This window comes from Sphaerisporangium sp. NPDC004334, assembly GCF_053602655.1.
The window spans coordinates 88,295-145,468 of sequence record NZ_JBSGDZ010000024.1; the positions used below are offsets into that span (position 1 = coordinate 88,295).

The 57,174-nt window shown below is 71.6% G+C and carries 51 protein-coding genes, 2 tRNA genes and 1 riboswitch (2 of these 54 only partly in view); of the genes, 26 read left to right on the forward strand and 27 right to left on the reverse strand.

The window, feature by feature from the left end; genetic code table 11:
- Positions 1-298 carry the start of a mechanosensitive ion channel family protein gene (locus ACWEN6_RS29035; RefSeq protein ID WP_452574632.1) on the reverse strand. The gene continues 698 nt to the left of window position 1, outside the view, so 298 of the gene's 996 nt are visible here — the first part of the coding sequence; it begins with the start codon at positions 296-298; the stop codon falls past the left edge of the window.
- Positions 299-799: 501 nt separating this feature from the next.
- A complete protein-coding gene (locus ACWEN6_RS29040) occupies positions 800-1,069 on the reverse strand; it encodes a hypothetical protein (protein WP_354850584.1) in 270 nt (89 codons plus the stop codon).
- A 510-nt stretch (positions 1,070-1,579) separates the two neighbouring features.
- Here ACWEN6_RS29040 and ACWEN6_RS29045 point away from each other — a divergent pair.
- The 3 genes from ACWEN6_RS29045 (at position 1,580) to ACWEN6_RS29055 (ending at position 5,674) form a co-directional block, all read left to right on the forward strand.
- Positions 1,580-2,962, forward strand: a complete 1,383-nt coding sequence (locus ACWEN6_RS29045; RefSeq protein WP_452574634.1) for an XRE family transcriptional regulator — start codon at positions 1,580-1,582, stop codon at positions 2,960-2,962.
- Positions 2,959-3,456, forward strand: coding sequence for a GNAT family N-acetyltransferase (locus tag ACWEN6_RS29050; RefSeq protein ID WP_354850590.1), 498 nt, complete (start codon positions 2,959-2,961; stop codon positions 3,454-3,456). The genes ACWEN6_RS29045 and ACWEN6_RS29050 overlap by 4 nt, the downstream gene beginning before the upstream one ends.
- Positions 3,457-3,634: 178 nt before the next feature.
- Positions 3,635-5,674 (forward strand): tetratricopeptide repeat protein, encoded by a 2,040-nt coding sequence (locus ACWEN6_RS29055; RefSeq protein WP_452574636.1) that lies wholly within the window; start codon positions 3,635-3,637, stop codon positions 5,672-5,674.
- A gap of 15 nt (positions 5,675-5,689) precedes the next feature.
- On the opposite strand, the gene ACWEN6_RS29060 is transcribed toward ACWEN6_RS29055, so the two are convergent.
- The 3 genes from ACWEN6_RS29060 to ACWEN6_RS29070 form a co-directional block, all read right to left on the reverse strand.
- A complete protein-coding gene (locus ACWEN6_RS29060) occupies positions 5,690-6,151 on the reverse strand; it encodes an NUDIX hydrolase (protein ID WP_452574638.1) in 462 nt (153 codons plus the stop codon).
- An 11-nt stretch (positions 6,152-6,162) separates the two neighbouring features.
- Positions 6,163-6,615: a hypothetical protein gene (locus tag ACWEN6_RS29065; RefSeq protein ID WP_354850597.1), complete on the reverse strand. Its 453-nt coding sequence runs from the start codon at positions 6,613-6,615 to the stop codon at positions 6,163-6,165.
- Positions 6,616-6,722: 107 nt separating this feature from the next.
- Positions 6,723-6,887 carry a hypothetical protein gene (locus ACWEN6_RS29070; RefSeq protein ID WP_354850600.1) on the reverse strand — a complete coding sequence of 55 codons (165 nt, stop codon included), beginning with the start codon at positions 6,885-6,887 and terminating at the stop codon, positions 6,723-6,725.
- A 255-nt stretch (positions 6,888-7,142) separates the two neighbouring features.
- Between ACWEN6_RS29070 and purU the strand changes: the two genes are divergently transcribed.
- Complete coding sequence (purU, locus tag ACWEN6_RS29075) at positions 7,143-7,991, forward strand: formyltetrahydrofolate deformylase (protein WP_452574640.1); 849 nt, start codon at positions 7,143-7,145, stop codon at positions 7,989-7,991.
- Positions 7,992-8,163: 172 nt separating this feature from the next.
- Here the strand turns inward: purU and ACWEN6_RS29080 are convergent, their stop codons facing one another.
- A complete protein-coding gene (locus ACWEN6_RS29080) occupies positions 8,164-10,236 on the reverse strand; it encodes a prolyl oligopeptidase family serine peptidase (protein ID WP_452574642.1) in 2,073 nt (690 codons plus the stop codon).
- A gap of 369 nt (positions 10,237-10,605) precedes the next feature.
- Between ACWEN6_RS29080 and ACWEN6_RS29085 the strand changes: the two genes are divergently transcribed.
- Together ACWEN6_RS29085 and ACWEN6_RS29090 are read left to right on the forward strand one after the other, a co-directional pair.
- Positions 10,606-11,115 (forward strand): HNH endonuclease, encoded by a 510-nt coding sequence (locus ACWEN6_RS29085; RefSeq protein WP_452574644.1) that lies wholly within the window; start codon positions 10,606-10,608, stop codon positions 11,113-11,115.
- A 229-nt stretch (positions 11,116-11,344) separates the two neighbouring features.
- A complete protein-coding gene (locus ACWEN6_RS29090; protein WP_354850608.1) occupies positions 11,345-11,548 on the forward strand; it encodes an FmdB family zinc ribbon protein in 204 nt (67 codons plus the stop codon).
- A 405-nt stretch (positions 11,549-11,953) separates the two neighbouring features.
- Here the strand turns inward: ACWEN6_RS29090 and ACWEN6_RS29095 are convergent, their stop codons facing one another.
- The 3 genes from ACWEN6_RS29095 to ACWEN6_RS29105 form a co-directional block, all read right to left on the reverse strand.
- On the reverse strand, positions 11,954-12,481 hold the full coding sequence (locus ACWEN6_RS29095) for a helix-turn-helix transcriptional regulator (RefSeq protein ID WP_452574646.1): 528 nt from the start codon (positions 12,479-12,481) through the stop codon (positions 11,954-11,956).
- Positions 12,482-12,753: 272 nt separating this feature from the next.
- The gene (gene ilvD, locus ACWEN6_RS29100; RefSeq protein ID WP_452574648.1) at positions 12,754-14,595 is read right to left on the reverse strand and encodes a dihydroxy-acid dehydratase; all 1,842 of its coding nucleotides are present in this window, start codon (positions 14,593-14,595) and stop codon (positions 12,754-12,756) included.
- Positions 14,596-14,789: 194 nt separating this feature from the next.
- Positions 14,790-15,554 carry a nuclease-related domain-containing protein gene (locus tag ACWEN6_RS29105; RefSeq protein ID WP_452574650.1) on the reverse strand — a complete coding sequence of 255 codons (765 nt, stop codon included), beginning with the start codon at positions 15,552-15,554 and terminating at the stop codon, positions 14,790-14,792.
- Between the two features lie 205 nt (positions 15,555-15,759).
- Between ACWEN6_RS29105 and ACWEN6_RS29110 the strand changes: the two genes are divergently transcribed.
- Positions 15,760-17,178, forward strand: coding sequence for an amidase (locus tag ACWEN6_RS29110; RefSeq protein WP_452574652.1), 1,419 nt, complete (start codon positions 15,760-15,762; stop codon positions 17,176-17,178).
- A gap of 10 nt (positions 17,179-17,188) precedes the next feature.
- Here ACWEN6_RS29110 and ACWEN6_RS29115 read toward each other — a convergent pair whose 3' ends face one another.
- From ACWEN6_RS29115 to pepN, 4 genes are all read right to left on the reverse strand, one after another.
- Complete coding sequence (locus ACWEN6_RS29115) at positions 17,189-18,208, reverse strand: hypothetical protein (protein WP_452574654.1); 1,020 nt, start codon at positions 18,206-18,208, stop codon at positions 17,189-17,191.
- 12 nt (positions 18,209-18,220) lie between these two features.
- Positions 18,221-20,077 (reverse strand): DUF2207 family protein, encoded by a 1,857-nt coding sequence (locus ACWEN6_RS29120; RefSeq protein WP_452574655.1) that lies wholly within the window; start codon positions 20,075-20,077, stop codon positions 18,221-18,223.
- 13 nt (positions 20,078-20,090) lie between these two features.
- Positions 20,091-20,642, reverse strand: a complete 552-nt coding sequence (locus ACWEN6_RS29125; protein ID WP_452574657.1) for a LemA family protein — start codon at positions 20,640-20,642, stop codon at positions 20,091-20,093.
- A gap of 271 nt (positions 20,643-20,913) precedes the next feature.
- On the reverse strand, positions 20,914-23,481 hold the full coding sequence (pepN, locus tag ACWEN6_RS29130; protein ID WP_452574660.1) for an aminopeptidase N: 2,568 nt from the start codon (positions 23,479-23,481) through the stop codon (positions 20,914-20,916).
- Positions 23,482-23,700: 219 nt separating this feature from the next.
- On the opposite strand from pepN, the gene ACWEN6_RS29135 reads away from it, so the two are divergent.
- The 3 genes from ACWEN6_RS29135 (at position 23,701) to ACWEN6_RS29145 (ending at position 26,495) form a co-directional block, all read left to right on the forward strand.
- Complete coding sequence (locus ACWEN6_RS29135; RefSeq protein ID WP_452574662.1) at positions 23,701-24,348, forward strand: mycothiol-dependent nitroreductase Rv2466c family protein; 648 nt, start codon at positions 23,701-23,703, stop codon at positions 24,346-24,348.
- Positions 24,349-24,585: 237 nt separating this feature from the next.
- Positions 24,586-25,992: an aldehyde dehydrogenase family protein gene (locus ACWEN6_RS29140; protein WP_452574664.1), complete on the forward strand. Its 1,407-nt coding sequence runs from the start codon at positions 24,586-24,588 to the stop codon at positions 25,990-25,992.
- A gap of 17 nt (positions 25,993-26,009) precedes the next feature.
- Positions 26,010-26,495 carry a hypothetical protein gene (locus tag ACWEN6_RS29145; protein WP_452574666.1) on the forward strand — a complete coding sequence of 162 codons (486 nt, stop codon included), beginning with the start codon at positions 26,010-26,012 and terminating at the stop codon, positions 26,493-26,495.
- A 53-nt stretch (positions 26,496-26,548) separates the two neighbouring features.
- Here the strand turns inward: ACWEN6_RS29145 and def are convergent, their stop codons facing one another.
- Positions 26,549-27,037, reverse strand: coding sequence for a peptide deformylase (def, locus tag ACWEN6_RS29150; protein WP_354850642.1), 489 nt, complete (start codon positions 27,035-27,037; stop codon positions 26,549-26,551).
- Positions 27,038-27,169: 132 nt separating this feature from the next.
- Here def and ACWEN6_RS29155 point away from each other — a divergent pair, with 132 nt between their 5' ends.
- A complete protein-coding gene (locus ACWEN6_RS29155) occupies positions 27,170-27,643 on the forward strand; it encodes a ribose-5-phosphate isomerase (RefSeq protein WP_452574668.1) in 474 nt (157 codons plus the stop codon).
- 12 nt (positions 27,644-27,655) lie between these two features.
- Here ACWEN6_RS29155 and ACWEN6_RS29160 read toward each other — a convergent pair whose 3' ends face one another.
- Together ACWEN6_RS29160 and ACWEN6_RS29165 are read right to left on the reverse strand one after the other, a co-directional pair.
- Entirely contained in the window at positions 27,656-27,865 is a 210-nt protein-coding gene (locus ACWEN6_RS29160; protein ID WP_452574670.1) for a hypothetical protein, read from the reverse strand.
- A 188-nt stretch (positions 27,866-28,053) separates the two neighbouring features.
- The gene (locus tag ACWEN6_RS29165; protein ID WP_452574672.1) at positions 28,054-29,307 is read right to left on the reverse strand and encodes a GNAT family N-acetyltransferase; all 1,254 of its coding nucleotides are present in this window, start codon (positions 29,305-29,307) and stop codon (positions 28,054-28,056) included.
- 119 nt (positions 29,308-29,426) lie between these two features.
- On the opposite strand from ACWEN6_RS29165, the gene ACWEN6_RS29170 reads away from it, so the two are divergent.
- Positions 29,427-30,545, forward strand: a complete 1,119-nt coding sequence (locus tag ACWEN6_RS29170) for a PP2C family protein-serine/threonine phosphatase (RefSeq protein ID WP_452574674.1) — start codon at positions 29,427-29,429, stop codon at positions 30,543-30,545.
- 18 nt (positions 30,546-30,563) lie between these two features.
- On the opposite strand, the gene ACWEN6_RS29175 is transcribed toward ACWEN6_RS29170, so the two are convergent.
- A complete protein-coding gene (locus ACWEN6_RS29175; protein ID WP_354850656.1) occupies positions 30,564-31,169 on the reverse strand; it encodes a response regulator transcription factor in 606 nt (201 codons plus the stop codon).
- 246 nt (positions 31,170-31,415) lie between these two features.
- Here ACWEN6_RS29175 and ACWEN6_RS29180 point away from each other — a divergent pair, with 246 nt between their 5' ends.
- Entirely contained in the window at positions 31,416-32,723 is a 1,308-nt protein-coding gene (locus ACWEN6_RS29180) for a M50 family metallopeptidase (RefSeq protein WP_452574676.1), read from the forward strand.
- 155 nt (positions 32,724-32,878) lie between these two features.
- Here ACWEN6_RS29180 and ACWEN6_RS29185 read toward each other — a convergent pair whose 3' ends face one another.
- From ACWEN6_RS29185 to ACWEN6_RS29195, 3 genes are all read right to left on the reverse strand, one after another.
- Positions 32,879-33,820 (reverse strand): coiled-coil domain-containing protein, encoded by a 942-nt coding sequence (locus ACWEN6_RS29185; protein WP_354850663.1) that lies wholly within the window; start codon positions 33,818-33,820, stop codon positions 32,879-32,881.
- Between the two features lie 34 nt (positions 33,821-33,854).
- Positions 33,855-33,993: riboswitch (cyclic di-AMP (ydaO/yuaA leader) on the reverse strand.
- 131 nt (positions 33,994-34,124) lie between these two features.
- A complete protein-coding gene (galT, locus tag ACWEN6_RS29190; RefSeq protein WP_452574678.1) occupies positions 34,125-35,198 on the reverse strand; it encodes a galactose-1-phosphate uridylyltransferase in 1,074 nt (357 codons plus the stop codon).
- Positions 35,195-36,115: a DeoR/GlpR family DNA-binding transcription regulator gene (locus ACWEN6_RS29195; protein ID WP_452574680.1), complete on the reverse strand. Its 921-nt coding sequence runs from the start codon at positions 36,113-36,115 to the stop codon at positions 35,195-35,197. Before ACWEN6_RS29195 ends, galT begins: the two co-directional genes overlap by 4 nt.
- 200 nt (positions 36,116-36,315) lie before the next feature.
- Here ACWEN6_RS29195 and ACWEN6_RS29200 point away from each other — a divergent pair, with 200 nt between their 5' ends.
- Positions 36,316-36,393, forward strand: coding sequence for a 50S ribosomal protein bL37 (locus ACWEN6_RS29200; protein WP_380832349.1), 78 nt, complete (start codon positions 36,316-36,318; stop codon positions 36,391-36,393).
- Positions 36,394-36,535: 142 nt separating this feature from the next.
- On the opposite strand, the gene ACWEN6_RS29205 is transcribed toward ACWEN6_RS29200, so the two are convergent.
- From ACWEN6_RS29205 to ACWEN6_RS29215, 3 genes are all read right to left on the reverse strand, one after another.
- Positions 36,536-37,108, reverse strand: coding sequence for a TIGR03086 family metal-binding protein (locus tag ACWEN6_RS29205; protein ID WP_452574682.1), 573 nt, complete (start codon positions 37,106-37,108; stop codon positions 36,536-36,538).
- Between the two features lie 101 nt (positions 37,109-37,209).
- Positions 37,210-38,565: a dihydrolipoyl dehydrogenase family protein gene (locus ACWEN6_RS29210; protein WP_452574684.1), complete on the reverse strand. Its 1,356-nt coding sequence runs from the start codon at positions 38,563-38,565 to the stop codon at positions 37,210-37,212.
- Positions 38,566-38,774: 209 nt separating this feature from the next.
- A tRNA-Gly gene (locus ACWEN6_RS29215) sits at positions 38,775-38,845 on the reverse strand.
- Between the two features lie 90 nt (positions 38,846-38,935).
- On the opposite strand from ACWEN6_RS29215, the gene ACWEN6_RS29220 reads away from it, so the two are divergent.
- Positions 38,936-39,009: transfer RNA gene (locus ACWEN6_RS29220), tRNA-Pro, on the forward strand.
- A 236-nt stretch (positions 39,010-39,245) separates the two neighbouring features.
- On the opposite strand, the gene ACWEN6_RS29225 is transcribed toward ACWEN6_RS29220, so the two are convergent.
- The gene (locus ACWEN6_RS29225; protein WP_452574686.1) at positions 39,246-39,755 is read right to left on the reverse strand and encodes an ATP-binding protein; all 510 of its coding nucleotides are present in this window, start codon (positions 39,753-39,755) and stop codon (positions 39,246-39,248) included.
- Positions 39,756-40,016: 261 nt separating this feature from the next.
- Between ACWEN6_RS29225 and ACWEN6_RS29230 the strand changes: the two genes are divergently transcribed.
- The 7 genes from ACWEN6_RS29230 to ACWEN6_RS29260 all read left to right on the forward strand — a co-directional run bounded on the left by ACWEN6_RS29230 (position 40,017) and on the right by ACWEN6_RS29260 (position 50,279).
- Positions 40,017-40,886, forward strand: coding sequence for a helix-turn-helix domain-containing protein (locus ACWEN6_RS29230; RefSeq protein WP_452574688.1), 870 nt, complete (start codon positions 40,017-40,019; stop codon positions 40,884-40,886).
- 210 nt (positions 40,887-41,096) lie between these two features.
- Positions 41,097-42,476 (forward strand): trigger factor, encoded by a 1,380-nt coding sequence (tig, locus tag ACWEN6_RS29235; protein ID WP_354850684.1) that lies wholly within the window; start codon positions 41,097-41,099, stop codon positions 42,474-42,476.
- Positions 42,477-42,803: 327 nt separating this feature from the next.
- Entirely contained in the window at positions 42,804-44,375 is a 1,572-nt protein-coding gene (locus tag ACWEN6_RS29240; protein ID WP_452574690.1) for a Na+/H+ antiporter, read from the forward strand.
- A 116-nt stretch (positions 44,376-44,491) separates the two neighbouring features.
- Complete coding sequence (locus tag ACWEN6_RS29245) at positions 44,492-45,136, forward strand: ClpP family protease (protein ID WP_354850690.1); 645 nt, start codon at positions 44,492-44,494, stop codon at positions 45,134-45,136.
- 11 nt (positions 45,137-45,147) lie between these two features.
- Entirely contained in the window at positions 45,148-45,792 is a 645-nt protein-coding gene (locus ACWEN6_RS29250) for an ATP-dependent Clp protease proteolytic subunit (RefSeq protein ID WP_354850693.1), read from the forward strand.
- A 180-nt stretch (positions 45,793-45,972) separates the two neighbouring features.
- Complete coding sequence (gene clpX, locus ACWEN6_RS29255) at positions 45,973-47,256, forward strand: ATP-dependent Clp protease ATP-binding subunit ClpX (protein ID WP_354850697.1); 1,284 nt, start codon at positions 45,973-45,975, stop codon at positions 47,254-47,256.
- A 422-nt stretch (positions 47,257-47,678) separates the two neighbouring features.
- Positions 47,679-50,279: a valine--tRNA ligase gene (locus ACWEN6_RS29260; RefSeq protein ID WP_452574692.1), complete on the forward strand. Its 2,601-nt coding sequence runs from the start codon at positions 47,679-47,681 to the stop codon at positions 50,277-50,279.
- Positions 50,280-50,411: 132 nt separating this feature from the next.
- Here ACWEN6_RS29260 and ACWEN6_RS29265 read toward each other — a convergent pair whose 3' ends face one another.
- Together ACWEN6_RS29265 and ACWEN6_RS29270 are read right to left on the reverse strand one after the other, a co-directional pair.
- On the reverse strand, positions 50,412-50,936 hold the full coding sequence (locus ACWEN6_RS29265) for an RNA polymerase sigma factor (protein ID WP_452574694.1): 525 nt from the start codon (positions 50,934-50,936) through the stop codon (positions 50,412-50,414).
- A gap of 102 nt (positions 50,937-51,038) precedes the next feature.
- Complete coding sequence (locus ACWEN6_RS29270; RefSeq protein ID WP_452574696.1) at positions 51,039-52,133, reverse strand: MerR family transcriptional regulator; 1,095 nt, start codon at positions 52,131-52,133, stop codon at positions 51,039-51,041.
- A 229-nt stretch (positions 52,134-52,362) separates the two neighbouring features.
- Between ACWEN6_RS29270 and ACWEN6_RS29275 the strand changes: the two genes are divergently transcribed.
- The 4 genes from ACWEN6_RS29275 to plsX are packed head-to-tail and all read left to right on the forward strand — an operon-like array spanning position 52,363 to position 56,924.
- Positions 52,363-53,418: a polyprenyl synthetase family protein gene (locus ACWEN6_RS29275; protein ID WP_452574698.1), complete on the forward strand. Its 1,056-nt coding sequence runs from the start codon at positions 52,363-52,365 to the stop codon at positions 53,416-53,418.
- Positions 53,418-54,887, forward strand: coding sequence for a phytoene desaturase family protein (gene crtI, locus ACWEN6_RS29280; RefSeq protein ID WP_452574700.1), 1,470 nt, complete (start codon positions 53,418-53,420; stop codon positions 54,885-54,887). Before ACWEN6_RS29275 ends, crtI begins: the two co-directional genes overlap by 1 nt.
- A complete protein-coding gene (locus ACWEN6_RS29285; protein ID WP_452574702.1) occupies positions 54,884-55,816 on the forward strand; it encodes a phytoene/squalene synthase family protein in 933 nt (310 codons plus the stop codon). Before crtI ends, ACWEN6_RS29285 begins: the two co-directional genes overlap by 4 nt.
- 1 nt (position 55,817) lies before the next feature.
- Entirely contained in the window at positions 55,818-56,924 is a 1,107-nt protein-coding gene (plsX, locus tag ACWEN6_RS29290) for a phosphate acyltransferase PlsX (protein ID WP_452574704.1), read from the forward strand.
- 32 nt (positions 56,925-56,956) lie between these two features.
- Here plsX and ACWEN6_RS29295 read toward each other — a convergent pair whose 3' ends face one another.
- Positions 56,957-57,174: the 3' end of a spheroidene monooxygenase gene (locus tag ACWEN6_RS29295; RefSeq protein WP_452574706.1), read on the reverse strand. Its footprint extends 631 nt past the window's final position; only the last 218 of its 849 coding nucleotides appear in the window; its start codon lies beyond the right edge, outside the window — the gene reads right to left on this strand; the stop codon is at positions 56,957-56,959.

Here is a 57,174-nt window from a genome sequence, read left to right on the forward strand (position 1 = left end):
CGCCCCTCAGGCGCAGGCGCTCGGGCAGCACGCCGTCGGCCGCGCGCCGGATGACCCGGTCGATCAGCCGGTGCAGGATCGCCCGCGCGACCAGCGCGGACACCGCGATGATGACGACGCTGACCAGCCACGCGAGGGGGGAGGCCCATCCCGGCGACAGCCAGTTGAGCAGGAACGTGCACGTCACGTCGTCCCCACTGGCGCTGGTGCAGGCGTTCGCCATCTGCTTGCCCAGATCGGGCAGCCAGGGCAGGTCGGACGCCGGTGGGGCGGTGGGGTCGACGGCGAGCGTGAACACGCGGCGGGCACCTCTCGGATCGGGTCGGTCGGCGGAGACAATTATCGGTCCTCGACCTAGACGGAACGGTACGTGAACCGACTGACTCCGCCGACCGGCCCGGCCGCCGTCACGTGACGCCGGGGAAGACGGGAGTGCCCGGACCCGGGGCCGCGGAGGGCGGGCCCGGGCACCCCGGTGACGAGCGGCCCGGGACGGGGCACGCACCCGGAAGCGCGCCCCGCTCCGTTTCCGATCGGGGAGGTCCCCGATCACCATCGGGCCAGGATGGAGGCTCGGACCCGATGGCTGCTCTGGGATGCCGGCGCGCGCCGCGTGGCGCCGCCGGGCGATGGTTCTGGCACGTGCCAGGGAGGTGGAGCCGACGGGATGCCCAGCGTCCGTGCGGCCGTGTCTCCACGGACGCCGGACGCTCCGCACCGGGCACCCCGCCGACCCCGAAGAGCCGCGGTGTCCACGGCGGACGGCGGTGACTGCGCTGCACCGCGTCCGTCACGTGTCCTACTCGCTCACCGCGGCCAGTACGCGGGCGACCTTGGTGGCCGCTCCTGCCGGATCGTCGACCTGGTGCATGCGCTCTCCCCACGACCACCAGTAGTAGGCGGGGGTCGCCTGCGGCCGGCAGGTGACGTTCTCGGCGAGGCTGGTGGCGTTGGGGTTGATCACGCGGACGAACGCCCGCCCCGACTGCGTGTGCACCACCCGGGCGAGCAGCCCCCGAGCGTCGAGCTCGTCGGCCAGGCGTTCCAGGTGTTGGAAGCTGTCGTCCACTTCGAGCCTTCCTCTAGACCGATTCGCGGCGATCACAGCCGGTGAATCGAGGCTGGTTGGCCAAATCTGACTCACCCGTGCCGATGGGTCAACGAAGCTCGGTGGCGTCCTGGGTAAGGGGATATTTCAAGTGGGTTGAAAGAACGTCCCCGGCGGGGGACGATTCTATGCCAGCAGGTTCGAGCGTCCTTTCAGGTCCTGTCATTACTGGTCCATCATTCTCGTTAGACGCGGTTGACCGGCAAGAGGCCGCGTCCGCGCAGATGGGACCGGTCGGGGTCGGTGACCAGGATGGCGACTGGCCACGAGAGAGGGGCCGGGATGTCCGGCAGACAGCACAAGGAAACGGAGTTAGCGCGGCGAACCCGGGCGCGCGGCCTGGCGGTGGGGCGCACTACGGCCCGAATCGCCGAGGAGATTTTCGATGAGTGTGCTCCGCATTTCGGGACAACTCGAATCAAATCTCACCGTCTCGCCCATGGCATTGCTCTCGCCGACGTCATCGAACAGGTGCGCGCCTTGTTCGAACGTGACGGGAAAGCCCAGCCCGGCATCGGAGAGACGCTTCTGAGCGCCTACGAGAGCGGGCTGAAGCGCCCCGGTCCGGAGTACCTCCATTACCTGTGCTCGGTCTACCGGGTGGAGCCGGTCGCCCTCGGATACGAGGGCCCGTGCATCTGTGGCCACGGCCACCGGATGCCGGGCGTCGTACGTGGCGGTCAGCAGGAGGCCGAATCCGACAGTCCCCCCGAATCGCGCGAGCTGTGGATCAAGCCGCTCAGCGATCCCTCGTCGGACGGGGGTGAGGAGGACGAGAACGTGTTACGCAGGACGCTGCTGCAGATCATCGCGAGCGGCGCGGGTGCCGCCGGAACGTTGAGCGCTCCGGTGCTCGGCGCCGCCGACGGCATTCGCCGCCGGATGGACGAGACCCTCGTGTCGACCACCGTGTCGCCGGCCATGCTCGACCACTGGGAGGAGGCGGCGACCTCCTTCGGCCGGCAGTACATGAACACGCCGCCGATGCGGCAACTGTGCGACGTGCTGCTGGAGTTCAGCACCGTGCGCCAGGCGATGGAGCGCCACCAGCCCATCGACCTTCAGGAGCGCCTGTGCGCCCTCGCCGCCCGGCTGTCCGGCCTGGCCGGCATCATCATGATCGATCTCGGTGACCAGCGGATGGCCCGGTCGTTCTTCCGCACCTCGCGCATGGCCGCCGACGAGACCGGCGACCGCGCGCTGCGTGCCTGGGTCACCGCCCGCGAGGCGCTGGTCCCCCTGTTCCTGGGCGACCCCCGCGAGGCGCTGAACCTGGCCAAGAAGAGCCGCGACCTGGCCGGGCAGACGCCGTGCGCGGCCAAGGCCATGGCCCCGGTCGTGGAGGCCCGGGCGCTGTCCATGCTGGCGAACTCCGGGGGCAAGAAGGACGTCGTCGACCAGGCTAAGCGGGCGCTGTCGCGGGCCCGGGCGGCCTTCGCCCAGATGACGCCGGCCCAGCAGGAGGACACGGTGTTCGGTTACACCGAGCGCCAGCTCTACTTCCACCAGGGCGACGCGCTGACGCGTCTCGGGCAGACCATCGAGGCCGACCTGATCCTGGAGCAGGCGCTGGAGAAGTACGAGGGGGACCTGCTCGACCAGACGTTGATCCGGTTCGACCAGGCGCACTGCCGGCTGCTCGAAGGGGACGGCGACGAGGCGTTGCGCATGGGCATGGAGGCCGTGCGGCAGGTCGGCGAGAGCTTTCGCACCGACATCATCCTGCGCCGTGCCACCGAGCTCGCGCGCAACATCCACGCCAGATGCGGGGACATCGCCGGCCTGCAGACCTTCAAGGACATCCTCGCCTCGCCGCCGCCTTCCACTCCCGCGACCTCGGAGGTCGATGTATGACGCTTTCGCTCAGGCGGTATCGCTGGTCCGATCGGGAAGCCGTCTGGGAGCTCCATCGCACCTGTCTGGCACAGGTGGGCATCACCGAGGGGGACGGGGTGTACTACGAGGACGACATGCCGCGGATCAACCAGGTCTACCTGGCCGACCGCGGCGAGTTCCTGGTGGGGGAGGTCGAAGGCGCCGGCGTCGTGGCCATGGGCGGGCTGCGGCGCGTCGACGAGCGGTCCGCCGAGATGTGCCGGCTGCGCGTCCATCCCGACCACCAGCGGCGCGGGTTCGGCACGCTGATGCTGGAGGCGCTGGAGGAGGCCGCCGTCCGGCTCGGCTACCGCACGCTCCGCGGCGACACGACCCTGCTGCAGGGTGCGGCGCTCGAGCTGTACCGCAAGTACGGGTGGCGTGAAGTGCGCAGAGAGGACAGGGGAGGCCTCGTGGTTGTTTACGGCGAGAAGACGCTCGCCGCCCGCCCGTCCACCCAACTAACTCATTAGCGACATGCATTCACTTATCTAGTACAAATCATGTTCAATGCTTGCAAATTGGCGATTTTCCTCCTGATAATGGGTTCTTTGCAGCTGGGAGCCGAGGAGGACACCCAATGAAGAAGATCGTCGTTCGCAAGCCGGGTATGGTCCACCTGACCGGATCCGCCAGTGCGATCCACAAGGGGTGACCGGCCGCACCGGTCACCACCTCTGGATCCACGGAGGACGCTCCAGGGACCGCCGCGGCGCGCTCCATGCCCTCGGCGCACAGGCCGGCCTGGGCATGGATGCCCGCCGGGTTCCGGTGTTCGACGCCCATCGCCGCCTGTGCGGCCCCTATACCTTCGGCGGATCCCTGCTCGCCCGTCTGCTGCTGCCCGCGTTGGAGCACTGCTCCGACGCGGTGGCGCGGCACGGGGCCGAGATCCGGGCGGCGGCGCCCGATCTTCGCGATCGGGTGGTCGCCCGCCGGGAACCCCTCGACGCGCGCCTGTCCGCCGAGGAGCGCATCTTGGTCCCGGCGCCCCGCCGCAGCCTGCGCATTGCGAACGGAATCGCCGAATTCGTACGGGACGGCGGGGTGGCGCCGCCCGTCATCGCCGTTGACAACGTGGACGAGGCCGACGGCACCGACCGCGAACTCATCGCCACGCTTATGCGCCGTTCGGACCCCGGTCGATTGACAATTGTCGTGCTTTCCAGTAAACCTCCGCCGGAATTTTTCTATGGTCATGACATAAACACGGAAATATCCGCATCGGCGGGTCCGGAGGGCTCCGCGGCCGGTTACGTCGCCTCGGACGGCGTGCTCGACGACCCGCGGGCGCTCGCGGCGTACCGGGCGCTGCCCGAGGCCGAGCGCGCCCGCATGCACGACCGGCGGGCCGACGAACTCGCCGCCACCGGCCGGCCCTCCTGGACCCTGGGCGCCATCCCCTACCACCGCGAACACGGCGGCGACCCGCGCGGCGCCGGCGTCAAAGCACTGTGGGCGGCGCACGAGCACTGCATGCGCGAGGGGTTCCTGGAGGCGGCCGCCGACCTCGGCGAGCGCGGCCTGCGGCTCGCCGAGCCGGAGACGCGGCGATGGTGGGAACTGCTGCAGGGCACGGCGACCGCCCAGGCGGGCCTCGGGCGCAGGGACCGGGCGCGCGAGCTGTACGAGGAGGCTCGCCGCCAGAGCGTGGACCCGGAGGTGCACTCGGCGGTGGCGTACGGCACGGCCATGCTCGACGCACGCCATCCCGACCCGGCCAGGCGTGACCTCGGCCGGGCGCGGGGCTGGATCAACCAGGCCATCGCCATCTCCGGCCTGCTGCCCGACCGGGCCGTGCGGGCGTTCAAGCTCGGCTTCGACCTCAACGGCAAGGCCCTGATCGAGATGCGCGGCGGCCACACCGACAGGTCGCTGGCCCTGGTGGAGGAGGCCATCGAGCTGGCCGAGAGCGACCTGCCGCCGGGACGGCACCCGATTCACCGCATGGTCCTGCGCGCCAACCGGGCGCAGCTCCTCGGCATGCTGGGACGGCCGGTGGAGGCGCTGGCCGAGATGGACGCCGCGGTCGCGATCGACCCCGCCTACCCCGACCACCACCTCGACCGCGGGAACCTGCTCTACCGGATGGGCCGCCCGGAGGCGGCGCTGGCCGACTACGAGGAGGCGATCGCGCTCAGTCCGCCGCTGCCCGAGGGGTACTACAACCGTGCCCAGCTCCGCGTCGCCACGGGAGACCTCGACGGGGCGCGGGCCGACCTGGACCACGTCCTGGAGCTCGACCCCGGCTACCTGGACGCCCGCATCAACCGGGCCGGGCTGCTCGTCCAGCTCGGCCTGGAGGAGCAGGCGCGCGCCGACGTGACGGCGGGCCTGGCCCTGGACCCGGGCAACCCGCACCTGTCGTGCGTCCTCGGGCAGCTGGAAGCGGCGGTGGGACGGCACGATGAGGCCATGGCGGCCTTCGACCGGGCCATCTCGGGCGCCCCCGGGCTCGCCTCCGCCTGGGCGAACCGGGCGGTGCTGCGGCACGAGACGGGGGACGACGAAGGCGCCGTGGCCGACCTGACCACGGCCATAGAGCTGGGGGAGGACGCCGCGCTCTACTACAACCGTGCCATCGCGCTCAGGGATCTCGGCAGGCGGGAGGAGGCGGTGGACGACCTGCGGCGCGCCCGCGACCTCGACCCGCACGACCCCGACGTCCTGAAGGCCCTCAGCGAGGCCTGACCCCGGCCGGCGCGGTCACTCCCGGCCGGCCGCGCCGGTCAGCAGGGTGATCACCTCGGCCAGGGACGGAGGCTCGACCAGGTCGGGCGGCGCGGCCAGATCCGCCGGGGCGAACCAGGCGTGCCCGAGGAGCAGGTCGCGTTCCTCGCCCGTCAGCATGGCGGGGACGACCTCCGGCGTGGTGGCGGCGAAGCGCGCCAGGTAGAACCGCTCCACCTTCACATAGCGGACGCCCAGCCAGTGGTAGTCGCGCTCCACGGGGACCCACGTGTCGGCCACGGCGGCACCGGGAAGACCCGTCTCCTCGGTCAGCTCGCGGCGGGCGGCCTCCAGCGGGGTCTCGCCGGGGTCGATGCCGCCGCCGGGCGGCTCCCAGAACACCACGCCGGCGACCGGGTCGCGCCAGCGCAGCAGCAGCACGCGGCCGGATCCGTCCAGGCAGAGGACGCGGGCGGCGGGGCGATCGCTGATCTGCATCGGGCCGGCGCCTAGGACCGGCCGTCCTTGGGTCCCTGCAGATCGTCCGGCCCGGCGAGGTCGTCGGGGCCGTTGAGGTCGTCCGGCCAGGTGTTGGCCTTGATGATGTCCCAGAACTCGTCGGGCCGGTCGGCGCTCTTCCTGGCGCTCTGCCGCTGCAGTTCGGCGGCGATGGCGCGCTGCTCCTCGTAGGCGCCCTTCATCGCGTCGAGCCACTCCACCGGGTCCACCCCGGCGCGCTCGGCCGACCGCATCGCCATGTCGGCGTACTGCTCGGGCGTGGCGTTGAAGGTCCAGCCGGTGCGTTCCATGAGCTGCTCGTCGGTCAGTTCACCGCGCTGCCAGGCGATGGCCTCGGCCAGATGCTCGGCGACGAACACGGCGTTGATGTAACCGGGCAACATGGCCGCCAGGGCGACGGCCGCGCGCTTCTCCCCAGCTGACAACTCATCCCACTTCAGCACCCGCCGGCTCCTTCCCGCTCCTTCGGGCGCCACTGTACGCCTTCGCCGGTGAGGGCCGGCGGCAGCACCGCCGCCGGGGCGGCGCCCGATGGGCGGTCAGGCCGCGATCATTCGGCGGTGACGACGAGGTCGGTCAGGTCCAGGTGCCGGGACAGTTCCGCGACGTCGGGGTAGTAGGCCACGTACTGGCGCCCCCTGCTCACGCGGAGGCAGGGCTGGTTGCCCACCACCAGCGCCTCGACCTCAAATCCCCTACTGTCGACCCATTTCACGTCATAAAGGGTATGAAGCCCCAGGTCAACGGCGGGCAACCGCCCGCGTCTTATTACGCCACCTTATAGCTGGGTGACCGTAAGAGAGTTTGACGTCCCTTATACCCGGGGAATCGGTCCGGCCCGCTGCGCGCGGGCCGGCGGCGTCCGCCGCGCCCGTCCGGCAAGTCGCGGGGAAAGCTTCAGGAAGTCGCCGGGGCAACGACGCCCCGGAGCGGTAATCTGCCTCAACGTGAGCGAAGAGGTGGGTGCCCGGTGATCTCCGAGTATGTCCTGACCCTGTCCTGCCCCGACCGGCCGGGGGTGGTCGCGGCCGTCTCCGGGCTGCTGGCGGCGCGCGGATGCAACATCACCGAGAGCCAGCAGTTCGGCGACCAGGGCGCCGCGCGCTTCTTCATGCGCGTCCAGTTCACCTCCTCGCGGCCCGAGGACGACCTGCGCGCGGCCTTCGCCGAGCTCGCGCCCGACCTGGCCATGGACTTCCGCCTGCACGACCTGGCCGTCAAGCCGCGCGTGCTGGTCATGGTGAGCAAGCTCGGCCACTGCCTGAACGACCTGCTCTACCGGGTGCGCTCAGGCCTACTCGACATCGAGATCGTCGCGGTCGTGTCGAACCATCCCGACCTGCGCCCGCTCACGCAGTCGTACGGCATCGACTACCACCACCTGCCGGTGACCGCCGAGACCAAACCCCGCCAGGAGGCCGAGGTTCTCACCCTCGTCGAGCACTACCGTGCCGAACTGGTCGTGCTGGCCCGCTACATGCAGGTGCTCTCTGAAGACCTGTGCGCCAAGCTCTCGGGCAAGGTGATCAACATCCACCACTCGTTCCTGCCGTCGTTCAAGGGCGCCAAGCCCTACCACCAGGCCCACGCGCGGGGCGTTAAGCTCATCGGCGCCACCGCCCACTACGTGACGGCCGACCTGGACGAGGGCCCGATCATCGAGCAGGAGATCGCGCGGGTCAACCACACCCACTCACCGGAGGACCTGGCCGCCATGGGGCGCGACGTGGAGTGCCTGGCGCTGGCCCGGGCCGTGCGCTGGCACGCCCAGCAGCGCGTTCTGCTCGACGGGCACAAGACCATCGTCTTCCCCCGCTGACCGCGCGCCCCGCACCGGGAGAGCCGCCGACGGGCGAAGGTCCGGCGCCAAGGCGGCCAAGGCACCCAGGCGGCCAAGGCGGTGAAGGCGAAGGGGGCAAGGCTGTGACGGGGGGACGGGCGGGCCTGCCGGAGCGTCCGGCGGCCCGCCTCAGCGGTCCCGCGAGAGAACCTCAGCCGGTCAGGCCGGTGTGCTCGGCGAGGAAGGCGAGCTGGTCGGCCATGAGCTCCACCGACCGGCTGACCGCGCGCGCCCCGTGCCCGACCTCGTTCTCGTTGCGCAGCAGGACCGGCCGCTCGTCGTCCCCCTGGGCGTGCTGGAGCGCGGCGCACATCTTCCAAGCGTGCAGCGGATGGACGCGGGTGTCGGAGCCGAAGACCATGAACAGCGTCGCCGGGTAGCGCACCCCCTCGCGGACGTGGTGGTAGGGGGAGTAGCCCCACAGCCAGCCGAACTGCTCGGGGTCGTCGGCCGTGCCGTACTCGACGTTCCACGTGGCCCCGAGGCCGAACTTCTCGTACCGCACCATGTCCAGCAGCGGCGCCGCGCACGCCACCGCCGCGTACAGCTCGGGCCGCTGGGTCAGCGCGGCGCCGACCAGCAGGCCGCCGTTGGACCCGCCGGAGATCGCGAGCTGATCGGCGGTGGTGACCCCCGTGGCGATCAGGTGCTCGGCGGCCGCGTGCAGGTCGTCGAAGACGTTCTGCTTGTGGCCGAGCATGCCGTCGCGGTGCCACTGCTCGCCCTGCTCCCCGCCGCCGCGCAACTGGGCGACCGCGTAGACGCCGCCGGCCTCCACCCACGCCAGGGTCGAGATGGAGAAGCCCGGGGTCATCGGCAGGCCGAACCCGCCGTAGCCGTACAGGATGGTCGGCCGGGGACCGTCGCCGGGCTTGGAGACCACGATCATGTGGACCTCGGTGCCGTCGGCCGAGCGGTAGACGACCTCTTCGGTGTCGACCTGCGGGATCTCCACGGCGCCGGGCGAGGCCGCCCACAGGGTCGTCTCGCGCGTGCGGGCGTCGTAGCGCAGGACGCACGTCGGGGTGGTGTGGTCGGTGTAGGCGAACCACGCCTCGTGGCCGCCCTCGGGCCGCTCGTGCAGGCCGCCGATCGTGCCGAGGCCGGGCGTCGGCACCTGGCCGACCTTGGCGCCGGTGGCCAGGTCGTGCACGGTGATCTCGCTGATGGCGTGCCGCGTCCAGCCGACGAGCATCACCGGATGGTCCAGGTCATCCAAGATCGCGAAGTCGGACATCACCGCCTCGGGATCCTCGGGGATGAGATCGCGCCAGTTCTCGTACCCGGCCTCGCCCGGCTCGGTCACGCAGACGCGCGAGCGGGGGGCGTCGCGGTCGGTGAAGACGTACAGGCGCCCGTCGCGGCCGTACAGCAGGCTGGTCTGCGCGTCCACGTCCTGCTGCACGACCGTCAGCTCCGGCGCCTCGATCGAGGACGCCGACAGGTCGGCCGTCCACAGGTCGTTGCGGGGAGCCGTGCCCCGGGAGGCCGAGATGGTCAGCCAGCGGCCGTCCTTGGAGACCGCCACGCCGTAGTAGTTGGTCTTCTCCAGCCCTTCGCCGAGGACCATGACGTCCTGCTCGGTCGGCGTGCCCAGGCGGTGCAGGTAGACCCGCCGGTGGAACTGCTCCTCGCCCTCGGGCACGTCGCCGGGCGCGAGCCTGCGCACGTAGTAGAACGCCTCGCCGCCGGGCAGCCAGGCGATGGGGGAGTAGCGGCACCGGTCGATCGGCCCGTCGACGCGCTCGCCGGAGACCACGTCGACGACGTGCAGCAGCGACTCCTCGTCCCCGCCCACGGAGATCTGGTACGCCAGCCGCCGGCCCTCCTTGTCCGGCTGCCAGGAGTCGACGGTGGTCAACCCGGAGGGGTCCAGCGCCATGGGGTCGAGCAGAACGCGCTCGCGCCCGCCGGGGTCGGCCGTGTAGAGCACGGCGTGCTCCTGCTCGGGGGTGCGGCGCATGAAGAAGCCGCGCTCACCCCGCCACACCGGCGCGCCCACGGTGCCCGAGCGCACCAGGTCGGTCAGGCGGTCGCGGAAGGCGCCCCGCCCGGGTGACGCGGCCATCGCCTCGCCGAACAGGTCGCCTTGTGCGTCGAGCCACTCTTTGACCTCAGGCTGCTGGGAATCTTCCAGCCAACGGTATGGATCAGGCACGGGCGTGCCGTGGTAATCGTCGACCACGTCGTCACGGCGTGCCTTCGGGTACGGCGTTCGCGTCATGGAGCGAGCCTATGACACCCCGTTACCCGACGTGGGCCAACATTTCCGCTCCGTTGCGCTGGTGGCGGACAGAGCGGATGTTGGCCTGATCTGGAGTGATCTTTCCCCAATAGGTTTGCTTAGCGGGGTGAACCGGACATAAACCGGGAGGCGGGGTCTGGAAGACACGACCGTTAATTGGGGTGGCGGGAGAGTCGACCGAGAGGCCACACTTGCTGAAGGGCGGTGCCGTGGAACCCATCCGCTGGGCCGTCCGGCGGAGGTGCACGTGACGGAAGCATCCGGAGCCCAAGACGACGGGCCGCAAGCCGGGGTGTGCCGTGGCACATCCCAACCGATGGAGGCGCTGACGGCGGGGAAGGCCCGCTGATGCGCCAGGTCCTGCTGCTGAACGCCACGTTCGAACCGCTCACCACCCTCAACCTGCATCGGGCCGTCGTGCTCGTGATCAGGGAGAAGGCGGACGTCGTCCACCGCGACGGCCGGGGCGCCGTGCTCCGGTCGGCCTCGCGCACGGTCGACGTCCCATCGGTCATCCGGCTTCGACGATATGTCCGCATTCCTTATCGGTCCCGCATCCCGCTGACCCGGGCCGCGCTCATGCGCAGGGACGACTTCCGATGCGCCTACTGCGGCCTGCGGGCGGAGACCATCGACCACGTGCTGCCCCGCTCCCGCGGCGGGCTGCACACCTGGGAGAACTGCGTCGCCTCCTGCATGTCGTGCAACCACCGCAAGGCCGACCGGCTCCTGGAGGAGATCGGCTGGACGTTGCGCGTGGCCCCGGTGGTGCCGCACGGCGTCCACTGGCGGCTCATCGGCGCCCAACTCGACGGCGACCCCCAGTGGGCCCCCTACCTCACCGAGACCGCCGCCTGACCAGCGGAACCCCGCCCCGGCCGCCAGGAGGTGCCCCGGTCCTCCCGGCGGGAACAGGGGTCATGCTGCCTGACCAGCAGGAACCCCGCCCGGCCGGCGGGGGTGTTCCGGTCTTCGTGGCGGGGAGAGGCGCCTTGCCCGCTCGACCGGCGGGAACAGGGGTCATGCCCGCCTGACCGGCGAAGGAGGTCTCTCCCCGCCGGGCGGGTGGCCGTCGTACCCTTGAGCCATGCCGCGTTACGACTATCGCTGCCGCGCCTGCGGATCGACCTTCGAGCTGTCCCGCCCCATGTCCGCCTCGGCCGACGCCGCCGTTTGCCCGCAGGGCCACGACGACACGGTGAAGCTGCTGTCCACGGTCGCCGTCACCGGCGGCGCCGCGGCCCCCCGCCCCAGCGGCGGCGGTTGCTGCGGCGGCGGCTGCTGCGGCTGACCCACCCCGCCCGCCGGTCGCCAGGCCGGGCGGCCGAGCGCGCTTGACCGATCACGACGGCGATCGCGCTGTGGCCCGGCTGGGCCACAGCGCGCCTGGTGACCGGTTCGGCCAGTGCGCTGTGTGCGAACGTTCACCGGACCGGGCGCCGCAGGCGGCGCCGGCATCGCCGTCCCACGACGCGCCGACCCGGCGCCGATCACATCCAGCACATACCGGGGTGGAGAGCCGCCCCCGGTGAAGGACTGTGGTCGCCGTACCGGGGTGCGGCGCCAGCGGTTCCTCTTCTGAGTCGCCGATCCGACCGGCGCGGTTCGGCGAGCCCTTCACCGGCGCCGGGTCGGCGAGACGGGATGTGGCGAAGCCGGCGCCGCTGGGCAGTCGGCGAATGTCCGCAGTTGAACGCTAGGCCGGGCGGCGGCCTCTCAGGGGGGTGAGGGTGCCGCCGGGGCGTCGTTCGGGAGCTGTGCGGCGCTGGAACGGCAGGTAGCGCTCGGCGCGGTGCGGCCGGGACGGCACCAGCGTCGGCTCCACCGCGACGATGCGGTCGAAGCGGAACGCGCGGATGCCGCCCTTCGAGCGGCACCACCCCACCAGATACCAATGGTCGCGGTGGACCAGGCAGGTGACCGGCTCGACGTCACGGGAGGTCACCCGCCCGGCCGCGTCGCGGTAGTGGAGCCGCACCACCTGCCGGCCGGTGACCGCGCCCGCGATGGTGCGGGCGCGCCGGGCGACATCGGGGGGCAGCGGCGTGGTCAGCGTTTCGAGGGTCGTCGCGATGACGTCGTCGTCGAGGTCGAGCTTGTCGAACACGCGGCGCAGCCCGTGTCGGGCGGTCTGCGCCTGCGGACCCTCGCCGAGATGGGCGAGGGACAAGGCGAGAGCGGCGATTTCGGCGGTCGTCAGGAACGGCGTGGTGACGTTGGCCATAGGTCCACACTACGTCGCGACACCGACATTTTTCGAACACCAGATCTTGTCACGGGCATCCAGAGGGTGACTGTTGTTTACCCTACGGTGACGGCGGCCTTCCCTCCACGCCATCGACTCCGTGGGTCGACGCCGCCCTGCCCGCCGACGCGGCCGGCGCCGCGTCGTCGACCCGCGCCACCCCCCCCGCGCCCCGGCGGGGGCCGTTCACGACGGAGCCAGGCGAGCTCGCGGTCCGGCGCCGGGTGGTCTCGGCGCCGGACCGGGGGAGCTCAGTGCTGGGAGAGCTGGGACAGGTCGCGGGAGGCGCCGGTGGATGCGGAGGTGGTCAGCGCGGCGTACGCCTGCAGCGCGGCGCTCACCGGCCGCTCGCGGTCGCGCGGGCGGTAACGGCCGAGGTCGGCCAGCAGCCGCTCGCGCCGCGCGGCCAGCTCGGCCTCGGAGACCTTCAGTTCGATGCCGCGGCCCGGGATGTCGATCTCGATGAGGTCGCCGTCCTCCACCAGGGCGATGATGCCGCCCTCGGCCGCCTCGGGCGAGGCGTGTCCGATGGACAGGCCGGAGGTTCCCCCGGAGAAGCGGCCGTCGGTGATCAGCGCGCACGCCTTGCCGAGGCCCTTGCCCTTCAGGAAGCTCGTCGGGTAGAGCATCTCCTGCATGCCGGGGCCGCCCTTGGGACCCTCGTAGCGGATGACCACCACGTCGCCGGCCTTGACCTTGTTGCCGAGGATGCCCTCGGAGGCGTCCTCCTGCGACTCGAACACCACGGCCGGCCCGCTGAACCGCCAGATCGACTCGTCGACGCCGGCGGTCTTGACGATGGCACCCTCGGGAGCGAGGTTGCCGTACAGCACCGCCAGGCCGCCGTCACGGGTGTAGGCGTGCTCGAAGTCGCGGATGCAGCCCTCGGCGCGGTCGAGGTCGAGGGACTCCCACCGGGCCTCCTGGGAGTAGGCCTTGACGGTGCGCACGTTGCCGGGCGCGGCGTGCCAGAGCTCCACGGCCTCCTGCGACACCGTCGGGGACTTCGGGTCCCACGCGGAGAGGTAGTCGGTGAGGGTGGAGGCGTGGATGCTGTGGGTGTCGCGGTGGAGCAGCCCCGCGCGGTCGAGCTCGCCGAGGATCCCCGGGATGCCGCCGGCGCGGTGGACGTCCTCCACGTGGTACTTGGCGGTGGCGGGCGCGACCTTGCACAGGCAGGGCACCCGCAGCGACAGCTCGTTGATCTCCTTCAGCCCGAAGTCGACGCCTGCCTCACGGGCCGCCGCGAGCAGGTGGAGGATCGTGTTGGTGGAGCCGCCCATGGCGACGTCCAGCGCCATGGCGTTCTCGAAGGCGTCGCGGGTGGCGATGTTGCGCGGCAGCACCGACGCGTCGTCGCCCTCGTAGTAGCGCTTGGTGATCTCGACGACCTGGCGGCCGGCCTGCTCGAACAGCGCCTTGCGGGCCTTGTGCGTGGCCAGGGTGGTGCCGTTGCCCGGCAGGGCCAGGCCGATCGCCTCGGTGAGGCAGTTCATCGAGTTGGCGGTGAACATGCCGCTGCACGAGCCGCAGGTGGGGCAGGCGTTCTCCTCCATCTCCAGCAGCTCGGCGTCCGAGACGCTCTCGTCGGCCGCCGCGATCATCGGGTCGATGAGGTCGAGCTTGCGGCCCGGCGTCTTGCCGGCCTCCATCGGCCCGCCGGAGACGAAGACCGTCGGGATGTTCAGGCGGAAGGCCGCCAGCAGCATGCCCGGGGTGATCTTGTCGCAGTTGGAGACGCAGACCAGCGCGTCGGCGCAGTGGGCGTTGACCATGTACTCGACCGCGTCGGCGATGAGCTCGCGCGAGGGCAGGGAGTACAGCATGCCCCCGTGGCCCATCGCGATGCCGTCGTCCACGGCGATGGTGTTGAACTCGCGCGGGATCGCCCCGGCCTCGCGGATGCCGCCGGCCACGACCTCGGCCACCTCGCGCAGGTGGACATGGCCGGGGACGAACTGCGTGAAGCTGTTGGCCACGGCGATGATCGGCTTGCCGAAGTCCCCGCCGGCTACACCCGTGGCCCGGAGCAGGGCGCGCGCGCCCGCCATGTTCCTGCCATGAGTGACCGTGCGAGATCTGAGGGCCGGCATGACCGTTCTCCCATCCGACGACTGCTGAGTCTTCAAATGGTACGGCCATCGCCCGCCTGACGAGACCCGCCGTCCACAGCATGGACACCCGCGCGGCGGAGGAGGACATGACAAGGTCCTTCGGGATCCCCGGGGGCAGTGGTGGAACAGGGACGGGAATCCCGAAGGACCTTCTCGACGGGTCGGCTTCTCGGTTATTCGGGATAACGCGCCGGCAGCACCTGTTCGGCGACGGCGTAGATGTCCTCGACCTCTTCGCCGGTCAGCGAGCGCTCGCGGTTGGTGATCCACTTGCGGACGCGGGAGCCGTCGAAGACGTCCACCTCGCGGATGTTCAGGATCTTCCACGGGATCGCGGGCCCGTAGATGGCCAGGGACGGCACCACGGTGATCTCGCGGCCGAGGGCCTTGGTGATCAGCTCGCCGGCCTGGGAGGCCTCCCAGCGCGCCTCGTCGAGCCGGGGCTTCTGGTTGAACGGCCCGTGGAACAGCTTGCGGTGCGACTGCACCCGGACCGGGAGCCGCTTGTCCCACTTCTCGGAGTCGACGGCGTACACGCCGGTCGGCCCGACGACCAGGTGGTCGATCTGCGCGTCGCTGTTCGGGATGGCCCGGGCGTGCAGTGTGAGGTAGCCGTTGCGTTCGAGCTTCCTCAACTGGGCCTCGGTGCGCCGCTCGGCGGCCGACGCGCGGCGCCAGGGCGGGACCGAGGAGACCGTGCGGGCGCGGTACACCGTGTCGGCGATGGCGGCGACGATCGCCGCGACCAGGCCGAGCCGCCAACTCCACAGCGGGATGCCGACCAGCAGCCCGGCGCCGGCGGCGATCAGCGCGCGCACGCGCAGATGCCGGTATCTGGGCTGCTGGAGCAGACCGAGCAGCGACGCGCGACCGACCGGGGCGTAGGTCTCCTCCGGGGCGGCGGGCCGTGACCTCGGCTGCGCAGGGCGGTCACTCACCCAGATGGGTGACCCATTGTGACCGTCATCGGGTTCTAGACCGGAATCCACGTAACTCACGGTAGTTGACGCCCAAGGGTGTGCCTAGTGTTGGCTAGTTCACATTTTTGTGGCCCCGCGTTCCCGCATTGTAGGGCGGAAGGACGGGTATCTCTTTCTTTTCTCTCTAGATAAGTCGTGGTCACAGGCCCTACTGTGCCGTAGCGTGGCGCACATACATGATCTTACAGCCCTGGAGCAGGCGGCGGCCGTCCGAGCCCGGGAGCTGTCCCCCGTCGAGATCACCAAGCACTACATCGAGCGCGTCGAACGGCTCGACCCCCGCGTCGGCGCCTTCGTCACCCCGACCCCCGAGCGCGCGCTGGAGGAGGCCCGCCGGGCCGAGGCCCAGGTCATGGAGAGCACCGGCCTGCCGCCGCTGCTCGGCGTCCCCATCCCGGTCAAAGACCTGAACCTCGTCAAGGACGTGCCCATCCGCTTCGGCTCGGCCACCTACGAGGGCTTCGTCGCGCCCGTGGACGACAGCGTGGTCGAGCGGCTCCGCGCCGCCGGCACGATCATGCTCGGCAAGACCGCCACCCCGGAGTTCGGGCTGCCCTGCTACACCGAGACCGATGTCTCGCCCCCCTCCCGCACCCCGTGGGACCTGACGCGCTCGGCCGGCGGCTCCAGCGGGGGAGCGGCGGCGGCGGTCGCGGCCGGGCTCGCCCCTGCGGCGCAGGGCAGCGACGGGGCCGGCTCCATCCGCATCCCCGCGTCGGTGTGCGGCCTGTACGGCATCAAGCCCACGCGCGGGCGCATCTCGTTCGCGCCGGTGGTCCCCGACCTGGCCGGCCTGTCCACCAACGGGCCGATCGCCCGCACCGTGGCCGACGCCGCCGCGCTGCTGGAGGTGATGGCGCACAACCAGCCGGGCGACCTGTACCACGCGCCGCCCTCGCCCGTCGGCTTCCTCGAAGCGGCCGGCCGCGAGCCCGGGCGCCTGCGCATCGGCAGGAACGCCACCCCCGTCGTGCCGGGCGCCGAGGTGCACCCCGACGTCATGGCCGCCTACGAGGAGGCGTCGCGGCTGCTGGAGTCGCTCGGCCACGAGGTCGTCGACATGCCGCCGGCCTTCGACGGCTCCATCTTGGCCGAGTTCGAGCGGCTGTGGTTCTGCTTCGCCTGCATGCACCCCGTCGACCCGTCCTTGGAGCCCAGGCTGCGGCCCCTGACGCGGTGGCTGCGCGAACGGGGCTTCGCCACCCCCGCGCCGGCCTTCCTGCAGGCCCAGGCGACGTTGCAGACCGCGACGCGCTTCGCGTTCCTGGTCATGAACGACTACGACGCGATCCTCAGCCCGACGGTGACCCAGCCGCCCGTGCCGATCGGCTGGTTCGAGGACGTCGAGGACCCCGAGGAGACCTTCCACCGCATGGAGCGGTTCGCGCCGTTCGCCGCGCCGTACAACATCAGCGGCCAGCCGGCGGTCAACCTCCCCCTGCACTGGACCGGCGCGGGGCTGCCCATCGGGGTGATGCTGGCCGGCCGGTTCGGCGGCGAGGCCACCCTCATCTCGCTGTCGGCGCAGGTGGAGGCCGCGGTGGGCGGCTTCTGGGGAGACCGCCGCCCCGAGATCTGGTGAGGACGCGGGCTCACACGCCGGCGCCGCGCAACGCCGGCGCGCCGATGAGCGTGACCAGGTGGGCGGCCACGTCGGACAGGAGGGCCGAGGTGGCGATGGGCGCCGCCGCGACGGCCGAGAACAGGCTGGGAAGGCCGGGCAGTGGGAAGCCGTCCTCGCGGGTCGCCTCGTGGCCGATGTCGTTCTTGTCCAGATAGGACCGGCTACGCTCCCAGGCGTCCAGCACCTCCTCCGGGGACGGCACGCCGAACCCGTGGCCGACGGGCGCCGCGTGGCGCAGCCGGACCAGCGGGGTGTCGGCGAAGGTCAGAGCCACCTTGCAGCGCAGGCCCAGCCCCTCGCGAGCCGGCTCGGGAATCCAGTCCATCGCCGTGCAGGGCTTACGGCACTTGGCGACGCAGGCCGCCATGGCGCCCGAGAGCTGGCTGTGCTGCCGGTCGAAGTACGCCCGCCAGCCCTCGCCCGGCTCGTGGGCGACGCGCAGCGTGCGCTCGGCCGCGGACTTCTCGGGCTTGGTGTGGTCGCAGTCGCGGTCGCCGATCACGCCGAACCGGCTGCCCTCCGCCCGCAGGCCCTGCGGCCAGCGCGCGGGGTCGCCGGCGTGGCCGAGCACCGGCTCGAAGGCCAGCAGCGGCAGGTACTCGCTGGCGATGTGCAGCGCCGACATCACCGAGCTGAGCTCGCGCCGCTGCCAGCGCACCTGGATGACCTCCAGCAGCAGCCCGTACGCGGGCCGCAGCGAGGACAGCGCGCCGCGCGGCTGCTCGCGCGGGGTCTGCGGCATGTGGCACTCGCGCGCGCGGCGCCGCAGCGCGGCCGGAACGGCCTTGGCGTCGACCTCGGCGGCGAAGTCCTCCGCGTCCAGGGTGAGCAGGCGCTGGCCGAACTCGCACAACGCGGGGATGGCGCCGGGCTCCGGCATCACCAGCGGAGCGAGGGCTCCGAGGTCGCCGAAGGCGTACCGCCGGGCCAGCGCGGTGAGCAGGTCGAGCGGAGCGAGGGGGTAGGGGGGCACAAGTGGCTCGTCCACCCGGACACCCTCTCACGCCACCGGCGATCTTCCGTCCATGCGGGCGGCGGCCGCGCGGGCCAGCTCGACCAGCGCGTCGGGCGGCGGCGGGCCGGCGGGGGAGTGGACATGGATGGCGAAGGTGCCCTCGGCGGTGCGGGCGGCGACCACGCCGGGGTAGAGCATGGCCGCGCCGCCGATGCCGGAAACCTGGCGTCCTTCGACCCGGGTCAGCAGGTGCCCGAGCACCATCAGGTAGCCGCCGCGCGCGCCCGCCGCCGCGTGCACGTCCACGGTCACCGGCGTGCCGCCGGTCGCCCGGTAGCGGCAGGACCGCACGGCGAGCCAGGTCGGCGTGGGCAGTGCGTCCGGGTACGGCCCGGCCTCGCCCACCGCGACGCCGAGGACGCGCCGCAGATCGTCCGGGGTCACCAGACCCGCCGGCGCGAGCGGGTCCGCGGGGTGGTCGGGTCCGGGGGTGTCGTCCCTGGCGCGGAGAGGGACCTCGCCGAGGTTCTCCGGGGCGTGCAGGACGTGTTCGCCGGTGTCGTCGTAGGACGCCGCGCCGCGGTGCCGCGACCGCTCGACGATTTCGATCTCGCGGATCCAGCCCAGCCGCCGCCCGACCCGTGCCCTGACCCTGTCGCCCTCGGCCAGCGGGCGCCATAACTCCTCCTCGGCGCCGAGGGCCTTGACCTGACGCCGCCGGCCGTCGTCCAGCGCCACCCAGTAGGCGTACTTGGGATGCTCGTCTCCGCCCACCCGGAAGGCCCGCAGCCGGACGATCTGGCCCTCGACCTCGGTCCTGGTGGTCAGGTCGGCGATGGCGAAGGCGATCGGGACGCCCGCCGCCACCGCCGCGCCGAGGTAGGCGACCGGCATGACCAGCGCGTCCGGCCAGTCGGTCAGGGCCTTGGCGACGACGCCCAGCAGCCAGAGCCAGAACCCCGCGGCGAGCCCGGCGACCACCCCGCCGAACATCACCGGCCAGGGCGGGCGCCCCCACAGGATGCGGCGGGGGTAGCGCACGTCCACCACGTGCCACATGCCCCCGAAGTCCGACCAGGCCCGCCTGTCGTCGGCGGGGACGCTGATCGGCAGGCTGGTGACCGCGCGCCTGGCCAGCCCCAGGGCGGCGGCGTACGCCAGATGTCTCCCCCAGATCGTGACCGAGGCGGCGGGCCGGTCGGCGAAGCCGCCGCCGGACAGGTGGGCGCGCACGCCCAGCCAATGGCCGGCGACCCGGGCGCCCAGGGCCGTGCCGCGCTCGCCGTTGAACCTGTCCATCAGAGCGCTCAGCACGGCCAGCGCGATGAACCCCGCGCCGATGCCGCCTCCCTCATGGCCGTCGTCCGCGGTGGCGGCCACCGCGACGCCCACGGCGAGGGCTGGCACGGTCGCCGCGGCGGTGAGCAGGACGGCCTGCGCGCGGCTCCACCGCGGACGCGACAGGCCCTTCTCGCGGGCCTCGGCGATGACCTTCTTGCGGAAGCTCTTCCACCAGCGGCCCAGGTTCCTCGCGCCCTCGGCCAGCGCTCCGGTGGCCACCACGCCGTCGGTGGCGAGCGAGGCCACGTGGTCCAGCACCAGCTTCTCGTACGGCGCGAGCGGTGCTCGGGGCGTGCCGAGCCGCACCAGCGACAGCTCGGGGCCGATCTCCTCGATCTGCACCGCGCCCTTGGCGGCCAGGTCGAGCAGCGTGGCGGAGGCGGCCTCGTCGCACAGGCGCCAGTCGCCGGTGATCAGATCCACCAGGGCGGGGGACTCCTCGCCCAGCTCGCTGGTGAGCGGCCCCGGGGTGATGCCCGGATTGCGGGTGGCGAACGCCATCGCGGCGAGCAGGGCCAGCCACAGCGCGACGGCGGCGGCCGCGGCCCACACGAAGATCATCGGACCGGGGGCGTCAGAAACGGACCTGGACCGGGCCGCGCTCTTCGCCCGGCGCCTGGAAGTACTCGCGCGCCTGGAAGCCGGTCATGCCGGCCACGATGTTCGCCGGTACCGTCTGGATGCCGTTGTTGTAGGTCAGGACGGCGTCGTTGTAGTACTGCCGCGAGTAGGCGATGCGGTTCTCGCTGGTGGCCAGCTCGTCCTGGAGGGCGGCGAAGTTGTGGTCCGCTTTCAGGTCGGGGTAGGCCTCCGAGACCGCGAACAGGCTCTTCAGCGAGCCGGACAGCAGGTTCTCGGCGGAGGCCTGGTCGCGCGGGCCCTGGGCCGAGAGGGCCTGCCCGCGGGCTGCCACCACGGCCGACAAGGTGCCGCGCTCGTGCGCGGCGTACCCCTTCACGGTCTCCACCAGGTTCGGGACCAGGTCGTGGCGGCGCTTGAGCTGCACGTCGATCTGGGCCCAGGCGTTGTCCACCGCACCGCGCCTGCGCACCAGCCCGTTGTAGGTGGAGACCACCAGGAAGAGCGACACGAGGGCGAGGACGGCGACGACGGCGAGAGCGATCATGGGGGGCCTCCCGGCTTACGGTGACAGCGCGCACAGTAGACCGGCCGTGGCCCGCTGTGAACGGCCGCTGCCGTTTTCGCTGGCTCTCATGTCACCGCGGAACGCTTGCAGGAGGCTTACAGCCCGCTGGGAGGTTCGGCCGCGGAACGCGCGGCCGACCGGCCCGCCTGGCGTTCAACCGGACTTGGACACCAGGCGGGCCGGGCTCAAAGGAGGGTGCACCTCGGAGCGAGGGGGCCCGCCGGCGGGCGGGCCCCGGGGGAGGGGTGGATCAGGCGGCCGAGGAGTCCTTGGCGCGGGCGCGCAGGGCACGGCCGATGGAGTCGGCGCCCTCCATCAGCAGGCGGCGCAGCGCCGGCACCGGCTGGTCGGCGGAGATGTAGTCCTGCGTCCTCGCCACCGTCCCGGGGTCGATGAGCAGCGCCGGGTAGCACCCCATCGCGAACCGCTGGGCGCTGTCGGAGGGCCAGCTCTTGTAGATGCGGCCGACCTCCTGGAAGAACCGCTCGCCGTAGGGCTGGAGCAGCTCGACGTGGTCGGGGTCCATGAAGCCGACGATGGTCGAGCGCAGCGCCGCGCCGCTCAGCGCGCCACCGGTGATCTTGGACCAGGCCTCGGCCTTGCCCTCGGGGGTCGGGATGGCCGCCTGGCACATGGCCGCCGACTGCTCGCCCCGGGCCGACGGGTCGCGCCGCAGCTCCTCGGCGATGTCGCCGGCGGACAGCACGCCCCCCGACACCAGCGCGTGCGTCAGCGTCCAGCGCAGGTCGGCGTCCACGGTCAGGCCCTCGGGGACCGACGTGCCGTCGATGATGCCCTTGACGAAGGCGAGGTCCTCGGTGGTGGTGGCCCCGGCGGTGAAGGCGTTGACATAGGCGAGCTGGTGGTCGGAGCCGGGCTCGGCCGAGGCGATCAGCCGGCGCAGCGCCGCCGACAGCTCCGCCAGGCCGGTGGCCCGCCACGCCGGGTCGGCGTACTGCTGGGCGGCCAGGCGCGCCTGGCGCAGCACCGTCTGCAGGACCGTGATGTCGGCGATGGCGTGGACGTTGGAGGTGACCAGCCGGACGTAGTCGCGCGTGGCCATCTCGGCGTCGCGGGTCATGTCCCAGGCGGCCGACCAGCTCAGCGCCCGCGGCAGCGACTCGGCGAAGCCGGCGATGCCGCCGTCGACGAGCGTGCGCATGGAGCGCTCGTCCAGGCGGATCTTGGCGTAGGTCAGGTCGTCGTCGTTGACCAGGATCAGGTCGGGCTGAGCCTCGCCGGCCAGCTCGGGCACGGCCGTGCGAGCGCCCACGACGTCGAGCTCCACCCGCTTGACCCGCGTGAGCGAGCCGTTCACCCGGGAGTACAGGCCGATGGCGACGCGGTGCGAGCGCAGGGTCGGGTAGTCGGCCGGGGCCTCCTGGAGCACCTCGAAGTGCAGGAACCGGCCCTCGGGGTCCACGGTGAAGGACGGGCGCAGCGTGTTGACCCAGGCGGTCTCCAGCCACTCCTTGGACCAGGAGGACAGGTCGCGGCCGGAGGTGCGCTCGAGCGCCGACAGCAGGTCTTTCAGCTCGGTGTTGCCCCAGGCGTGCTCGTCGAAGTAGTCGCGCACGCCGGCGAGGAAGTTGTCGAGCCCGACGTAGGCCACCAGCTGCTTGAGCACCGAGGCGCCCTTGGCGTAGGTGATGCCGTCGAAGTTGACCTCCACGGCCTGCATGTCGGGAATGTCGGCGGCGATCGGGTGGGTGGAGGGCAGCTGGTCTTGGCGGTAGGCCCAGGACTTCTCCACGTTGGCGAAGGTCGTCCAGGCGCCCTGACCCCAGCGGGTGGCCTCGGCCTGGCACAGCACCGACATGTAGGTGGCAAAGGACTCGTTCAGCCACAGGTCGTCCCACCAGCGCATGGTGACCAGGTCGCCGAACCACATGTGCGCCATCTCGTGCAGGATCGTCTCGGCGCGGCGCTCCACCATGGCGTCGGTGACGCGGGAGCGGAAGATGTAGTCCTCCAGGAAGGTCACCGCGCCGGCGTTCTCCATGGCCCCGGCGTTGAACTCGGGGACGAACACCTGGTCGTACTTGCCGAACGGGTAGCGCAGGCCGAACACGCGGTGGAAGAAGTCGAAGCCCTGCTTGGTGACCTCGAAGATGTTGCCGGCGTCCAGGTGCTCGGCCAGGGAGGCCCGGCAGAAGACGCCGAGCGGGATGCCGTCGTGCTCGTCGCGGACCACGGCGTAGGGGCCGGCGACCAGGGCGGTGATGTAGGTCGACATCACCGGGGTGGGCGGGAAGTGCCAGCGCTTGGCGCGCTGGAGCGTGCCGTGGCGGCCCTGGTGCTCCTCGAGCTCCTCGACGGAGTCGGGGGCGGCGTTGGAGATGACCTCCCAGTCGGAGGGCGCCAGCACCCCGAGCTCGAAGGCGGCCTTCAGGTCGGGCTGGTCGAAACAGGCGTACATGCGGTGGGCGTCGGCCGTCTCGAACTGCGAGTGCAGGTAGACCTTCTGGTCGAGCGGGTCGACGAAGCGGGTGAGGCCCTCGCCGGTGCGCATGTAGCTGCAGTCGGCGTCGACGAGCAGCTCGTTGTCGGCGGCCAGGCCAGGCAGCGGCAGGCGGCCGGTCTCGGCGTCGTAGGTCGTCACGTCGAGCTCGGCGCCGTTCAGGACGGCTTTGCGGATCTTCGCCTCGGCCAGTTCGATGAAGGTCGTCGCGCCCGGTTCGGCGCAGGAGAATCGGACCGTGGTGACGCTCTCGAAGCGCTCTTCGCCCTCGGTGAGGTCGAGTTCGACCGAGTAGGACCGCACCTTGAGCAGACGAGCCCGCACCCGGGCTTCGTCACGGGTCAGATTGCCTGCCACATCCGCTCCTCATCGCCGATCTCCTCTGCCCCTTCGCGAGAGGAATGCATGAATCCTGCCACGTCGGGCGCCATGATGCCGCACCGGTGCAGGGACATCAGGGGGCGCGGGTGAAATGATTTCCCACCGAGATACCAGGAATTGGGAATAGCGCGCGCGTGGCCGGGGCTGGCAGATGTATCGGGACATCCGCCACGAGCAGGAGCAGGGAAGCTGGCCATGACTGAACGAACCCCGGTGGACTTCTGGTTCGACCCCCTTTGCCCATGGGCCTGGATGAGCTCGCGCTGGGTGCTGGAGGTGGAGAAGGTACGACCCGTCGAGCCGCGATGGCACATCATGAGCCTGTTCGTGCTCAACGAGGACAAGGACATCCCCGAGCAGTACCGCGAGTTTCTCCGTGACGCCATGGCCCCGGTCCGGGTCGTGCAGGCCGCCGCCGAGAAGTACGGCGAGCACGTCATCGGCGACCTCTACACCCAGATCGGCGTCCGCATCCACAACCAGCGCCGCCTCAAGCCCGCCGAGGGCGAGGAGGGTTTCGACGCCGTCGCCGCCCTGCGCGCGCTGCTCGCCGACGCCTTGGAGGCGGCCGGCCTGGACCGCGAGCTCGTCGCCGCCGCCGACTCCACCGACTTCGACGACGCCGTGCGCCGGTCGCACGCGCACGGCATCGACCTTGTCGGGCAGGAGGTCGGCACCCCCGTCATCTCCGTCGAAGGCGTCGCCTTCTTCGGCCCGGTGATCTCCCCGGCCCCCAAGGGCGAGGCGGCCGCCAGGCTGTGGGACGGCGTGCGGCTCGTCGCCGGCACCGACGGGTTCTTCGAACTGAAGCGCTCGCGCACCCGGGAGCCGATCTTCGACTGACCGGTCGGGCCGCGGCCCGTCCGTGACCGGATGCGTGCGGAGGGTTGCGCCCTGCGGGAAAGCCATGGTCAACTCGATCCGTTCTCCTTCCCTGACCGTTATGTGAGATGACAGGCGGCAGATGGTGGCGACGGCGTGGCACCGTGGTCTCGGCAGTCGCGCCCGCCGGGCGGCGCAGGCGCGCCGCCCGGCGGGGTGACCGTCCGCCGCGACGACCGCGCGCGAGAATCGAGGGGCATGCGTCAGCTTTACGTGCAAGGAGCCTGGGTATCCTCCTCGTCCGGTGAGGGCATCGACGTCGTCGATCCGTCGACCGAGCAGGTCATCGACCGGGTGCCCGCGGGCTCGCCGGGTGACGTCGACCGGGCCGTGTCCGCCGCCCGCGCCGCGTTCCCGGCGTGGTCGGGCACCGCCGCCGCCGACCGGGGCAAGATCCTCAAAGCGGCGGCCGACCTCCTCAAGGAACGCGCGGAGCAGATGGCGCGCACCATCGCCACAGACATGGGTTCCCCGTACGCCTTCGCGCTCAAGGTGCAGACCTTGATGCCCGCCGCGGTGCTCGCCGACCACGCCCGTCTGGCCGAGGAGCGGTGCGACCGGGAGACCCGTGTCGGCGACTCGCTGGTGCTGCGCGAACCGGTCGGCGTCGTCGGCGCGATCACCCCGTGGAACTACCCCCTGCACCAAGTGGTGTGCAAGGTCGCCCCGGCCCTCGCCGCCGGGTGCACGGTGGTGCTCAAGCCGAGCGAGGTCGCCCCGCTCGCCGCCTACGCCTTCGCCGAGATCCTGCACGACGCCGGGCTGCCCCCCGGGGTGTTCAACATGGTCAGCGGCCCGGGGCCGGTCGTGGGCGAGGCCATCGCCTCCCACCCCGGCGTCGACATGGTGTCCTTCACCGGCTCCACAGGGGCGGGCAGGCGCGTCGCGGCCCTGGCCTCCCACACCGTCAAGCGCGTCGCGCTGGAGCTCGGCGGCAAGTCGGCCAATCTCATCCTCCCGGACGCCGACCTGGCGACCGCGGTGAAGCTCGGCGTGGCGGGGGCGTTCGTCAACTCCGGCCAGACCTGCTCGGCCCTCACCCGCATGCTCGTGCACCGTGACCGGTACGACGAGGCCGCCGGTCAGGCCGCGGCCCTCGCCGGCACCTACACCCTCGGCGGCCCGTTCGAGGAGGGCACCCGCCTCGGCCCCCTGGTGTCGGCCGCCCAGCGCGACCGCGTGGTCCACTACCTCAACCGAGGGCAGGAGGAGGGCGCCCGGCTGGTCGCCGGCGGCGGCGACCGGCCGCTCGAACGCGGCTATTACGTCGAGCCGACCGTTTTCGCCGGTGTCGCGCCGGGCATGGTCATCGAGCAGGAGGAGATCTTCGGCCCGGTGCTGTCGCTCATCCCTTACACCTCCGTCGACGAGGCCGTGGACATCGCCAACGGCACCCCCTACGGACTTTCCGGCGCGGTGTGGGGCGGCACGCAGGAGGAGGCGGTGGCCGTGGCGCGCAGGCTGCGCACCGGCCAGGTGGCGATCAACGGCGGCCGGTTCAACACCTCGGCCCCGTTCGGCGGCTACAAGCAGTCGGGTGTCGGACGTGAGCTCGGGGAGTTCGGCCTTGAGGAGTACCTCGAGGTCAAGTCCCTGCAACTGTAGTGAGGAGGGCGGTCGCGGTGAAGCCGTCGGTCCGTACGGCGCGACGCGTCAGCGCGTTCGAGATGGCGCTGGCGCTCGGCGGGCTGCTGCTCATGCTGCTGGCCGTCCAGAACGCCGGGCCTGCCATCGCGGCCCTGCGCGGCGACGGGATCCCCGGCACCTTCACCGCCCGCCGGCTCGACTGCATCCAGCATCCCGGCCACGAGCAGTGCTCGTGGACCGGCACGTTCCGCTCGCGCGACGGCAGGGACGTGCGGCAGGACATCGGGTTCTACGGCAGCGAGCGCGGCACCTTCACCGCCGGCGCCACCTCCCCGGCCTTCGACACCGGGCGGCGCGGCCACGTGTACGGCCCCGGCGGCTCCAACGAGTGGGTCGTCGTCGCCGCGCTGCTCCTGGCCGGCCTGGGCCTGGTCGCCCGGCCCCTGCTGTGGCTGGTCGCCCGCCTGCGGACGCCCCGCCGCGCGGCGCCCGTGCCCGTGGGGCACGACGACCGCCCATGACGCCGGGCGGCCCCAGGGCCGCCTGACGACGCGCTCTGTGACCCGGAGACGCGTCAGGGGGTGCGCAGCAGGATGTCGCGGGCGGCGTTCTTGGGCAGGCGGTCGACGTAGATGACCCCTTCGAGGTGGTCGTACTCGTGCTGGAAGCAACGGGCCAGCAGCCCTCGCGCCTTCAGGCGCACCGGCCGGCCGAGCCGGTCGAACCCGCGCACGCTCACCCCCGCCGCGCGCGGCGTGCGGGCGTACAGCGGCTTGCCGGTGTCGCGGCCGGGCACCGACAGGCAGCCCTCCTCGTCGAGGACCTCCTCGGCGTCGTCGATGGTGAGCTCGGGGTTGACGACGTGCCCCTTGCGCCCGCTGGCGTCGTAGACGAACAGCCGCTTGGACACCCCGATCTGCGGGGCGGCCAGGCCGACGCCGTCGGCGGCGTACATCGTCTCCATCATCTCGTCGATCAGCCGCCGAAGATCGCGGTCGAAAGACGTGACCGGCTCGCCGGGGGTGCGCAGGACGGGGTCCCCGATCACGCGGATCTCACGCATGAAACTCTCCTGTAAGGGGTCATGTGGCCAAGCGCCTATTACTCTAACGGAATCCGCGCCGGTGGGGGCCGGTGATCCGCCTACGGCGCGGCCCGATGGACCCGAGGGAAGCCGGGCTGCGACAATGGGCGCGTGCGCGTCTACATCGCCGCCGATCACGCCGGCTACGAACTCAAGAACCACCTCGTCTCCTGGCTGAAGGAGCACGGCCACGACGTCGTCGACGACGGCCCGTTCGTGTACGACGCCGAGGACGACTATCCGGCGTTCATCCTGCGCGCCGCCGAGGGCGTGGTGAACGACCCCGGGTCCCTCGGCATCGTGATCGGCGGGTCGGGCAACGGCGAGCAGATCGCGGCGAACAAGGTGCGCGGCGTCCGAGCGGCGCTGGCCTGGAGCGAGGAGACCGCCTCGCTGTCGCGGCAGCACAACGACGCCAACGTCATCAGCCTGGGCGCCCGCATGCACTCCCTGGAGGAGGCCACGCGCTTCGTCGAGGTGTTCCTGAGCACGCCGTTCTCCGGTGAGCAGCGCCACCAGCGCCGCATCGACCAGATCTCGGCCTACGAGACCGGCGGCGGCATCCCGCCCCTGCCGGGCCGCTGAGCCGCTGAGCCGCTAGGCGTCCTTGCGGCGGCGTGGGTCGGGCTTGCGCGGCGGCTCGGGCTTGCGAGCGGGCTCGCTCTTGCGCGGGGCGTCGGCCTTGCGGGCCATCTCGTCGCGCAGCGGCCGCCGGTCGGCGGCCTCCTGCTGGTCGGACGAAGGACGCGAGACGTCGCGCGCCCGCATCGCCGTGATCGCGGTGATCTGCAAGCTCTGCAGTGCCATGGGCAAAGCCTAGAACAGCGCCGCCGGAAAGCCAGGGGCTCTGTCGCCCTCCTCGCCATCGCGGCGGGCGCGCTCGCCCGGCCTGCGGCTCGTCGGGCGTCGGCCTTCGCACCCGTCTTCACGGCCTGGCCCGGCCGTCCGGCCTGTCACCTCGGCCCGGGCATCTCGCCTGGGCCGGCCGGCGGGTGTCAGAAGATCATGCCGCCCCACGGCGCGACGTCCCAGGTCATCGCGGCCGACAGGGCGCGCAGCGCGCCCGGGCGGGTCTCGCGGACGACGCCCGCGGCCTGGTAGGCGCCGAGCGTCCGCCCGCCCAGGTAGGCCGCGCCGAGGACGCTCACCGGCAGCTCCACGTCGGCGGGGTCGGTGGTGCGGGCGCAGACGGCCCCGCCGGCGCCGGCCGACAGCCGCCAGCGCCCGGCGTTCCACGGGCACACGGTGTCCTGGACGTCCAGGACGACGTCCACGGGCGCGGCGTACGCGCGGGCGGCGAGCGCCCTGTCGACATCCACCACCCGCACCCACATCTCGTCGACGAACCCGGCGTTGAGCAGGCGGGGCTCGGCGAGCAGGTGCATGATCGGGTCGTCGACCGGGCGGATGGGGGCGCGCACCCGCGAGCACAGGTCGCGGTCGAGGACGTGGCGCCACAGCAGGGCGTAGGCCGCGGGGTCCAGGCCGAACAGGTCGATCACCCGCAGCTCGCCGTCGGGCACGTCGTTCTCGGTGACCCCCGGCTTGACCCGGAACAGGGCGTACCCCCGCGGCCCCGCGTCGTCCTCGGCGATCACGCAGCGCAGCGCGCTGCCCCCGCGACGGTGGTCGGGGTCGTCGGCCATCAGGATGTTCCACTTGGCGTCGTTGCGGGAGTACAGGCCGGGACGGGTCGGCAGCACGGTGTCGAACACCTTCTGCAGGTCCGCCCGCGCCTCGGCCGCGGGCCTGACGACGCGCAACCGCAGTGAGGGGTCGACCGGCGCGTGCGCGGCGAACGGGGAGCGCGCGGGGATGGTGAGGAACAGGTTGTCGGTGGCCCTGCCGTACCCGAACCGCTGGTAGATGGCGGCCTCGGTGGCGTACAGCGCCGCGACCGGCTCACCGCTTTCGTGCAGCCCCTCGAGCTGCCGCCGCATCAGCGAGGTGAGCACGCCCCGGCGCCGGTGGGAGGGGAGCACGGCGACGGCGGTCACGCCGCAGACCGGCTTTGGGCCGCCGGGGACGGTCATCGTGAAGGTCAGCCCGGCGACCACCCCGGCCAGCAGGTCGCCGTCGAAGGCCCCGAGCGACCGGTCGAACTCCAGCAGCGACTTGAACGCATCGGCGCGGGCGGGGGAGTTGTCGTCGGAGAACGCCTCTTCGTCCACGTCGAGCCATGCCCGCCATTCCGACTCGTCGATGGGACGGATGACCATGCCCGGCCGCGTGCTTTGTTCGCTGTTCACCTGGCCAACGTTATGACCGGGCAAACCGGATCGGCCACCTAATATCCCCGTTTAATGATCAAGGTCTTGGTCAAGTCGGCTGCCCAAACGGCAGATGGGCAGATAGAGTCGAGCGCATCATGACTTCCCGTCCGGCGCCGCTGATCCCCCCGCGGCTCCGCGCGATCTTGGTTCGCATCCCGTTCCTGGTGCGGATCGTGCGGTTCCTGCGGAGGGGGCCATTGGCGCGTGACCGGAACCTGCTCATCACGCTGAGCGTCGCCACGCTGGCGCTCGGCGCTCTCGCCGCGCGCGTCTCCACCGAGTGGTTCTCACCGAGCCTGTTCATCCTGGTCACCCTCGTCGGGGGCCTGCAGCTCCGCATGCGCAGCCTGGCCGCCCTGGTGGGCGCCGTCGCCGTGGCGCTGGGCTACATCGCGGCCACGCTCGGCGTGCGCTCCGTCGGCGCGGGGCTGCTGGTGACCATCGGGTTCACGACGGTGCTCGCCTTCCTCATGGCCCGCACGCGCGGCAAGCTGGGCGTCCAGGGGCTGCGCGGGGACGCGATGCTGCTCGAACTGCGCGACCGCCTCAAGCGGCAGGGCGAGCTGCCGCCGCTCAACCGCAAAGAGTGGGGCTCGCGGGTCGTGCTCAAGCAGGCGGGCGGCTCCTCCTTCGGCGGCGACTTCCTGGTCTCCATGCGCCACGGGAACGTTCTCGAGGTCGCCCTGGTCGACGTGTCGGGCAAGGGCGTGGACGCTGGCACCCGCGCGCTGATGCTCTCGGGCACCTTCGGCGGGCTGCTGGGGTCGGTCGAGTCCTTCCTGCCCGCCTGCAACGCCTACCTGCACCGCCAGCCCGAGGGCGAGGGCTTCGTCACCGCCGTCCACCTCCGGCTCGACCTGTCCACGGGGGCGTACCAGATCACCTCCGCCGGGCATCCGCCGGTGGTCAAGTTCGACGCGGGCACGGGCACCTGGCAGGTGTCGGCCGCCAAGGGCGTCGTGCTGGGCGTCGTCCCCGACCTGCACTGCGAGCCCGACAGCGGCGTGCTGCGCAAGGGCGACGCGCTGATGCTCTACACCGACGGCCTGATCGAGCAGCCCGGGCGCGACATCGACTCCGGGCTTGATCGGCTGCTCGGCGAGGCCGAGCGGCTGGTGCCCTCGGGCTTCCACGACGGCGCCCGCCCCCTGGTCAACTCCATGTCGGCCGGGCACAACGACGACTGCGCGCTCATCCTCATCTGGCGGCCGTAGCGTCCGCGCCCAACGCGATCAGAGCCAGCCGGTCTCGGCGGCGATGCGCACCGCGTCGGCGCGGTTGCGGGCTCCGGTCTTGCAGATGATGCGCGACAGGTGATTTCGGACCGTTCCCACAGATAGATAGAGCTTGGCGGCGATCTCCTTGGAGGAGGCGCCCTGGGCGGCGATGCGCAGGACGTCCTGCTCGCGGGGGGTGAGAGGGTTGTCGGCCGAGGTGAGCGCCGCGATGGCGAGGTCGGAGTCGACGGCCTTGCGCCCGGAGGCGACGCGGCGGATGCCGTCGGCCAGATGCTCGGGCGCCACGTTCGTGCTCAGGAAGCCGAGCGCGTGGGCGGCGAAGGCCCGGCGCACCTGCCCGGGGTTCGGCCGCGCCGACAGCAGCAGCACCTTGCAGCGCGGCGCCTTCTGGTGCAGGCGCGCGGCGGCGGTGAGCCCGTCGACGTCGGGGAGGTCGACGTCGACCACCGCCACGTCCGGGGTGAGTTCCATGGCTGCCGGCACGATGTATTCGCCGGAGGCGACGTCGGCGATCACCATGAGATCCTTCTCGCCGTTCAGCGAGGCGACAAGGCCCCGGCGGACGAGAGGTAGGTGTTCGGCAACCAGGATGCGTATCAAGGTGCTCCCTTGGTCCTTGGGAACAGAACCGGCAAATTATGCTACGCCGACTCATATCCCACGGTGTCTACATGATTGCGTACCGTCAATGCAGTCTCCCGATTCGCTCCACCGCGCGCAAGTCACTCCTACGCTTGGTCGTTGAGTGTTGTTTTCCGGCGGCGGCCGAAGCCCTCGCGCGTTCGGTTACGCTCGGAACGGGCAATCCAAACAGAAGGCATCTTCTCCGACGTGGGGGTAGCACCTATGAGCTGGCTCGCAGTGGCCGGGTTTCTCATCTTCTTCGTCGGGTTGGCCGTGTCCATTGCCCTGCACGAGTTGGGCCATCTGGTGCCCGCGAAGTTCTTCGGCGTCAAGGTCACGCAGTACATGGTCGGTTTCGGGCCCACGATGTGGTCGCGCCGCCGCGGTGATACCGAATACGGCCTGAAGTGGATTCCGCTGGGCGGCTACATCCGCATGATCGGGGCACTTCCCCCTCGGCCCAACGATGATCCGAACAAGCTTCGCAACATCTCCACCGGGCCGTGGCAGGCGCTCATCGAGAGCGCCAGGCAGGCGGCGCTGGAGGAGGTCAGGCCCGGCGACGCCGACCGCGTCCTGTACCGCAAGCCCTGGTGGCAGAAGGTCATCATCTTCATCGGCGGTCCCGCGATGAACTTCGTGCTGGCCTTCGTGCTGTTCGCCATCGTGCTGATGGGCTTCGGCATCTCGGTGCCCACGCCCGTGGTCGCCGAGGTCTCCAAGTGCGTCGTCACCGTGGCCGAGCAGGCGAAGGGCCAGCAGTGCACCCCGGCCCACCGGTCCACGCCCGCGGCGCTCGCCGGGCTCAGGGCCAAGGACAAGATCGTCTCGTTCGGCGGCAGGCCGGTGAACTCCTGGGACGACGCCAGCACGCTGATCCGCACCCACGGCCCCGGCCCGGTCGCCATCGGCATCGAGCGCGACGGCAAGCCGATGACGCTGAACGCCACGCTCATCGCGCAAGATCGCCCCTCGCTCGACGACCCGGACAAGCTGGACAAGAACGTCGGCTTTCTCGGAGTCAGCCCCACCCTCGTCGTGGAGAAGCAGGGGCTCGGGTACGTCGTCGGCGCCATGGCGGACCTGGTGAGGCGCACCGGCTCGGCACTGCTGCAACTGCCGCAGAAGCTCGTCGGGGTCTGGCAGGCGGCCTTCGGCGGCGCCGAGCGTGACCTCAACAGCCCGCAGAGCGTCGTCGGCGCCGGGCGCCTGGGCGGCGCGATCGCCGCGGCGGCCATCCCGCTGGAGAACAAGATCGCCGGCTTCATCCAGCTCCTGGCCGGGTTCAACCTCGCGATCGGCATGTTCAACCTGATCCCGCTGATGCCACTGGACGGCGGCCAGATCGCCGGCGGCCTGTGGGAGGGCATCAAGCGCGGTTACGCCCGGGTGCGCCGCCGCCCGATGCCGGGGCACGTGGACATCGCCAAGGCGCTGCCGCTGACGTACACGGTCGCGATCTTCCTGATCGCCATGAGCAGCCTGCTCATCTACGCCGACATCGTCAACCCCATCCGCCTGCCGGGCTGATCGGCCCCACCGGCGCCGGGCCGCGCGGCAGGCGCCCCGGAGCCACGTCGCGGTGCCACGCCCGCCGCACGGTCACCGGGCGGCGGGTCACCGTAATACATCCTCCGGGCGAGCGTCCGGATGGAACTTTCACCGGCGGCAAGACGGCCGGACGGCTAGTACATCGAGATGTGCACGTGGTCGAAGTGGTTGGCGGTGATCCCGCCGCGGTTGGCCATCGACCGCCAGCCGGGAAAGCCCAGGTTGTAGATCCGCTGCCGGTAGATCACGTACTTCACGCCGAGCTTGCCGCCGTTCTTGATGGCCCAGGCGGCGATCTGCTCGCCCATCGCGACGCCGGCGGGCGAGGGCATCGCCCCGCCGGAGCTGAGCATGAAGTCGCACGCCCGGCCCAGCGGGTGCTCGCCGCTGTTCTCGGGGCGGTAGCAGCCGACGGGGAACCGCAGCGGGAAGTGGTCCTTGACCTCGGCGCGCATCAGCCGCATCCGCGGGGTGATGTTCTCGCTCCCGGCCGGCAGCTCGGGCGCCCAGCTCCCGTTGGCTTGCTTGCCCGGGGCGGTGGGCACGAGCCGGTCCAGCTTGTCCTTGATCTGGCCGATCAGCTTCTCGGCGTCCCTGCGCTGGGCGGTCACCTCGACGACGTCGTCGCGCAGGCCGTCGGTCAGCGCGGCCGCGTCGTCGGCCGCCTTCTTGCGGGCGTCACGGGCCGTGGCATATCGGCCGATCTCGGCGGACTGCTCGGCCTGCAGCTGTTGCAGCATCGCGGCGCCGCCGAAACCGGGCGACATGAGCTCGCGCATCATGCCGAGGCCGCTGCCCGCCTGGTAGCTGAGCTGGGCGATGTCGCCCACCTGGCCCTCGGAGGCGGTGAGCTCGGTCTCCGCGGCCTTCAGCCGCTCGCGGGCCTTCTTCTCCGCGTCCTTGGCCTTGGCGACCGCGACGCGCTTGGCGTTGTACTGGGCGATCAGCTTGTCGACCTGCTTGCCAAGGGCGGCGAGCTGTGCCTTGAGCTGTTTCTCGGTGGGTTTGGGGGCGGCGGCGCCGGCCGTGGACGGGCCGAGCACCAGGGCGGCCACCATCAGAGCGCAGGCGGCCACGGAACCGTGGCGGCCGGAAGACAGGGGCAGAGCCCGCTCCTCTCCATCTGCCGACCGGGTTAGCTGACGGGTTCGGGCCGGAGACGCCCTACCACACGCGTGGATTCACCCCAGAGGAACCGATGGGTCCCCGGCTCCCAGGCGGGGCACCTGGGATTAGGCGGACCGGCCGTTACGGCCGGTGTCTGATGGATGGTAGTGGTAGATCCGTATTTATGGCGACCCCGGATGTGACGTCCCCCGACGTGACGTGCGCGTGGTCACCGCCGCCGCGCCCGCGGCGGGCCGTCCAGGGCGGGCGCGGTCACGGCTGCTCGCGCAGCATCCGGGCCGCCTCCTCGGGCAGTACGTCGTTGACGAACGCGCCCATCGCCGACTCAGACCCCGCCAGGTACTTCAGCTTCTGCGCCGCCCGCCGGATGCTGAACAGCTGCAGGTGCAGGTAGGCGAGGTCGCGCCCGGTGCGCACGGGTGCCTGGTGCCAGGCCGCGACGTAGGGCATGGTGACCCCGAACAGCCCGTCCAGCCGCCGCAGCACGTCGGTGTAGAGCGGGCCGAAGGCCGCGCGCTCCTCGGCGTCCAGCTCGCGAAGGTCGGCCGCCCTGCGGTTGAGGTAGACGTGCACCTCGAACGGCCACCGCGCCGCCGCGGGGACGAACGCCGTCCAGTGCTCGTTGGAGGCGACCACGCGCGTCTCGGCCTTGCGCTCGGCGGCCAGCACGTCCGCGAACAGGTCGCCGCCCGTGCGCTCGCGGTAGCGGGCCGCCGAGGCCAGCATCTGCCGCGTGCGAGGCGTCACGTACGGATAGGCGTAGATCTGGCCGTGCGGGTGCGCCAGCGTGATGCCGATCTCGGCGCCGCGGTTCTCGAACGGGAACACCTGCTCCACGCCCTCCAGCCGCGAGAGGTGGTCGGTGCGGTCGGCGAGCGCCACCAGCACCAGATCGACCTGCTCGGGAGACAGCCGGGAGAAGGAGGAGTCGTGCCGGGAGGTGAAGCACACCACCTCGCACCGGCCGACGCCGGGCCGCACCTCGCTCAGGCCGCCCACGTCCTCGTAGTGGCCCAGGTTGAAGCTGAAGGACGGGAAACGGTTCTCGAACACCGCGACGTCGTAGTCGGCGGCGGGGATCTCGGTCGCGTGGCCCGGCCGGGAGGGGCACAGAGGGCATTCGTCGGTGGGAGGCAGGAACGTGCGGCCCTGGCGGTGCCCGGCGATGGCGATCCACTCGTCCATCACCGGGTCGTACCGCAGGTCCGAGGCCGCGGGGCGCGGGGGCAGCTCGCGGGTGTCGGCGGCGCCGCGGTCGGCGCTCTCGGCGTGGTCGAAGTAGATGAGCTCTCGCCCATCGGCGAGCTGGGTGACGGTCCGCTTCACCGGGCCACCTCCTGTCCGGCGGCCGGCTGAGCCGCCTGTCCTGTCGTGTCGGCGGCCCGGGCCGCCCGTTCTGTTCCCGGAGCGCGGTTCGCGCGTCCGGACCCGCCGGCGTCGCGCGCCGGCTCGGTCGGTGGCGCCGTCCCCGCAGGGTCGGCCAGCAGCAGCGTGCCGGCTTGCTCGGACAGCGCCGATCTGGCCTCCTCCGGCAGGCCGGTGTCGCTGATCACGACGTGCGCCTCGTCCAGCTTGGCGATCGTGCTGATGCCGACGGTGCCCCACTTGGTGTGGTCGGCCAGCACGACCAGCCGCTGCGCCGCCGCGACCAGTTCGCGGTCGGTCTCGGCCTCAAGGATGTTGGGAGTGGTGAAGCCCGCCCTGGGGTTCATGCCGTGCACGCCGAGCATCAGCGTGTCGACGTTGAGCGCGCGGATGGCCGCCACGGCGACCGGCCCCACCAGCGCGTCCGACGGCGTGCGCACCCCTCCGGTGAGCACGACGGTCTGGTCGGCGCGCCCGGCCCGGTGGAAGACGTCGGCGACCTGGGCGGAGTTGGTGATGACCGTGAGGTGGGGGACGTCGGCCAGGTGATGGGCCAGGGTCCAGGTGGTCGTGCCGGCCGACAGCGCGACCGCGCTGCCCGGGCGCACCAGCTCGGCGGCGCGGCGGGCGATCGCCTCCTTCTCGGCCTGCTGGCGCACCGACTTGGCCGCGAAGCCCGGTTCCTCGGTGGACCCCGCGCCGGTGGCGGTGGCGCCGCCGTGCACCTTGTCCACCAGCCCGCGCTCGGCCAGCGCCTCAAGGTCGCGGCGGATCGTCATGTCCGACACCCCGAGCTCCCGCACCAGGTCGGCGACCCGTACCGCGCCGCTCCTGCGGACGCGCTCGAGGATCGCCTGCTGCCGTTGCTGAGCCAGCATCGCCTCACCTCTCCACCAAGTTCCATCAAAATACTACATAATCTGACCTGCACCTTGTTGGAACGTGAGGGGCGATGGTGGGGCGGGTGGACGGCCCCCGGGTGGCGGCTCCGGGGGCTTTCTTTGGCGTTTGGGCCTTGTACCGGCTCGGGCGCGGATGCATGGTGGGGAGCACGACCCGTACCGATGGGGAGGCCGAGATGGCGAGACGCGCGCGCAAGAGCCGGGCCCGCAAGAAGAGGAAGGCCAACCACGGCAAGCGGCCCGTCTCCCGCTGACCCTCCCCACGCCGGCCGTCACCTCGCCACCGCGTCGGCCTTGCGGGCCTGCCGGAGGTGACCCCACGTCGTCTCCCGGCCGGGTGCCGGGGGCGGTGACGCGCGACGGGGCCGAGAGTACCGCGCTCCCTCGGCCCGCGCGTCAGCCGCCGCGGCCCCAGGCGGCCAGCAGGCGGGTCTGCGGGTCGGTGTCCTCCGGCAGCGGCGGGCGCTCGGCGATCACCCCGGCCTGCCGGTAGCCCTCCTCCGCTCCGGCGAACCACTCGGCGCACACCTCGACCAGCTCGGGGTCCAGCCGCTCGTCACCGCCGATCGCCCTGGCGAGGTCCCAGGTGTGGATGAGGGTGTCGGCGAACAACTCGGCGATGTACTCCGCCCCGGAGACGTCGCCGAACGACAGGCGCACCGTCCGCGTGAGGACGTCGGCCGGCTCCATGGCGCGCATCGCCGCGGCCGCCGCCACGTCGAACGCCTTCACCGGGTCGTCGCCGAGCAGGTCGCCCTCGGTCAGCTCGCCGGCCTCCGCGGCCTGCCGCCCCGCGAGCAGTTGCGGCGCCAGCAGGCTCTCGCCCACCAGATGGTCGACCATGCCGTGGACGTCCCAGCCGGCGCAGGCCGTCGGCAGCCGCCACTGATCGGCCCTGACCTGGTGAACGTGCGCGCCGAAGGCGTCCAGGGCCCTGCGATAGGCCTCGCGGATGTCCATCGTCATCATGTCCCTCCCGCGTCGTCCAACCGACGTTAACCCGGCCGCGGACCCCCCGTCAGGGGCGAGGACGGACGGGACGCCGGGGCGGCGGGCGCCGTCGCGGGACGTTATCGCAGGAGGCTCAGGGTGTCCTCCACCGCCCGGTGGAAGGTCGGATAGGCGTAGATCATGCTCGTGAGCCGGTCGAGCGGCGTGCGTTCATGCACGGCCAGCGTCAGCAGGCCCAGCACCTCACCGCCGCACGGCCCCGCCACCGTCGCGCCGACCAGCGCGTCCTCGTCGGCGACGAGCTTGACCAGCCCCACGCCGCGGTGGATCCACCCGCGCGCCGAGGAGGCGACGGGGGTGGCCGCCGTGCGCACGGCGAGGCCCCGCTCGCGGGCCTGCCGTTCGGTCAGGCCCACCGCGCCCACCTCGGGGTCGGTGAAGGTCACCCTCGGCACCGCCCGGTAGTCCGCCGCCGGACCGTGCTCGCCCAGGATGTCGGCCAGGGCGATGCGCGCCTGGTACACCGCCACGTGGGTGAACGCCCCCTCGCCCGTCACGTCTCCGACCGCCCACACCCCCTCGGCGGCCCTCATGCGATCGTCCACTTTGATCACCCGCGCCGACTCCTCCAGGCCGACGGCGCCCACGCCGATCGCGGCCAGGTCGCAACGCCGCCCGGTGGCCACCAGCAGTCGCTCGGCGCGGTGGCTGCCGTCCTCGGTCATCACGGTGAAGGCGGAGCCATGGTGGTCGACCCGGGTGACCTTGGCGTGGGTGCGTACCGTGATGCCCTCCTTGGCGAAGACCTCGGCGAGCAGCTCGCCGGCCTCCGGCTCCTCGGACGGCAGCAGGCCGCCGGCCGCCTCCAGGATGGTCACCTCGGCGCCGAAGCGGTGCAGCACCTGGCCGAACTCCACGCCGACGGCGCCGCCACCCAGCACGATGACCGACTCGGGCGCCCGTTCGGCCTCGGTCGCCTCGCGGTTGGTCCAGTACGGAGTGCCGGCCAGCCCGGCGATCGACGGCACGGCCGGCTGCGAGCCGGTGGCGACGACGATGCCGCGGCGGGCGCGCAGCACCCGTGAGCCGTCCACCGTGACCTCGCCGGGGGCCGTGATCTTGCCGCGGCCCCGTACCAGCGTGCCGCCCTGGTCGTGGAAGCGGTCGGCGGCGACCTTGTCGTCCCAGTTGTCGGTGGCCTCCTCGCGGATGCGCCGGGCCACGGGCGTCCAGTCGGGCACGACCGCCGCCTCGCCCGCCATGGACGGGATGCGTCCGCCCTCGGCCAGCAGATCGGCGGCGCGCACCATCATCTTGGTCGGCACACACGCCCAGTAGGGGCATTCCCCGCCCACCAGGCGGGACTCGACGCCGGCGACGGCCAGACCGGCCTCCGCGAGGCGTCCCGCGACCTGTTCGCCTCCCGGTCCGAGCCCCAGGACGACGACGTCGAACTCTTCGATATCGGCAGCCATGGCCTTCCCCTGCCCAAGCCCCGCACCACCGACACGGTCACCACCAAGATCTTCCCCGGTCGTGTCCCGGCGGGCGGGGGCCCGCGCTTCGGCCCCGCCGGAGGAGAAGAAACGCGAGCGGCCGAAAAATAAGACGGCTCGAAGACGGTGGGGGGAAATGGAAAGGCCCGGGCGGAGAACATGCCTCCTGCCTGGGCCTTCGTGCTGAGAGCGGACGACGGGAATCGAACCCGCGTAGCCAGTTTGGAAGACTGGGGCTCTACCATTGAGCTACGTCCGCGCGAGCCGGTCGCCGTCTGGTCTAGACTTCTCCCGGTCGTCAGGACGTAAGCGTACCGGAGTTTGCGAGTGCGCGAGCGGCCCGATGCTCCGGGGTGTAGCGCAGCTTGGTAGCGCGCCTGCTTTGGGTGCAGGAGATCATCGGTTCAAATCCGGTCACCCCGACGTGCCCGGCGCCGGGCGGCGCCGATGCGACGGCGACGCTGTGCCCGGCCGTCGGCGGCGGGGACGCGGGGACGGCGCTCAAGCGGGCGTGAAAGGTTCATCGTGCCGCCGGTGCGATCGGCGGCGTTCTTGCTGCCGGCGCGCGAAGCGCGGGACGGGTCCGCCCGGCGGGTCCGGCGAAGGCCCGCCGGTTCGCGAGTGGACCGAAACCCTGTGGGCAACGTGCTGACCGCTGGTCAGCGCTCTGCGCGAAACAGGGCCCAGACGGCCTTGCCACCCTCTTCCAGCGCCTCCCAGCCCCACGCCTTGCTGTAGGTGTCGACGATGTAGAGGCCTCGTCCGTGCTCGGAGACGAAGTCGGGTTGCCTGCGGGTCGGCGCCTCATCGCTGGGGTCGGAGACCGCCAGCAGCACGTGCTGCGACATTCGCAGGAGCAGCAGCGTTATCGGGTGGTCCTCATAGCGGCGGGCGGTGTGGCAGGCATAGCGCACGGCGTTGGTGACCAGTTCCGACACCACGAGGGTCGCGTCGTCGCCGATCTGGGGGCAACCCCAGCCGCTCAGGGTCCTGCGGGTCACGTCGCGGGCCGTTTTCACGGAATCGGCCTGGGGGCGGAGCGGGCAGGTGGTGCGGTCTTCATGTCGACCGGCACGTAATATGCGCCGAAATCCCACTTCAGGCGTTGCTTCCAGGCAATGAGCCGCGGATAGGGGCTCCAGCATCCTGCTGATACCTCCCACCATCATTGTGTCTCCGCAGCCAGTGCCGTTATAGGGGTTAGTGCACCTTAAGCCCAATATGCACTAGGCCATCATGGGTCAGTATTCGGCTTGGTGCAAGACCCAAATGCACGTGCACCTGCGCTGTGCAGGCGCAAGAACCGTCCGGGATGTCACCCCACCGTCGCACTGATACGACCGGCACGCCCGACGCGCGGCCCAGACCTTGTCACGAGAGCCGGAAGTGGTGACACTGTGTGGGCTGGCCCGAGAAGAGAAGGAGGCCGAATGACGCAGTTCCAGCCCGGATCCGGTCCTACGGCTCTCCGCATCCTGCTGGGGTCCCAGCTTCGCCGGCTTCGCGAACAGAAAGGCATTTCGCGAGAGGAGGCCGGACATCTGATCCGCGGTTCCGAATCCAAGATCAGCCGGATGGAGCTCGGCCGGGTCGGGTTCAAGGAACGCGATGTGTCCGACCTGCTCGCCTATTACGGCGTCGAGGACGGCGAGGCGCGCTCGACGGTGATGGAGCTGCTGCAGAGGGCCAACGAGCCCGGCTGGTGGCACCGGTTCAACGACCTGCTGCCCTCGTGGTTCCAGGCCTACGTCGGCCTGGAGGAGGCGGCGTCCCGCATCCGCACCTACGAGGTGCAGTTCGTCCCCGGCCTGCTGCAGACCAAGGAGTACGCCCGTGCCGTCATCAGGGCGGGCGCGTCGGGCGTCGGGGCGGCCGAGATCGCGCGGCGCGTCGACCTGCGCATGGAGCGCCAGCGCGTGCTCGACCGGGTCAACGGCCCGGTGTTCTGGGCGGTGATCGACGAGGCGGCGCTGCGGCGGCCGATCGGCGGCGCGGACGTCATGCGGGGCCAGTTGCAGCACCTGCTCGAGCTCATGCGCCAGCCGAACATCACGATTCAGGTCATGCCGTTCAGCTACGGCGGTCACAGCGCCGAGGGCGGGGCGTTCAGCGTGCTCCGCTTCGAAGACAGTGAGCTTCCCGACGTGGTATACGTCGAGCAGCTCGCCAGCGCGCTGTACCTGGACAAACGAGACGAAGTGGACCGTTACAGCGAGGTCATGGAGCGGTTGTGCGCGGTCAGCACCACCCCCGAGGCCACGGTCGACATTCTCCAAAAGATCATCTCTGAGAGATTCTGACGCCTGTCGGTGACGCCGAAGGTGCTCGTCTGCCCTAGACTGGCAAGCGGCGCTGGACACCCGCCACGATTGAGCACGCCCAGACATGGTTGTGCCGGTTGGCCCGTGCACTGAGCCGCCCATGTGGGCGCGGCGCGCGAGCATGTCGCGGTCGCCGTACGGCATGACGCCGCCCGCGATCACCAGAAGCTTGACCAAGGAGACCACCCCGTGAAGACCGCTGTCGAGGAGCTCAGCCCGACCCGGGTGAAGCTCACCGTCGAGGTGCCGTTCGAGGAGCTCGAGACGAGCATGCAGGCGGCGTACAAGAAGGTCGCGCAGCAGGTGCGCGTCCCCGGCTTCCGCCCCGGCAAGGTTCCCGCCCGCATCATCGAGCAGCGCTTCGGCCGCGCGGTGGTTCTGGAGGAGACCCTCAACGAGGCCCTGCCGAAGCTGTACGGCCAGGCCGTGGACGAGAGCGACGTCTTCCCGGTCAGCCAGCCGGAGATCGAGGTCACCAAGATCGACGACGGCAAGGAGGTGGAGTTCACCGCCGAGGTGGACGTCCGCCCCGCCTTCGATGTCCCCGACTACGAGGGCCTCGAGGTCACCGTCCCCTCGGCCGAGGTCTCCGACGAGGACATCGACACCCAGATCGACGCCCTGCGCCAGCGCTTCGCCACGCTCACCGGCGTCGAGCGCGCCGCGGGCAACGGCGACTACGTCGTGATGGACCTCTCGGCCACCATCGACGGCAAGAACATCGAGGAGCAGCAGGCCTCCGACGTCTCCTACGAGGTGGGCGCGGGCTCGGTGCTGCAGGGCCTGGACGACGCGCTGGTCGGCATGTCCGCGGGCGACGAGAAGTCCTTCACCACGACCCTCGTCGGCGGCGAGAACGCCGGTGAGGAGGCCGAGGTCACCATCACGATCAAGAGCGTCAAGGAGAAGGTCCTCCCTGAGCTCGACGACGAGTTCGCCGGCCTCGCCAGCGAGTTCGACACGCTGGAGGAGCTGCGCGAGAGCCTGCGCGCCCAGGCCCGCCGCAACAAGCTGGTCGACCAGGTCGTGCAGGCCCGCGAGAACGCCGTCGCCGCCGTGCTCGACCAGATCGACATCCCGCTGCCCGACAGCGCGCTCAAGGCCGAGCTGGACGCCCGCAAGCACAACCTCGAGCACCAGATCGCCGAGAGCGGCCTCAGCCGCGAGGCGTTCTTCCGGCTCTACCAGACCACCGAGGACGAGCGCTTCGCCGAGTTCGAGGAGAACTCGGCGAAGGCGATCAAGACGGGCTTCCTGCTCGACAAGATCGTCAAGTCCGAGGACATCGGGGTGAGCGAGGAGGAGCTGACCAACTTCGTGGTCCGCCGCGCGATGCAGCTCGGCGTCGCCCCGAACACCCTGGCCCAGCACCTCGCCGACAACGACCAGCTCACGCTGGCCATGGTCGAGATCGTCCGCGACAAGGCCAAGACCGTCATCGGCGACGCCGTCAAGGTGACCGACGAGGCCGGCAACGAGGTCGACCTCAAGGCCATCTACGCCGAGCTGAACGAGGGCCAGGAGGACGCCGAGGGCGCCACCGCGGCCGCCGCCCAGCCGGCCGAGTGACCCCGGCGTCCGCCGGTTCACGGCCGGCGGCGCCGCGCGAAACTTCACGATGCCCCCGCCGCGTCCTCGCGGCGGGGGCATCGCCGTCTCGTGGGCCGTCACAGCGTGAGCGTCGCCGTCCCGGCGGGCCGCCGCGTGGTGAGCGCCGCCGTCTCGGCGGGGCGCCGCATGGTGGGCGCCGCCGTCTCGGCGGGTCGCCGCGGCGTGAGGATGCACGTTCGGATTCACCGGCATATGCAGGATGCGCACACCTTTAGCGCCCCTTGGGGTGATTATTGACGGATCTCGGGCAACTCAGACCTGTGAAACGGGTACGCGGGGACGCCAATGGTTGAGGGCCACGTCATCGTCGCCGTGGTCATCGCGGTGATCATGCTCGTGGGGCGGGGGCTCGGACGCGGCTTCGGCATCCCCGCGGCGATCCCGCTCGTCCTGCTCGGGCTGGCCGCGAGCTTCGTGCCGGGCATGGGGAAGGCGGCCGTGCCGCCCGACGTCATCCTCACCCTCTACCTGCCGCCCCTGGTCTACCGCGCGGCCTTCCTGACCGCCCCGCGCGAGACCAAGGAGGACGCGGTCCCCATCTCGGTGATGGCCTTCGGCCTCACCTGCGTGACCGCCCTGGCCGTCATGGCCGCCGTGCGCCTCGCCGTGCCGCAGATCGGCTGGCCGGTGGCGCTGGCACTCGGCGCCGCGGTCGCACCGACCGACCCCGTGGCGGCGACCTCGGTCATGAAGCGCCTGGGCGCCCCCCGCCGCCTGGTGACCATCCTGGAGGGGGAGAGCCTGGTCAACGACGCCGTGGCCCTCACCCTGTTCGGCCTCGCCCTCACCGCGATCACCGAGCCGGTCACCCTCTCGGAGGGCGGCCTGATGCTGGTGCGCATCGTGGCGGGCGGCGTGCTGTACGGCCTGGTCCTCGGCTGGGTCGTGGCCCGGCTGCGCGGCCGGATCAAGGACAACGGCGCGCAGATCGTCGTGTCGCTGATCACCCCGTTCGTCGCCTACCTCCCCGCCGAGCACTTCGGCTTCTCGGGGGTGCTCGCCACCATCACCACCGGCTTCTACCTCGGCGTACGGGCCCACGGCCTACTCCAGCCCTCCTCCAGGCTCACCGGCGACGCCTTCTGGGAGGTGCTGGTCCTGCTGCTGGAGTCCAGCCTGTTCGTCCTGCTCGGGCTGGAGATCCGCCAGGTACTGAACGGGGTGACGGACTATTCCTTCGCCACGCTCGCCGGTACGGCGCTGGTCGTCCTCGCCGTGGTCGTGCTGACGCGCCTGGCGTGGACCATGGCGGTCTTCCCGCTGGCCAAGTGGCTGCCGGGCCGCCATCTGTCCTTCGACGGCATCGGGCGGGCGCAGCGGCTGGTCATGGGATGGGCCGGGATGCGCGGGGCCATCACCCTCGCCGTCGCCCTGTCGATCCCGCTCACCGTCCCCAACCGGCCGCTGCTCATATTCCTGGCCGCCGTGGTCATCATGGCCACGCTGATCGGCCAGGCGCCCACGCTGGCCGCGCTGCTGCGGCGCTTCGGGCTCGGCGAGACGCAGGAGTCGGTCATCGAGGAGGCCAAGGCCCGCCAGGCGACCGTGGAGGCGGCCCTGTCCAGGCTCGACCACCTGGCCTCCGAGGGCGAGGTGGACGAGCACACCGCCGGCGTGTTCCGCCAGCTCCTGGAGCTGCGCCTGGACACGGTGCGTGCGATACTCGATGAGGACGACGACGAGGACGGAACCTCGCCCGACTCCGGCACCCGCGGGCTGCGCAGGCAACTCGCCCACGCCCAGCGGGAGAAACTGGACGAGCTCTACTCCAAGGGCAAGATCAGCGCGGCGACGCAGCGGCACCTGATCCACGAGCTCGACCTGGAGGATCGCCGTCGCGCCTCGGGGTCCCACTGACCTCCCGGTACCTGCGCCGACAGCGAACAGTGTCGAGACCGGGACTGACCGGTCGGCGCCGCGCGTTAAGGTCACAAGCAAAGCCCATCGATTACGACGCATCGGAAGGTGACGCTGTGACCAGCCCGCCGACCTCTAACCAGCCCACGAGCTTTGGGCCGGAGTCGCGTGGCCGTGAGAACGGCTCGTTCCGCCTTGAGGATCAGCTATACAACCGTCTGCTGCGTGAGCGCATCGTGGTGCTCGGCACCCAGGTGGACGACGAGGTCGCCAACCGCATCTGCGCTGAACTGCTCCTCCTTGCCGCCGACGACCCCGACCGCGACATCTGGCTGTACATCAACTCCCCTGGTGGTTCGGTCACGGCCGGCATGGCGATCTACGACATGATGGAGTACGTGCCGAACGACGTCTGCACCGTCGCCATGGGTCTGGCCGCCTCGATGGGGCAGTTCCTGCTGTGCGCCGGCGCGACGGGCAAGCGGTACGCGCTGCCGCACGCCCGCATCATGATGCACCAGCCCTCCGGCGGCATCGGCGGCACCGCGGCCGACATCGCGATCCAGGCCGAGCAGATGCTGTACGTCAAGAAGACCTTGGCCGAGCGCATCGCCCACCACACCGGCCAGCCGCTGGAGCAGATCGAGAAGGACTCCGACCGCGATCGCTGGTTCACCGCCGAGGAGGCCAGGGACTACGGCTTCATCGATAACGTCGTGCGCAGCGCGCGGCAGGTGCCCTCTGAGGGCGCCGTCTCCTGAAGGGGCAACTCGTGAGTGATCTGATCCGGCCGGGGGACATCAACGGCCGCTACATCATCCCCTCGTTCGTCGAGCGCACGACGTACGGCGTCAAGGAGATGAACCCCTACAACAAGCTGTTCGAGGACCGCATCATCTTCCTCGGCGTGCAGATCGACGACGCGTCGGCCAACGACGTGATGGCCCAGTTGCTGACGCTGGAGTCGCTCGATCCCGACCGCGACATCAGCATCTACATCAACTCGCCGGGCGGGTCGTTCACCGCGATGACCGCGATCTACGACACCATGCAGTTCGTCCGGCCCGAGATCCAGACCGTCTGCCTGGGCCAGGCGGCCTCGGCCGCGGCGGTGCTGCTGGCCGGCGGCACGTCGGGCAAGCGCTTCGCCCTGCCGAACGCCCGCGTCCTGATCCACCAGCCCTCCACCGAGGGTGGCGGCCAGGGAAGCGACATCGAGATCCAGGCGCGCGAGATCCTGCGCATGCGCGCGCTCCTGGAGACGATCGTCGCCCGGCACTCGGGCAAGGCGCCCGACGAGGTCCGCCGCGACATCGAGCGCGACAAGATCCTCAACGCCGACGAGGCCAAGGCCTACGGCCTGATCGACGACATCATCCCCTCACGGAAGAAGCGCGCTCAAGCCGTTGCTTCCTGAGGACGCGGATCGCACCGGAACGGTGCCCAATTGGGCACGTTCCGGTGCGACTCACCGCTAGGGGGCGCACTGAGGGCCCAGAAGACGGTAACGTCGAAACCTGAGCGGGATGACTTTTCGGACCGAGTCCGCAAGATTCGGATCGCGGAGCAGGCGGTCCCACGCAAAGGAGTATCTGGGGTGGCACGCATCGGCGACGGCGGAGACCTGCTGAAGTGCTCGTTCTGCGGGAAGAGCCAGAAGCAAGTCAAGAAGCTCATCGCCGGACCAGGCGTCTACATCTGCGATGAGTGCATCGATCTCTGCAACGAGATCATCGAGGAGGAGCTCTCCGAGTCCTCCGAGCTCAAGTGGGACAGCCTGCCCAAACCGAGAGAGATCTACGAGTTCCTCGACGCCTATGTCATCGGCCAGGACAAGGCGAAGAAGGCCCTCTCGGTGGCGGTCTACAACCACTACAAGCGGGTGCAGTCCGGCGAACGCGGCCGAGACGACGGCCTGGAACTGGCGAAGTCCAACATCCTCTTGCTCGGCCCCACGGGCTCGGGCAAGACCCTTCTGGCGCAGACGCTGGCGAAGATGCTGAACGTCCCGTTCGCCATCGCGGACGCCACTGCGCTCACAGAGGCGGGGTACGTCGGAGAGGATGTCGAGAACATCCTGCTCAAGCTGATCCAGGCGGCCGACTACGACGTCAAGAAGGCCGAGACGGGCATCATCTACATCGACGAGGTCGACAAGATCGCCCGCAAGAGCGAGAACCCCTCGATCACCCGGGACGTCTCGGGCGAGGGCGTGCAGCAGGCCCTGCTGAAGATCCTTGAGGGCACCACCGCGAGCGTGCCCCCCCAGGGCGGCCGCAAGCACCCGCACCAGGAGTTCATCCAGATCGACACCACCAACGTGCTGTTCATCTGCGGTGGCGCCTTCGCCGGGCTCGAGAAGATCATCGAGTCGCGCATCGGCAAGAAGGGCATCGGCTTCAACGCGATCATCCACTCCAAGGACGACATCGACGCCTCGGACATCTTCGCCGACGTCATGCCGGAGGACCTGCTGAAGTTCGGGATGATCCCCGAGTTCGTCGGCCGCCTTCCGGTGATCACCAGCGTGCACAACCTCGACCGCGAGGCGCTGATCCAGATCCTCACCGAGCCGCGCAACGCGCTCGTCAAGCAGTACCGCCGGCTGTTCGAGCTCGACAACGTCGAACTGGAGTTCACCGACGACGCGCTCGAGGCCATCGCCGACCAGGCGATCCTGCGCGGCACCGGCGCCCGCGGCCTGCGCGCGATCATGGAGGAGGTCCTGCTCTCGGTGATGTACGAGGTGCCGTCCCGCCAGGACGTCGCCCGCGTCGTCATCACCCGCGAGTCGGTCCTGGAGCACGTCAACCCGACCCTGGTGCCGCGCGACCAGCTCAACGCCAAGCAGCAGCGCACTCCCAGGGAGAAGTCCGCCTGACCGGGCGGCCCCGCCTTTCCGGCACGGGCGCCGCGTGATCGCGGAGCGGCCATCGAGCCGCCCGTGATCCCGCGGCGCCCGTCGCCGTCTCCCCGCGGGACCCGCCATCGACTCCGCCCCGCCGCCCCCGCGGCGCCCGTCGCCGTCTATCCGCCCCGCTCCACCCGTCGCCGTCCGTCGGCCATCACGCGGGGTTCATGGCGGCCCTCGGGCCCGCGATCGGCTTTCCCGCCGGGTGGGCGCGGCAGCGGAGGTCGTGCGGCGCGCGGGCGATACCGGACGAACATCTCGCGCGTGTTACGCACCGTAGCAAGACCGTACTTTCAGTCGTGCCGAAGATGCCTTTTCGGTGGCCATGACCATAATCCCGATAACGGGCGCCGGGTCGTTGCGACACGGACGGCGCGCCGCCGTCCCTACAATTGGGGACTGTGACAACGCCTGAGCTGCCTACCCAGTACGCGCCCGCCGACGTCGAGACCCAGAGCTACGAGCGCTGGGTCGCCGAGGGCTACTTCACGGCGGACGTAGGCAGCGGGCGAGAGCCTTACACCATCGTGCTGCCGCCGCCCAACGTCACCGGCGTCCTGCACATCGGCCACGCCCTCGACCACTCCATCCAGGACGTCCTGAGCAGGCGTGCCCGCATGCGCGGCCACGAGACGCTGTGGCTGCCGGGCATGGACCACGCCGGCATCGCCACCCAGAACGTCGTCGAGCGCGAGCTGGCCAAGCAGGGCCTCTCCCGGCACGACCTCGGCCGCGAGGCGTTCGTCGAGCGCGTCTGGCAGTGGAAGGAGGAGTCCGGCGGGCGCATCCTGGGCCAGATGAAGAAGCTCGGCGACAGCGTCGACTGGTCGCGCGAGCGCTTCACCATGGACGAAGGGCTCTCCCGCGCCGTCCAGACCATCTTCAAGCGGCTGTACGACGACGGGCTCATCTACCGCGCCGAGCGCATCATCAACTGGTGCCCGCGCTGCCTCACCGCGCTGTCCGACATCGAGGTCGACCACGGCGACGACGAGGGCGAGCTGGTCTCCATCCGCTACGGCGAGGGGCAGGGGGCCGTCGTGGTCGCCACCACCCGCGCCGAGACGATGCTCGGGGACACCGCCGTCGCCGTCCATCCCGCCGACGAGCGCTACGCGCACCTGGTGGGCACGCAGGTGGAGGTGCCGCTGACCGGGCGGATGATCCCGATCGTGGCCGACGAGCACGTCGACCCGGCCTTCGGCACCGGCGCCGTCAAGGTGACCCCGGCGCACGACCCCAACGACTTCGAGATCGGCCGCCGGCACGGGCTGCCGTCCATCACGGTCATGGACGAGCGCGGCGTCATCACCGCGCACGGCCCGTTCCAGGGGCTCGACCGGTTCGAGGCCAGGCCCGCCGTCGTGGCGGCTCTGCGCGCCGAGGGCCGCGTCGTCGCCGAGAAGCGCCCCTACGTCCACGCCGTCGGCCACTGCTCGCGCTGCAAGACCGTGGTCGAGCCGCGGCTGTCGCTGCAGTGGTTCGTCAACGTCCAGCCGCTGGCCAAGGCCGCGGGGGACGCCGTCCGCGACGGCCGCACCCGCATTCACCCGCCCGAGCTGGCCAAGCGCTACTTCGACTGGGTCGACGACATGCACGACTGGTGCATCTCGCGTCAGCTGTGGTGGGGCCACCGCATCCCGGTGTGGTACGGCCCCGAGGGCCAGGTCGTGTGCGTGGGGCCCGACGAGCAGGCCCCCGCCGGGTACGTCCAGGACTCCGACGTGCTCGACACCTGGTTCTCCTCGGGCCTGTGGCCGATCTCGACCCTCGGCTGGCCCGACCGCACGGCCGACCTCGAGCGGTTCTACCCGACCACGGTGCTGGTCACCGGCTACGACATCCTGTTCTTCTGGGTCGCCCGCATGATGATGTTCGGGCTGTACGCCATGGACGGCACGCCGCCGTTCCGCACGGTGGCCCTGCACGGCATCGTGCGCGACCAGTACGGAAAGAAGATGTCCAAGTCCTCCGGCAACGTCATCGACCCGCTCGACTGGATCTCCCGGTACGGCGCGGACGCGACGCGCTTCACCCTGCTGCGCGGGGCGGGCCCCGGCTCGGACGTCGCCATCAGCGAAGACTGGGCGGCGGGCTCGCGCAACTTCTGCAACAAGATCTGGAACGCCACCCGGTTCGCGCTGCTGAACGGCGCGACCGTCTCCGGGGCGCTGCCGGCGCCGGGCGAGCTGACCGTCGCCGACCGGTGGATCCTGTCGCGGCTGCGGGCGGTCACGGGCGCGGTGGACGCCGCCTACGAGGACTTCGAGTTCGCCAAGATCTCAGACCAGCTCTACCACTTCGCGTGGGACGAGGTCTGCGACTGGTACGTCGAGCTCGCCAAGATCCAGATCGCGGCGGGCGGTGAGGTCGCCGACCGCACCCGCCTGGTGCTGGGCCACGTGTTCGACGCCCTGCTGCGGTTGCTGCACCCGCTGGTGCCGTTCGTCACCGAGGAGCTCTGGCGGGCGCTGACCTCCGGCCCGTCCATCATGGCGGCCTCGTGGCCGGCGGTGGCCGGGGAGTACGGCGACCAGGCGGCCGAAGAGGAGATCCTGGCCCTGCAGGAGCTCATCACCGAGGTCCGCCGGTTCCGTTCCGACCAGGGCCTGAAGCCGGGGCAGCGGGTCGCGGCCAGGCTCACGCTCGACGGCACGGCGCTCGCGGCGCACGAGCCGGCGATCCGCAGCCTGCTGCGGCTGGACGATCCCTCCGAGTCGTTCACTCCGACGGCGCGGCTCGCGGTGGGCGCGGCCTCGATCGAGATCGACACCGCCGGCGCCATCGACGTCGCGGCCGAGCGCAGGCGCATGGAGAAGGATCTCGCCGTCGCGCGCAAGGAGGCGGCCCAGGTCGCCGCGAAGCTCGCCAACGAGCAGTTCATGTCCAAGGCGCCCGATGACGTCGTCGCCAAGGTCCGCGCCCGCGCCACCCAGGCGGACGCCGACATCGCCCGCCTCGCGGCCCAGTTGGCCGCCCTGCCGGCGAGCTGAGGCTCACGGTCGCCGCCGCTGCCCTCGCCGGCTGGTCCGGGTCGCCGGCTCTGCGGCGGCGGGGCCGACGGGCTGAGGCCCCCGCCGGTGGCCGTTGGCCGCCGGCGGTCCTGCCCTTGACGGGCGGACGGGTCAGGTGGTGGCGGGGGCGAGCAGCAGCGACAGGCGGCGCAGGCCGCGTGCCGTGCGCGCCTTGACCGTGCCGAGCGGCACGCGCAGCCGGTCGGCGATCTCGCGTTGGGTCAGGTCCCCGTAGTAGGCCAGCTCGATCGCCTGCCGCTGGGCGTCGGGAAGGACGGCGAGCGCCCGCCTGATGCGGTCGCGGTCGGCGAGCACGTCGCCGTCGTCGCGCCCGTCGTGGCCGGTCGGCTCGGTCGCGGCCTCCAGCGGCACCGTGGTGAGCGTGCGCACCCGCAGGTGGTCGACGGCGCGCTTGTAGGCGATGCCCAGTAGCCATGCCGTGAGGCTGCGGGCAGGGTCGAAGCGGTGCCCGAACCGCCACGCCTCGGTGAAGACGACCTGCAGGACGTCCTCGACGTCCTGGGGCGGCACATATCTGCGCAGGTAGGACCGGACGGCGGGGGCGTGCGTGCGATAGCAGTCGCCGATCGCCGTCTCCTCTCCTGCGGCCAGGCGGTACTCCAGGGTCTCGTTCATGAACACCCTCATGCCATCGGAAAGCTACTCAAAACCTATTCATAGCCGCCTTCGGCATGCCAGCGCAACCGGCGGCCGCCACCGCGGCCCGCAGAGATGGGCTCAGCGCAGAAGGCCCATGACGGCCGTGATCGCCTCCGGCAAGGTGGACACGCGCGCCGTCCCGGGCGGCAGGACGTCCGCCCAGCCGGGGCCGCCCACCACCACACGGCTCGCCGGCCGCAGCCGGGGCAGCGCCGCGAGCGGCACCGCGTCGCCGGTCTCCCGCCGGTGCGACCAGACGAAGACGACCGAGGGCCCGAGCCGCCGCATCGCCGCCTCCAGCGCGGCGTACGGCGTGCGGGGGCCCAGCACCCGCGTCTCGACGGCCAGCTCGCCCAGCGCCGCCGCCAGCGCGTACACCGGCAGGCTGTGCTGCTCCTCCTCCGCGCACGCGAGCAGCACCGGCCGCGGGTACGCCGGAGCGGGGGCCTCGCGGGCGCGGGCGGCCAGCGCGTCCAGCAGGCGCTGGGAGAACAGGTGCTCCACCTCCACGCTCCCGCCCGTCTCCTCCTGTCTGCCGACGATGACGGCGAACGCCGGCCGCACGAGCCGCTCCCAGGTCCAGGCGACGCCCCGGTCGCGCAGCGCCGCCTCCAGCCGGCCGTCCACGGTGCGCACGTCCAGCGCGAGCGCCGCCCGCGCGAGCGCCGCGGCCGAGGGCGGCCGTCCCGGCGTCGCAGGAGATCTCGCTCCTTCATCGCGCGCGTGGCCGGGTTCACCGATCGCCGTGCGGCCGGGCACGCTCCCTGCCGCGCCCGGTGCACCGGCCGCCGTGTGGCCGCTTTCACCGGCCGAGGTGCGCTCCGGTGACGGCACGGGCCCGGTGGCCGGGGCCGCAGGGGCGACCGGGCCGGGTGGCGGGCGGTGGCGCAGGGCGTGGCCCGCCGCGTCCGCCGGAGCCACCCCGGCGTGGATGAGCCGGTTCATCTCCTCCAGCCGGCGCAGATCGGCCTCGTCGTAGCGCCGGTGCCCGCCCGGGCTGCGGCGGCTCGGACCGATGCCGTACCGCAGGTTCCAGGTGCGCAGCGTCGGAACGGGCACGCCGAGCCGCCGCGCGACGGCCCCGATGCCGTAGCCGGGCTCGTCCCCGGCCGGCGGGCCGTCGCCGTCCTGCGCCGCGCCGTCGCCGTCCTGCGCCGCGCCGTCGTGCCCCACCGGCCGCCCCACCCTCCGTCGTCGTCCATCTCCGGCCGCCTCGCCGCACCGCGCCCAGCGGTTCGGCCACGGCCGGCTCACGAACCAGGGCGCATTGACCAGCGGAGGTTCATCTTCTGTCCCGCTTTGCAGAGCATGCCCGGCATGGGTGCAACCGCGCCGCCGAGGAGGCACGAAAACTTTACTGATGAGGCCCATGATCCCTGCAATGGCCGAAGGAGCGGTGCCCATGGTGACGTTGGCCCGGGAGAAGAGCGAACTCCGCGAGCTGATCGACCGCCACCTCGGCCACCTGCTCGAACGCGAGATGGACGGGCTGGACTTCCTCGGGGACGAGGAGCGCGCGGCCGTACGGCGATATGTGGCCGACTTCGTCCTGCGGGGCGGTAAGCGGCTGCGGCCCTCGTTCGTGTACTGGGGGTACCGCGCGGCGGGCGGCTCGCCCGCCGACCTGGACGTCGTGCTTCCCGCGGCCTGCGCGGTGGAACTGCTGCACGCCTGCGCGCTCCTGCTCGACGACGTGATGGACGAGGCCGGCACCCGGCGCGGCCAGACCACGGCCCACGCCGGGCTGGCCGCCCGTCACCGGGAGCTGGGCTGGTCCGGCGACCCGCGCCGCTTCGGCGAGTCCACGGCCGTACTGCTCGGCATGATGGCCTTCACCTGGGCCGACGCGGCGCTGCTCGACAGCGGGCGGCGCCTGGGCGAGGCCCTGGAGATCTTCACCCGGCTCCGGGTCGAGATCATCGCCGGGCAGTACATGGACCTGGCCGGCGCGGCCCGCGGAACCGGCGGCCGCGAGGAGGCCACCCTGATCGCCAGGTACAAATCCGGCAAGTACACCGTCGAACGGCCCCTGCACCTCGGCTGCGCCATCGCCGGGGGCGGCCCGGCCGTGCGCCCGACCCTGAGCGCGTACGCGCTGCCGCTGGGGGAGGCGTTCCAGCTCCGCGACGACGTGCTCGGCGTGTTCGGCGACCCGGCGGCCACCGGCAAGCCCGCCGCGATCGACCTGCTGCAGGGCAAGCGCACCTACCTCACGGCGGTGGCCCGCGAACGGGCCGGCGCCCGTGGCGCGGCCTTCCTGGACCACGTGCGCGACCAGGACGACGTCGCCGCCGCCCGCGACCTGATCGTCTCCACCGGCGCGCTGGACACCGTCGAGGCGCGCATCGCCGGCCTGCTGGTCGCCGCGAGGGCGGCGATCGACGGAGCGGACCTGCCAGCTGAGGCCGCGGCCGCCCTGCTCGAACTCGCCGACGCGGCGACGGGCAGGAACGCCTGATGGGGGCGAGGAACCCCGTCGTGGTCATCGGGGCGGGGCTCGGCGGGCTCGCCGCGGCCATGCGCCTGGCCGGGGCGGGCCGCGAGGTGACCGTCGTGGAGGCCCAGGACGGCCCCGGCGGCTGCTGCGGAACCGAGTCCGCCGGACCCTACCGGTTCGACACCGGCCCCTCGGTGCTCACAATGCCCGGTGTGCTCGCCGGCACCTTCGCCGCCGCCGGGCAGGACATGGACGGCTGGCTGCCGCTGCGGCGGCTCGACCCGTTCTACCGGCTCACCTACCACGACGGCTCCAGCTTGGACGTGGTCGCCGGAGCAGAGGCCATGACCGAGCAGGTACGGCTGTTGTGCGGCCCGGAGGAGGCGGTGCGGTACCGGCGCCTGCGGCGGCTGCTGGAGGAGATGTTCCGCCTGGAGTGGGCGGCGTTCATCGACCGGGACATGATGCGGCTGCGCGCGCTCGCCCGCCCGTACGCGCTTGCCAGGCTCGCCGCGCTCGGCGGGTTCCGCACGCTGGACGGCCTGGTGCGCCGGCATCTGACCGACGACCGGCTCATCAGGGCCCACACCTTCCAGGCGCTGTACGTCGGCCTGGCCCCGCGCCGCGCGCTCGGGATCTACGCCGTCATCGCCCACATGGACACCGTCGGCGGCGTGTACTTCCCCGCCGACGGCGGGATGCGCGCCATCCCGCTCGCCATGGCCGGCGCCGCCGGCAAGGCCGGGGCCCTCCTGCGGTACGGCGTCCGCGCCACCGCCGTGGAGGCCGACGGCGCGGGGGTGACCGGCGTCCGCCTCGACACCGGCGAACGGCTCCCCGCGAGCCACGTCGTCGTCGCCTGCGACCGGGCGGCGGCGCACCGCGGGCTGCTGCCGGAGGCGGCCGACGACTGGCGGCTGCGGTGTCCCCGGTTCTCCCCTTCCTGCCTGGTCGCCCACTTCGGCCTGGACCGGCGCCTGCCCGGCCAGGCCCACCACACCCTGCACTTCGGGCGCGAATGGGCCGCCACGTTCGACGCCCTGGAGGCGGGCCGCCCGCAGTCCGACCCGAGCCTGCTGGTCACCTATCCCAGCGGCGACGCCGCCGCCGCGCCCGAAGGGCATGCCACCCTCAGCGTGCTGGAACCCACCGCGAACCTGACCGGAGCCGGCGACTGGGAACGGCTCACTCCCCGGCTCCTGCACCGCATGCTCGGCCGGCTCGACGCCCTCGGGTACGGCGACCTGTCGACGGCTCCGCACCTGGTCCTCGACCCGCCCGCGTGGAACAGGCGCGGGCACACGGCGGGCACCCCCTTCGCCCTCGACCACCGGTTCACCCAGACGGGCTGGTTCCGGCCCGCCGGCGCGGCCCGCCGCGTCCCCGGGCTGCACTTCGCGGGCATGTACACCGCGCCCGGAGTCGGAGTGCCGCCGGTGCTCATCTCCGGCCGCCTGGCCGCGGAACGCATCCTGGAGTCCACCCCATGACATCCCACCCCGCGGCGCCGTCGCGCGCCACCACGCTGACGGCCAGCTACGAACGGTGCCGGCGGCTGCACGCCTCCTACGGGCGCTCGTACTACCTGGCCACCCTGCTGCTCCCGGCCTGGAAGCGGCCCCACGTGCACGCGCTGTACGGCTTCGCCCGCCACGCCGACGAGATCGTCGACTCCTTCGCCATGACCGGCGACCGGGGAACGGCGCTGGAGGATCTCGTCGCCCAGCTCGTCGCCGGTCTCGCCGGGGAGACCGTCGCGGACCCGGTGCTGCCGGCGTTCACCCACACGGTGCGCGGCTTCGACATCGACCTCGCCGACATCGACGCCTTCCTCGCCGCCATGCGCGCCGACCTGACCGTCCACCGCTACGGCACCTACGACGAGCTGCTCGGGTACATGGACGGCTCGGCGGCGGTCATCGGCACGATGATGCTGCCCATTCTGGAACCGCTGCCGGGCGCCGCGGGACGGGCGCGCGAGCCGGCCTGCCAGCTCGGCCTCGCCTTCCAGCTCACCAACTTCATCCGCGACGTGGCCGAGGACCTCGACCGGGGACGCATCTACCTCCCCATGGAGGACCTGGAGAAGTTCGGCGTCTCGGAACAGGACCTGATCGCTCGCCGGACGACCCCGGCCGTCCGCGACCTCATCGCCTACGAGGCCGACCGGGCACGCGACCACTACCTCCGGGCGCTGGAGGGCATCGAGCTGCTCGTGCCGTCCTCGCGGCCCTGCGTGCGCGCCGCCTACGAGCTGTACGGCGGGATCCTGGAGGAGGTCGAGGCGGCCGGATACGACGTCCTGGCGGGGCGGGTGCGCGTGCCCCGGCGGCGGCGGCTCGCGATCTTCACCAGGTACCTGACCGCCGCGTCCGCCGCCGGCCGCGCCGAGCGCCGCGCCCAGGTGAAGGCCAGCTGAGATGGATCGCGACCACGACACCCCCTCCCAGGCGGACACCCCCTCCACGCCCGCGTCCCGGCCCATGCCCGCGTCCGCGACGGCGCCGGGCACGCCGGGCACGCCGAGCGGGTGGAACGCCGCGTCTCCGGCGGTCTCGTCGCGGCCGGTCGTCCTCGACGCCATGGGCGGGGACCACGGCCCCGCCGAGACCGTGCGCGGAGCCGTCCAGGCGCGGCGGGAACACGGCGTCCAGGTGATCCTCGCCGGCCTGCCGGACGTCCTGGGCCGTGAGCTCGCGCGTCTGGGCGCGGCGGGCGAGGCCGACATCGCACCGGCCACCGACGCCGTCCCGATGTCCGAACGCGGCGTCGGCGCCCTGACCAGGACCGGATCCAGCCTCGCGGTCGGCCTGGACCTGCTGCGGCAGGGCATCGGCGGATCCTTCGTGTCGGCCGGCTCCACCGGGGCCGTCGTCGCGAGCGCGATCGGCCTGCTCGGCACGGCCTCGCCGGTGCTGCGCCCCGCGCTCGCCGTGGCGCTGCCGTCGGTGCGGGGCGGGGCCACGGTACTGGTGGACGCGGGCGCCACCGTCGATCCCACCCCGCAGATGATCGCCCAGTTCGCGTTGCTCGGTGTCTCCTACGCCCAGCTCGTGCTCGGCGTGGACGACCCCTCGGTGGGCCTGCTCTCCATCGGCGCAGAGCCGGGCAAGGGCAACCGGCTCACCCGCCGGTCGGAGGAACTGCTGCGCTGGATGCCGTTCCGCTTCCACGGCAACGTGGAGGGCGACGACGTCCTCGCGGGTACCGTCGACGTGGTGGTCACCGACGGATTCACCGGCAACGTGGTGCTGAAGAACGTCGAGGGGACGGTCCGGGCGACCCTGTCCCTGGTCGCCCGGTGCGGCATCGCCGGGCCCGACGATCTGCGGCAGGTCGCCCGCCGCTACGACCCCGAGACACACGGCGGAGCGGCCCTTCTCGGCCTCGCCGGCACGGTGGTCGTGGCCCACGGCTCCTCCCGGGCCGCGACGATCGCCCGTGCCTGCGTCGTCGCCCGCGATCTCGCCGAGGGCCAGGTGGTGGCCCGCGTGCGCGAGCACCTGACCGTCACGCCCGCCCGGTGAGGCACGCGCAGGCGCGCGCCTGCCGGACCCTCTCAGGGGCCCTCGTGCGCGCGGGCGGCGAGGGGATCGGCGCCGTCCCACGTCCCCTCGCTCCCGTAGGGCGCGAAGCGGGCGAACAGCTCCTCGGAGTACCAGCCTTCCGCGCGGACCCGTTCGACCACCCGCCGATGCGGGCCCTGCGCGTACGCGAAATCGCGGACGGCCGCGGCGTCCCGCCAGAGCGAGAAGGTGGCCTGCCGGGCCAGCGGCC

Coding starts and splice junctions, on each gene's coding strand:
- ACWEN6_RS29265 (WP_452574694.1), bottom strand. CDS start 50,936: ATGAACGAGACCCTGGAGTACCGCCTGGCCGCAGGAGAGGAGACGGCG.
- ACWEN6_RS29050 (WP_354850590.1), top strand. CDS start 2,959: ATGACGCTTTCGCTCAGGCGGTATCGCTGGTCCGATCGGGAAGCCGTC.
- plsX (WP_452574704.1), top strand. CDS start 55,818: ATGGATCGCGACCACGACACCCCCTCCCAGGCGGACACCCCCTCCACG.
- ACWEN6_RS29095 (WP_452574646.1), bottom strand. CDS start 12,481: ATGGCCAACGTCACCACGCCGTTCCTGACGACCGCCGAAATCGCCGCT.
- ACWEN6_RS29230 (WP_452574688.1), top strand. CDS start 40,017: ATGACGCAGTTCCAGCCCGGATCCGGTCCTACGGCTCTCCGCATCCTG.
- ACWEN6_RS29180 (WP_452574676.1), top strand. CDS start 31,416: ATGAGCTGGCTCGCAGTGGCCGGGTTTCTCATCTTCTTCGTCGGGTTG.
- ACWEN6_RS29120 (WP_452574655.1), bottom strand. CDS start 20,077: ATGATCTTCGTGTGGGCCGCGGCCGCCGCCGTCGCGCTGTGGCTGGCC.
- ACWEN6_RS29080 (WP_452574642.1), bottom strand. CDS start 10,236: ATGACGCGAACGCCGTACCCGAAGGCACGCCGTGACGACGTGGTCGAC.
- ACWEN6_RS29090 (WP_354850608.1), top strand. CDS start 11,345: ATGCCGCGTTACGACTATCGCTGCCGCGCCTGCGGATCGACCTTCGAG.
- ACWEN6_RS29160 (WP_452574670.1), bottom strand. CDS start 27,865: ATGGCACTGCAGAGCTTGCAGATCACCGCGATCACGGCGATGCGGGCG.
- ACWEN6_RS29195 (WP_452574680.1), bottom strand. CDS start 36,115: ATGCTGGCTCAGCAACGGCAGCAGGCGATCCTCGAGCGCGTCCGCAGG.
- ACWEN6_RS29210 (WP_452574684.1), bottom strand. CDS start 38,565: ATGGCTGCCGATATCGAAGAGTTCGACGTCGTCGTCCTGGGGCTCGGA.
- ilvD (WP_452574648.1), bottom strand. CDS start 14,595: ATGCCGGCCCTCAGATCTCGCACGGTCACTCATGGCAGGAACATGGCG.
- ACWEN6_RS29140 (WP_452574664.1), top strand. CDS start 24,586: ATGCGTCAGCTTTACGTGCAAGGAGCCTGGGTATCCTCCTCGTCCGGT.
- ACWEN6_RS29060 (WP_452574638.1), bottom strand. CDS start 6,151: ATGCAGATCAGCGATCGCCCCGCCGCCCGCGTCCTCTGCCTGGACGGA.
- ACWEN6_RS29125 (WP_452574657.1), bottom strand. CDS start 20,642: ATGATCGCTCTCGCCGTCGTCGCCGTCCTCGCCCTCGTGTCGCTCTTC.
- ACWEN6_RS29285 (WP_452574702.1), top strand. CDS start 54,884: ATGACATCCCACCCCGCGGCGCCGTCGCGCGCCACCACGCTGACGGCC.
- ACWEN6_RS29085 (WP_452574644.1), top strand. CDS start 10,606: ATGCGCCAGGTCCTGCTGCTGAACGCCACGTTCGAACCGCTCACCACC.
- crtI (WP_452574700.1), top strand. CDS start 53,418: ATGGGGGCGAGGAACCCCGTCGTGGTCATCGGGGCGGGGCTCGGCGGG.
- ACWEN6_RS29170 (WP_452574674.1), top strand. CDS start 29,427: ATGACTTCCCGTCCGGCGCCGCTGATCCCCCCGCGGCTCCGCGCGATC.
- ACWEN6_RS29205 (WP_452574682.1), bottom strand. CDS start 37,108: ATGATGACGATGGACATCCGCGAGGCCTATCGCAGGGCCCTGGACGCC.
- def (WP_354850642.1), bottom strand. CDS start 27,037: ATGCGTGAGATCCGCGTGATCGGGGACCCCGTCCTGCGCACCCCCGGC.
- ACWEN6_RS29200 (WP_380832349.1), top strand. CDS start 36,316: ATGGCGAGACGCGCGCGCAAGAGCCGGGCCCGCAAGAAGAGGAAGGCC.
- ACWEN6_RS29135 (WP_452574662.1), top strand. CDS start 23,701: ATGACTGAACGAACCCCGGTGGACTTCTGGTTCGACCCCCTTTGCCCA.
- ACWEN6_RS29225 (WP_452574686.1), bottom strand. CDS start 39,755: ATGATGGTGGGAGGTATCAGCAGGATGCTGGAGCCCCTATCCGCGGCT.
- ACWEN6_RS29275 (WP_452574698.1), top strand. CDS start 52,363: ATGGTGACGTTGGCCCGGGAGAAGAGCGAACTCCGCGAGCTGATCGAC.
- ACWEN6_RS29240 (WP_452574690.1), top strand. CDS start 42,804: ATGGTTGAGGGCCACGTCATCGTCGCCGTGGTCATCGCGGTGATCATG.